Genomic DNA, 57,671 nt, shown 5'->3' on the forward strand with positions numbered 1-57,671 from the left:
AAATATCACATGGTAAAATTGCTTCCATGCTGACAGAAGGCAATGATATTTTTCATCAGGAAAAAGAAGATATTGTCGATGCCGGTAGCAACGCAGGCTTGTACCAGCAGATGGATGACACAGGCAGTCGTGTTAACGGCAAAAATCACTACACCCATGTTTTATGTAATGACTTTTTTACAGCATACTTCACTCGTCGTAAAAAAGATCGCTTGACCTTATTGGAGTTGCTGTGTCGAGACCAATTAAAGTTTATGTTTAATCAGGAGGCTTATGAGTTAATGGATGAGTTTGGTCTCGCAAAAAAATGGTTGGATCAAATTAAACCAATGCTGCATGCACAACCCCTCACACGTGAATCAATCGATAGTTTGATGGGAACACTTTTTCCAAATCCAAAAAAACACAGCACGAATCGACGCATAATTCTTGAGTCAGCAGCTCTTGCCTATTATCAGCACTCGAAATACTTCATCCATTATTTAATGACAGATGATGCGCCTCAGTTTAATAAATTGGCCCTACATCATGCGCTGTGCTGGATCCATGAAGGTCGTCATTATAAAAAACTCACTCCATTCTCAGATATGAATCAGAATATATTGGCTGTATTTCTTGAGCAATTATGGGATTTCTACCATGCATTATTGACTTACAAGACGGCTCCATCTCAATCAATGGCCCAACAACTATCAATGCAATTTGATACTTTGTTCGCAACCACGACAGGCTATGATGTTTTAGATCAACGCATTGCAAAGACACGTGCTAAAAAACAAGCGTTATTATTGGTGTTAGACCATCCATTTCTGCCATTGCACAACAATGCCTCTGAATTAGGGACACGGTTTCAAGCAAGGATACGCGACATCAATCTCCAAACGGTCTCCCAAAATGGCACCAAATCAAAGGATACGTTTGCCACGATTGTACAGACGGCCAGAAAACTGAAAGTTAACGTTTATCAGTATATTTACGATAGGGTGACTAAAAAATTTGAAATGCCATCATTGGCTGAATTAATCTTACTTAAAGTGCGGCAGGTTCCATGCACCACATAAGCATTACAGTGGACCCCATTGTCAAGACAGCGATCCGTTTAATTTAAGATATAACTTTAATTCTACTTTCTTTCGTTGACGAGGGTGCGTAGCACACGAGTCAACCACAATAGCAGTTAATGAAACACCTGTTATTGAGCCTGTGGGTATGTGGGCGCGAAGCCATCGAGTGTGGTCAAGCGGTGGATAACGTCTTTTTGTTATCCATGGCTTGTCCACATGTCCCGAAGGGCGATGGCTGATCCGCAGGACGCGTCCACATATCCACAGGCATTCCATTACGCTGCAGCCTCATATAGGCCAGCATAAACCTCTGACGGCGTGTATATTCCAAATGATTGATGAGGTCTTTCGTCGTTATAAAACTTGAAATACACCCTTAAACCATTTCGTAGTGCTAAAACTGTTCCGTATTCTTTTATGTAAATATCTTCATATTTGACTGAACGCCATAGCCGTTCAATGAACACATTATCCATCCATCGACCTTTCCCGTCCATGCTAATTTTGATGTCATGGTCTTTTAAAACATCGGTAAACGCCTTACTGGTAAACTGGGAGCCTTGATCCGTATTAAAAATATCAGGCCTGCCGTGGAGCCTGATGGCGCTCTCCAACGCGCTTACACAAAAGTCATCATCCATGCTGTTTGATACCTTCCAAGAGAGCACCTTGCGGCTATACCAGTCCATTATTGCCACCAAATATACAAAGCCTCCTTGCATCCTAACGTAGGTAATATCGGTGCACCAAACCTGATTGGGTCGATCAATCACTAAACCACGTAGCAAGTAGGGATAAACCTTTTGTTCCTTGTTCTTTTTACTCGTATTCGGCTTTGGTGCCACTGAAACCAGACCCATGATCCGCATCAAACGCTGCACTCTCTTACGGTTAACGTCATGGCCAAGGCGACGTAAATAAGAACGCATCTTTCTGCTTCCATAGAAAGGATGGCGCATGTATTCCTCATCAATCAAGACCATCAAAGCCAGATTCTCTGGGCTCTCGGTACATATTCCTTCGCCAGCAGTGCGATAGTAGCTAGCGCGTGACAAATTAACCAATGCACATTGGCGTACGATGCTGAGTGTAGGGTGATTGACATCAATCATGGCTCGCTTCTCCCGCACGCTCAACTTAGATGACCGGTCTTTTTTTTAAGCCAGTCTAACTCAACCGCTAGCTGGCCTATTTGCGTGTATAATCGATCTCGTTCTTGTATGATGGAGTCCATGTCTTTGTCATGCTTGCCGCTAAACAATTGCTTGCTTCCATCCAGTAATTGTTTTTTCCACAGATTGATTTGTGTTGCATGCACCTCAAATTCAGATGCCAATTCATTGGTCGTCTTGTGACTTTTTAATGCCTCAATTGCTACCTTTAATATAGGCGCGGTTTTCTGGACACAAAAAAAGGTTTTTTAAGAGCTATTCTTCTTAATACAAAGAGGAGAATAAAATGTCTAAAAAGCGAGCTTATTATACGGCGGCCAAGAAGGCAAAAATAACGCTAGCTGCGATTGAGGGGAAACTCACACAAGCGCAAATTACCAGTGAATACGGTGTTCACGCAACGCAGGTAAAAACTTGGAAGCAATCGGCCATCAAAGCCATTAACGATTTATTCTCTGGGGCTAATGAAAAAGAAGCCAAGTCCCAAGAGCAGCTTGTTGAGGCATTATATCAAGAAATTGGTCGACTTCAAGCGCAGCTATCTTGGCTAAAAAAAAAGCATGAACTTTAGTCTGGATGAAAAGCGCGTCATGATTGATCCTCTTGCCGAGCTCACCATTCGTGAACAATGCTTGCTATTAGACTTGCCTGTTTCAAGTTATTATTATAGTGCCAAGCCCATTTCTGTCGAAGATGAAGCGCTTATGGCGCTACTTGATGAGCACTATCTGCAGTATCCATGTGAAGGTAAAATTAAGCGGGCAAGATGGCTGTCAAAAGAAGTAGGCTATCCTGTTGGTAAACGTCGAGTAAAAAAGTTGATGGAAATGATGGGGTTATCGACTGTTTACCCAAAGCCAAATACAAGCGTTCCCAATAAGGAGCATGAGGTGTTCCCTTATTTATTAAAAGAGGTGGATATCACCAAACCAAATCAGGTTTGGGCCGCAGATATCACCTACATCCGCATGAAAGGAAAGCATGTGTATTTAGTAGCTATTATGGACTGGTATAGTCGTTATGTGATTGGATGGGCTATTTCACCTACTATGGAGGCTGAATTTTGTATTGAGGCGCTTAGAAACGCTTTGCTGCATTCGCGTTGTGAGATCTTTAACACGGATCAGGGTTCTCAATTTACCTCAAAAGATTGGATAAATACGCTAAAATCTCACCACATTTCTATCAGCATGGATGGGCGAGGACGTTATTTAGATAATATATTTATCGAGCGATTGTGGCGTAGTGTTAAGCAAGAAAAAATCTACCGGTATGATTTTGATACAATTGAAGAGGTTGAGCTGGCCTTAACGGAGTATTTTGAGTATTATAATAACCGAAGGCTTCACCAGTCCTTTAATTATTTAACGCCCGCAGAGGTGTATTATGGCCGGAAAAGACCATAAACCCTAAATGAGAGCGTCATGACTTACCCACAAGGCCCACAGGCCTATACGAGAAAGTGAAGCTCTCCTGACCTGTGGACTTGTGGATAAGTCATTCTGATAGAGTTGTGGTAAAATGACCTAAGACAATTCGTAGTAGCAATCACTATTCATACGGTATTGAGTAGGTTTAAATAGGTTAATTTGAGTGAATTTTTAACTATAAATGATGGATGAATAGCTCTTATTTTTCCTTAATTTTGTTCCAGACATGCGGACCCATATCACTTTGCTTTGAAGTCAGATGTAAATTTTTTTTTAGCCACTTGGTACCCCGTTTAACAATGGTTTCTATTTTACACCACTGTCTCATTTTTGGGGTCCACTATACATCTCGAGATAATTCCGCTTGCTGACGCGCGCGGCTCGGATTAGTCCGGGCTCAGTGGCAGACACTTACCCGGCGATTCTGACAGGATACGATTATTTGTTCAAAAAATAATCTATAATTTAAATGATGGTTTATATAAGGAAAAAGAAATGTTTTATCGTCTACTTGTTAACTACCTTCGAATTAAATTATTGCGCGTTATTCTATCTCGCGTTATGGGAAGTCGATTTGTAAAATCAAAAAATTTAAAAAATATAAGTATTTTGGCTTTTGGATTGGAATTACTTAGCTCTTATATGTTTAAACCCGGAAAAAAATAATGAGACATTATTATCTTCCTGATTATGTAGAATATTTAAGGTAAAAATCTAAATCATTTAAACTCAAATTGGTCTTGATTTTTCTATAATTCAGGAAAATTTATCCTAATCAGATCCATCTACAGAGATAATTTTGCAATTTATAGATGAGGGATTGCTTATGTAACCCATATTTAATTCTTGGAATTTTTTTGTTCTTTTTGCAGGAATTGTATCGTTTATAGTATTTTTCATACTGTCAATTAATGAACCCCTTGAGTCCAACTCATCACATTGAATAGTGATGTCTTTTATCGGAACGTTGTTTAAATTCTTGATTGTGAAGTCGGGCGCTAGCATGGTACCGAATAAAAGATTATTTAAAGTATATTCAAGGGATGTATTATTTCGAAGTTTATTCTCATGCGATGAATTAGAAATCTTTATAAAAATTGCGATAATGATCACCAGACTGATAACCCCCACTAAAAGCCATTTAATATTGGTTGTTTTTGTAGAGCCACAGCTAGGGCATTTGAACGCATCGAGTTTCAGCTGCTGGCCACATTCTTTGCATGATAAAAGTAACATAAGTTTTATTTCCTCTTTAGGATAAATTATAGCTTATTTTCTTGAGCAGAAAAGAATATTAGGCCGTATCTTGATAGAAAAAAACGAATATTCCGAGTATGTATTCAATCGGGATCAAATATTGGAGATTATTATGGATGTAGAAATAATTTGGTATCATAACATTCACTTAAGCTAAGTTTGCTACTATAGTCCCAACAAGAAATTAACTGGCGCGAAAAAATGCCTGATAAACGATTTAAAATAGTCTCTTCAACCATTGACCAGGATCAATACGATGTTGCTGCTCAATGGGCTAAAACTTTTCTTCATAACTCAACTGACGATGTTGCTATTAAAATGTCGCAATTAGTGATGGCATGCGTTGCTATGGGTGATTTTAAAACACGAGCATACATGTCTAAATCGTCAGAGTTACAAGCCCCCTCGGATCAGCTCACAGTTGCTGATTATTTATCCCATGCCAGCCGCATTATCCTGGATTATCAAGATATGTCTGAATCTAACAGAGCAGAGCTGTTAGCCTATTTCCCTGCACCTGGCGAAACAAATACCGTTTTTGCGCGTTCGGCTACTCATAATGTGTTTCGGACTGAGCGATCAGTTTTTGAAGGTAAAGGAGTTTTGTTAGGTGTAACTGGCCAATTACCTTCAATACTCAAAGAGTCTCGTGATTTTGGGGTTAATATTGCTATGGGTGGAGCAGGGGAAAACAATCATTATGGAAAAAAGATTTCTGCTAATGGTTTCAGTGGCCATCTTTATTTTCATCTAAATAAGGAGCAAAACATACTGCTAGTTGGCCTTGAACAATCAGCTCCAGCCGCTTCTCCTTTAGAATTGCTCAAGGGTGCGAAAAAATACTCTGAAGTCGAACAGCAAGACACAGATCAATTTGGTCAGGGGCATTCTCTAATTGGCGCTTCTGATACTTATACTGCAGCAGGTTCCTTATATTTCAGTAATCCAGTGTATCAAGCAAAACTTGTATTAGAAAAAGGTTGTTTCCCTCCAGAAAAATATGGGGCAATGAAGGTCATTATCACAGATGAAAATTGGCCTGCTATTAAATATTATTTAGAGAGGCTGAGATATATAATAAGTACTGGCTCTCAGGAGATTCTTACAGAACAATTGTTGGAAAAACCAACATCAGCAATCAGCTATGAAAAAGATTTTTTAAGTTATATAGCGCTCAATTTCGATGCTTATTTAAAGCAAATTTACCAGGTATTTATTCTCCAAAGCGAATCCAGTGCAGATGAAAGGATACTGTTTGAAAAACTACAGACGGATCTATTAGTCATCATTAAAAAACTACAAATTGGTACTTTGGACAGTTATGACGAATTTAATCTGTTGGTTAACCAAATAGCGACAAATCCTGATACGCCGGAAGAGTATTGTCAGGCGATTGCACGTATCAGTGCTCTATTTAAGTTGCACCTTGAAATTGATCCGAAGTTAAAACAAACTCAAGTGACTCCTGAATATCAGTTTGGTGATATTACACGAACTATGTTGGGGAAAATAAGTGGTGAAGAAGGATATAAATTTGGTGATGTGACGCGGTTTGTAGTTTGTTGCGTGACGCCTACTCCATCTGTTCCTACCGCATCGTTATCTGAGCAGGATAAACAGGAAGAACCTGCAAAAAAGACAACGGGTTACCGCTTTGGTGATTATACTCGGAGCCTATTTGGAAGTGGAAAAACCAGTGAAACACCTGAACCGCCTCAAGATAATATAAACAAGCCAGGATTCTGATTTAACAGATGACGACCGCTGCCAGCCAAGGAAGCGAGGAACGAGCGAGGCTGGTAGTCCCTGGTAGCCTTAGAGCCGGATGTTTTGCCGCAGGCAAAATATAAGGCATCCGAAAAGGCGTCAGTCATTGGGGTAGCGTTGTTTTTGAACCCCGAATGGGGTGAAAAAACAAGCGGACACAGGACGGCCAGGGCCGCCGGAGGCATACTTGTCGCGTTTGCGAGTCGATTTCAGCCATGGATGGCTAAAATCAATCACGAGCTTAGCGACACTATCGTGTAATAATCCGTTAATATTTTTTACCGATAAGAATGTGTGTCAACACACAAAAACTTTCTGAGTCAACCATGAACAAAAGAAATGAATCATTAAGGAGTTAGTTCGGTTTATTTTATAAAAAATATCCCGAACCATCTGTTAGTTTCAGTCGAGACCACTCACATCGATAGACTTTTTATTCCAGCCATGTTTTATTACTTAATAAATCATCAGGGAAATATCAGTTTTTTATGAAGTTAACTTTTTTAAAATTGGTGCTAAGTACAACGACAGCAATCTATTTAGGTTTTTGGGTAGAAAAGGCATGCTGTGCTGTTACTCAAAGTTTAAACGACACTTTTTTCCAGAATCCTGCCGAGCTTAGTTTGATTAATCAAATGCAATTAAGAGCAGGTAATTTATTTGTGGTGCCGTCATTACAATTTACTGGAACTTCAATTGATGGCACTGGAAGTGCGACCAGCAAAGTAACAGATAATCTTCCTTATTTGTTAGGCGACTACAGGGTTAGTGAGCGTTTTGTATTGGGAATTAATATTGTACCCAGTGCCTATGGCCATTTGGAGTGGCCTCTGGATTCTATAGTATCCAGTGTAACTACAACAACAAACCTTCTTTATTACAGGGCTGGATTTCAAACCAGCTATCAGGTAACAAAAGATTTGGCTCTTGGCATAGGCCTTAATTGTCAAATTAACAAAAACAACGAATTAAATTTTGTAGTTCCTAACTTGGGGAACGAATTTAATAAGGTTTCGGGGTTGAATCCTAGTGGAGATATAGGGTTATTTTACAAAATTAATGCAAAAAATTTTTTTACTACAGCAGTGTATACATGGGTAAATGCTATGGGATCTGGTACCAGTTCGCTTAATAGTGCAGTCAGCCGTTCTTTTCGGTTGGGTATAACAGAGGCTTCGGTAGCATACATTGGACTGCAACATGTGTTGAGTGATAAATGGTTTATTAGTGAGAAAATCTATTGGTCAGGCTGGGCTATTCAAAAAAGGATTCACTTTCAAAATACAACGAGAGGTAGCTTTGTAGTTCCAACTTATTGGAAAGATGTTTGGTCCTACCAGGTTGCAACCCGCTATGCAGCCACCGAAAAGTTAGCGTTGCTTGGAGCCTTTATCTACGAAACAAATCCGAATTCGACATCAACCAATAATATAGGTTATCCGCTCGCGTCCACAATGTTTATTTCAGGGGGGCTAGATATCAATCTATTCAAACAATTTTCTACTCAATTACTTTATGGATACGGGATGTTCGTTCCTAAAGCCAAAATTTTTACAGCAGAAAGTCTGGGGGTAGTATCTGCCAATACGCAAGCCGCACTATTACAATTTACTTATAAAACATAAAACATAAAACATAAAACATAAAACATAAAACATAAAACATAAAACATAAAACATAAAACATAAAACATAAAACATAAAACATAAAACATAAAACTATAGTGGACCCCAAAAATGAGACAGTGGTGTAAAATAGAAACCATTGTTAAACGGGGTACCAAGTGGCTAAAAAAAAATTTACATCTGACTTCAAAGCAAAGGTAGCAATTGAGGCATTAAAAAGTCACAAGACGACCAATGAATTGGCATCTGAATTTGAGGTGCATGCAACACAAATCAATCTGTGGAAAAAACAATTACTGGATGGAAGCAAGCAATTGTTTAGCGGCAAGCATGACAAAGACATGGACTCCATCATACAAGAACGAGATCGATTATACACGCAAATAGGCCAGCTAGCGGTTGAGTTAGACTGGCTTAAAAAAAAGACCGGTCATCTAAGTTGAGCGTGCGGGAGAAGCGAGCCATGATTGATGTCAATCACCCTACACTCAGCATCGTACGCCAATGTGCATTGGTTAATTTGTCACGCGCTAGCTACTATCGCACTGCTGGCGAAGGAATATGTACCGAGAGCCCAGAGAATCTGGCTTTGATGGTCTTGATTGATGAGGAATACATGCGCCATCCTTTCTATGGAAGCAGAAAGATGCGTTCTTATTTACGTCGCCTTGGCCATGACGTTAACCGTAAGAGAGTGCAGCGTTTGATGCGGATCATGGGTCTGGTTTCAGTGGCACCAAAGCCGAATACGAGTAAAAAGAACAAGGAACAAAAGGTTTATCCCTACTTGCTACGTGGTTTAGTGATTGATCGACCCAATCAGGTTTGGTGCACCGATATTACCTACGTTAGGATGCAAGGAGGCTTTGTATATTTGGTGGCAATAATGGACTGGTATAGCCGCAAGGTGCTCTCTTGGAAGGTATCAAACAGCATGGATGATGACTTTTGTGTAAGCGCGTTGGAGAGCGCCATCAGGCTCCACGGCAGGCCTGATATTTTTAATACGGATCAAGGCTCCCAGTTTACCAGTAAGGCGTTTACCGATGTTTTAAAAGACCATGACATCAAAATTAGCATGGACGGGAAAGGTCGATGGATGGATAATGTGTTCATTGAACGGCTATGGCGTTCAGTCAAATATGAAGATATTTACATAAAAGAATACGGAACAGTTTTAGCACTACGAAATGGTTTAAGGGTGTATTTCAAGTTTTATAACGACGAAAGACCTCATCAATCATTTGGAATATACACGCCGTCAGAGGTTTATGCTGGCCTATATGAGGCTGCAGCGTAATGGAATGCCTGTGGATATGTGGACGCGTCCTGCGGATCAGCCATCGCCCTTCGGGACATGTGGACAAGCCATGGATAACAAAAAGACGTTATCCACCGCTTGACCACACTCGATGGCTTCGCGCCCACATACCCACAGGCTCAATAACAGGTGTTTCATTAACTGCTATTGTGGTTGACTCGTGTGCTACGCACCCTCGTCAACGAAAGAAAGTAGAATTAAAGTTATATCTTAAATTAAACGGATCGCTGTCTTGACAATGGGGTCCACTGTAAACATAGGAAAAACTTGTTGACTCTATTCAGCAGAATCATCCGGTTCCAGTTCGCTTTTCTTCGTTTCTATACTTTTAACCTTAATGTTCACAAAAAAATCGAAAAATAGATATTTAATAATCAATTAATATAAATGCATTATATTAGGATTATATAAAATCCATATATGACTCATATTATGACTAGAGTAATTTTAATAGCGGTTAGTGATGGGTTCGGACCTGATTCCTACTTCAAAATTCCATTGTACTTTTTATGCAGCATGCTACGATGGAGCCCTTTTTTAAAGAAAGGAGAGTCTCAATATGAAAATAATTGTATTATCATTAACTTGCTTCATTATTAGCATCGTTTCAATAAGCGGAAATGCGCAGGCTATCAAGCATGATAAACAAGCAACTGATAAATTTGACAAACAGGTAAACCCCTTGCCTTATGGGTATGTACGAGGAGAAATTGGCTACTCTTTTTCGCGTAATGGAGATGTGCACGTTAACCAAAATGACTGGACCGTGACAAACGAAGGCTATAATAACGATTTTGGCGGTAGCGCCCTGTTTGGGTTTGGTTTGGGCATTTATAGTTCTTCAGTGCTTTCCATAGGACTCAGTGCACAGAACCGTTCTGACTTTGACTATTCAAAGCATCAAACTATCAAAGGTTCACCAGACGCCAATCCAAATCTTTTTTTTCCTGACTTAAATGGATGGACCCGAAAGTTTGATTTAGAAAATCAAAGTTATATGTTTGACGTTTTCTTAAACCGGGCCGGTAAAGCAAGCCAACATCTGTATGAGCTAAAAGGACTCTCTATCATTCCTTACCTCGGAGGAAGTATTGGTCTTTCTGTAAACAAAGTTTCTGATTTCCATACAGAAACAAACAGCCAGGACCAAGCTGGTAGTTTTGTCTTCGATCGAAGCCGAGTCATAATGACGCCAAAAAGCTTCAAAACATTTGCTTGGCAAATTCAAGCGGGAATTGACATACCTGTCAGAGAATCCGTGTTGGCTAGCATAGGATACCGTTATTTCGACGGAGGAAATTTTAAAAGCAACAGCTACACCATTGATAGCTTAGATAATGGCTCAGGAGAAAGAACTTTCTTATACAATATATCTCCATGGAAAGCCAAACTACGCAGTAATGAAGTAGTTGCTTCCATCACCGTGTTAATTTAACAACTGTCTAAAACTTGCTGCTCTCAAAACACGTCTGGGGTCTGCCTTCAGGATGGAGACCCTAAGTATGGTATCCACATTTACATGGTTCATAGGCATTTTTTGAGCCATTTTTATATTTTTATACTGTCGTACTTAAGTAAAGCTTGGCACTTTAGCTGAAAGTTTAATCTGTTCACGAACTAATGGTTTACCTTTTTTTTAATACAACATATCAATTGCACGGCTACGAAGTTCAGTTTCTCTCTCAGAATCCTGTCGATGGTGAATGAATTAAATTAAAGGATAAAAAAATGATCAAATAGCCTCTTGCTCTAGTTTTCCTTGCCAAATCTGAAAGTCTTCAACCCTGATAATATCGCAAATTTCTTCCTTTGATGAATAGACGATTACGGCATCACCATCATGTAGTTTTTTCATCAGTTGACTTTTTTTAATATGAATATCAAGTTCAACCTCGCCATAGTCTGTTGTTTGACGAGTAATAATCTCAATAATTAAATTATCCAAGGCATCTTTACTTAGCAACGTATGATCGATTTCAATCATCTGTTTCCTTATGAGCAATAGTGCAGCCTAAAATGGTATTTCTTCAAAAGAGTTTATCATAATCAAAATAAAGCGGCTAAAGAGAAACTTTTTTTTAATAAATCTTGCTGTCCATTCGGTTGCATGCAATTAAATAATTGCAGCTGGAGTATCAGAATTAGTGTTGTTTTCATAAAAGTCATGCTTTTGAGAAACTGTGAACGTTTTGGGTTGTTCCAACCTCAATACCTCTAATTCTGGTAGGTTTACCTGAGCAGGGTGAGGTTTTGTAAGATCTAATCCACCTTCGTGCATTTTCTTGGTTGAATCAGATACTAAACTCAAGCTCGAGAGATTTATTTCAAATGCGAGAGTATGTTCCGTGTATTTTCCCCTTATTCTGCCAGTGGATTGATCAATTACAAAGATGTATGGTGGACTGAATAATGATGTTAGTCCAGAATCTTTTTGAATATTGTAAACACACCGGGTTTCACCGTATTCAAAAGCAGATTTAATTCCAAAGGTTTTATTAAAAAAATTTTTAAAATTATTACCATGTCCAAATAGCCAAAAATCACCTTCATCAGATTTTAAATTATCTCTGATCAACTGCCGTGTAGTTGTTATTTTTTGGTCTTCAGAAAGTGAGTTGGTATCAAAAATACAGCCTTCCTCATTGGTCTGCCGACCTTGAGAAAAGTACTCTAAACTAGTAACGCCCGAGATATTAAGCATTATTTCGTCTGCTTGTGAGGATTTTTTTTGAATTTGCTCAAATACATTGGTATATCCATAAAACCAAATGGATAGTTTGAATAGAATGACCTTAATTGGCGTTCGCCAAAAAGACATTTGATTGTATTCTTGCGTCAATTGTTCCAGTGAGGTGATATTCTTGCCAGAAGGGGTAAAACTGTTTTCTGATAAGGTCGGTTGAATGATGATCTGTGCGCTTTTAAGATGAGCTGGAATTATTAGACTGGCTGTTTGTTTGGCTCTTACCAAAGGAGATACCGCAATTAGGGTCCGTTTATCTGGATAGCCTAATAAAGCTGAAGTAAATTTATTGCTATGCGACATGTTACCCATCGCTTGTTGTGCAAGTGCTGCATTCGGGTTGAGCCCCAGTTTTTTTTGGCTCCACAAAGCACTCTCCCCGTGACGGCTAAATAATACATGACCAGTGATGTATAATCCTGATTTTAAAATGAACTGTTGATCTTCTGCCTTAATTTGGCCCAATATTTCATTTATCTGGTTTTGATCTTTATCAGGATTTAAGACATTTAATGTATTAATCAAGCTTTTAATATTTTGTTGGTAGCTGATAACTGCATCCGAAGCGGGGTCGATATTTATAATTTGACCTTGTCCCATAAAGAATTTCCTACTCAACTATATTAAGATTAAAAGTCATATTGTATATGAAAAAAATTAAGATAATATTAACCGGCATATTTTATACAGGGCGATTTCATCAAAAATTCAAAAACCCAACCACTTTTTTCAAATATTGACAAGAGAGTGTGGCTTTCAGGCGTTTTCAAGCGATACCTTCTGGATAGTCCTTTATTTGATGACGGTGGTGTAAATTATAAACTACTTTCCATTTTTGCAACGGAGCCCACCTTATTTCCATATTTCTATTCCAGGCTCCTGGTATAAGGTGCAACCATATGCTTTCTACAGCAAGAAAAGTAATATTTTTCTACATTTTTTTATAATCATAGGCTAGACTTTTGATGTGGTTTTTTAAATAAAAAGTAGTAATTACTAAAATATAACAAGGAGAGACATGATGAAAAATAATAAGAAAATTGCTACGGTTTGTTTTTTCCTTACAACTCTTTTTATGCTGAATGGATGTGGAACTATTCATGGGTTTGGTAAGGATGTTTCCAGAACAGGTCACGAAATTCAAAAAGCGACACGATGATTTTTTTGGTTCATTTTTAATTAGATCTTGTACTATCGAGTTATAGTAGAAGATCTGATTAATCAAAATTAAGTGAAGCAGAAGTTGATACCTTGCTGTTTCTTCCGTCTGATTCAATCTCATATGCCTTTAGAGGAGTACCTTTGCAGCTGAAGTTGACTCTTTAATTTGGGTGCCCTTATCATAAAGCGAGATTGATTAAATAGGGCTATAAAAGGAAAGGCTAGTTTCAAACAGGCTCTGCGTGAAATAATAAATACACTATACTAGTGAAATTTGTTGGAGTGTCGGTACCATTCAAAAATCCAGTGTAAAGAACTAATATCTGTTAGAAGTTTTAACTGGATCTCGCGAATAAGTCGTGGGACTTTGAAAAGAAGTATTTTGTTTCGCCTTAAAAAGTAAGGAAATAAAATGAATACAGTCCAGTGGCTTACCAGGCTTATTAGTTATAATACCGTGTCGAGCAACTCGAATAGACCCTTAATTGAGGCAGTGGATGACTGGTTCAAATCACATGATATTGATTCTTATATTATTCCTGGGCCTTCAGAAGGAAAGGTTAATTTATTTGCAACAATACCCGCCAGTGATGGTCAAATTGAAGGGGGTCTTTTGTTATCTGGTCATACGGATGTGGTGCCGGTAGTTGGACAAATATGGAATAGCGATCCTTTTGTTGCTACGGAGTATGATGGGAAAATTTATGGACGTGGTGCTTGTGATATGAAAGGATTTTTAGCCGTCTTACTTGCACTTGCTCCGGAATTTAAAAAATCAAAACTCTTAAAACCCATTCATTATTCATTTACCTGTGATGAAGAGATAGGTTGTCTGGGTGTTGATTATTTAGTCGATTATTTACAAAAAATCGGCATTCATCCTGAGGGGTGCATTGTCGGTGAGCCGTCAAGCATGCGGCCGATAGTAGGTGAAAAAGCAAGAGTACTTTATTACTGCCAGATACAAGGGAAGTCAGTCCACTCTTCTCTGGCGGCATATGGTTGCAATGCCATTGAATATGCAAGTCGTTTAATCTGCTATATCAACAGGATTGCACGTTATGTAAAAGAAAACGGTCCTTTTGATACGGCATTTGATCTTCCTTATACCACAATAACTACCAATCTAATTGAAGGAGGAACGGCGACCAATATTATCCCTGGTCGTTGTGAGTTCACTCTTGAACTGCGCTACATTAGCGAGTTTCTGCTGGAGAATTTTAATAATCAAATTAAAAATTATATTAATGAAAGATTATTACCTGAAATGCGAAAAACATACCCCGATGCCGTTATTTCTTTTGAGAAAATTTCAGATGCGCCAGGATTTAATGCAATAGAAGACTCTTCAATTATTAGAATAGTGCGTGCCGTTACAGGGATTAAGAGTCGTTTCAAAGTTTCCTACGCCACAGAATCAGGCATATTTCAAAATGCGCGAATCCCCACATTAATCTGTGGTCCCGGGAATATAGAACAGGCTCATACTCCAAATGAGTTCATTACTATTGAACAGCTCTGTTTATGTGAAAAAGTTCTCCATAATGTACTTCATTTTTTTTGTATGGATTTAGAAGACAGCGATAACTCCTGAGTTCAGAGAGAGAGTATATATTCAAATTAGTGAATTTTTATCCGATAGAAATAACATCTCATCCCCAGATAAGTCCCTTCTTTATAATATTTCATACCGCATTTCTTCATAACGCGGAATGAGGCAACATTTTCTACATCTGCATATGCAATAATGTACTCTGTATCGATATAAATTTTTGCCCAATTGATCAATGCTTTTAGTACCTCAGTGGCATATCCCTTGTTCCAGTATTTTTTATGAAAGAGATAGCCTACCTTAATTTCTCCAGTTTCAATTTCATTAAAATAGGCCTCTCCAACAAATTTCCCATCTTTGAGCTGAAAAAGAACAAAACAAGGTAAGTGTTTGTTCTTATAGTTAATAATAGATTCTTTGATAAAATTTTTGATTTCATGATCAGTTAATGTGCCCTCAGGATAAAATTCTTTAACTTCAGGATCTTTATCTATGCGCTCTAAATATTTGGCATCTTCTTTTCTGATAAAACGCAGACCAAGGTGTTTTGTTGTGATTAAATAGGATTGCATTATATTCCCTTATAAATTGGTTAATTAGTCGAACTCCTGTGTGTCGTATTTAATTTTAGTCTATTTTTTTTGTTGGATCTTAAAAAGTAGATTTTTTATAGATGGTGTCCATCTTGTGGGCTTGTTTTCCTAAAACAGAACAATTAATATGTTCTTGCATTTAATGCAACAGTTGTCTATTACTGTTGAATTCAGGTTCATAAATTATCTTAAAATAAAGGTAGCAGCTATGAAAAAATTACTTTCCATTTCAGCCTTGGCTATTATTATAAGCGGTTGTGCATCGATTCCAATGGACCCCCAGGCAGCTCGTATTATCGCAGCTCCAAATCCCGCACCTAAAGGATGCAAGTACTTAGGACAGGTTGTTGGTAACCAGGGTAATTTCTTTACGGGAAGTTATACATCCAACCGTAACTTAGAAGAAGGTGCGATGAATGATCTTAAGAATAAAGCAAACAGATTAGGCGCAAATTACGTTCAGTTAATTACTAATCGAGCAGGCGTTACTGGTTCTATGAGTGGAGCGTTTGATCGCCAGGGTGGTTTTATGAGCGGTGGTTCAGAACAAACCAATGTAACCAACTTAGGTAATGCTTATCGTTGTGATCCTAAGTCTATTGGGTTAGCACAATAAGCAATAAAGAATTGAAAAAAGCTGGGCTTACAAAGCCCGTCTTAGCCCAGTACAAAGTCCCAATATTTTGCATTTTTTATGACGAAATTAAATACTCCGAAAGAAATCGTAAGTCTTCTTTGAAAAAATAGAATCGGCATAATGCTGATTCTATTGTCTTGTACCAAGGTCGAGTTGTAAACAAGAGGCAGCTTATTTTGATCAAAAATGGAGTGATTAAATCAATATTTAATCTAAATATAACCTTTTTATATTGTTATATAATTGGGCTTTGTTCTATAATAAAACAAAGAAAATATTTTTTGGCTTAATTATGCATTACTTTAAGAAAATGAATATCGATCAAGTACGTTTGATAATTGATCCAATGATAAACAGTCTTTCTGATATAAAGACAGTTAATGATGAAATAATTAGCAATGCTCGCCTGGATATTGATGGGGGGTTAAACGAATTGCGAGAAGCCGAGAAAATAACGCTTAAACAATACCAAGATATGATGCTGCAAAATAGAGACGAGCTTAAGCTTAGAATCACAGCTGGAGAGCTCATCGATCAACAGTTTCAACGTTTGTCGAATTTACAAGCTGAGGCTAGCACCAAAACTCAAGGGTTTAATCTTCCCAATACCACGAGTACACATGATCTCGAAAAACTTATGGCACTGCTTCAAATTAGACGGGCTATAACTGAGGATAAGAAAGAAGAGTTATGTTTGACCACTTTATTTCAAACTGTAGAAGCGTGTAAAAATCATCTGGATGAGTTTGGTTCATTTGAGTCAAAAACTATACCTCTTCTAAAAAAAGAAGAACAATATGTTGTCTCGTTACACAAGCAAATGGAGCACTTCAAGTTGGATGAGCCCAACTCAAAGGATATTGAAAGATATATTAAAAAATTAGAAGAATTTAGAGCTATTCAGAAGAAATATTTGAATGATCCCAATATTTCAGAGGATGAAGAACAAATAATGCAACAGCTGTACCGAAATATCAGCGTGACCTCTATAAAGGTTATTGATGATTTAATTATGGGTAATGGCGGGGTGGATGATGACGAATTTCAAAATGAGATATCTGCTCATGTACTTACTGCATGGAAACAATCACAAAAAATAGAGATTACCTCTGGTTTTAAAGGATTTATTAATGCAATTTGTAATGTGATTAAATTAGCTCCTATTTTTAATATCACCAATAGTTCGATCATTAATAAAATGAATGATATAAAAAATGAGTTATTCCTAAATACAGAGGAGGATTCTGATTTTGAAGATGAAGATGAAGATGATGAGAACAGGCGTTTATTAGAACGTAGAGGTCCATAAACCTTACTGCATTGCACCATGTATTGGTGCGTCTTTTAAAGAGTAAATTGCTTACGTTATAAAATTTATGAGCCATGCCGATTGTTATCCACCAAAATATAATGATAGATTAAGATAATCTGGCTTTTCTAACTGAAGGCATGCATAAAATGAAATCTAAACTGGATAAAGGACTATCGAGGTTTAAATTAATCTTTCTGGTAACCACATTATTTTCTACATTCTGTTTTGCGCAAGAGCGTGAAATTGCTATAACCATAGATGACTTGCCTCTTGTGGCGTCACAAATGAATACCCCCAATAATCAAAAGCGGTCTATAGATCGTTTTAACAAGATAATAGAGGCCTTTGTTACCTATAAAGTTCCCGCCACAGGTTTTGTCATTGCAGGAGCAATAGAAAAAGGTCAATGGGAATTTCTAGAACAGTTTCATAAAGCAGGCCTCATGCTGGGTAACCATACCTACTCACATTACAACTTAAATCAAATGAGTGCCGAAAAATATATTGCTGATGTAGCGCGTGCTGATAAAATCCTTACCCCGATAATGACAAACCCCAAATATTTTCGTTATCCGTATCTTGCTGAGGGCAACAAAAACACAAAACAGCAGGTGCATGATTACCTGGCTGAACATCATTACACCATCGCGCCTGTTACGATTGACAGTAAAGACTTTAATTTTAATGAAATGGCTTATAAAATTCCGTTCCGAGCGAGAGAGGCTTATATTCTTCATAAACTAAAACCTCGTTATTTGGCCTATATCTGGAAGCAAACATTAAGAGCAGAAAAAAAATCAAAAGGACAATCTTCGAAACAGATTTTGTTAATTCACGCCAATCTTATTAACAGTTATTTATTAGGCGATATTTTAGAAATGTATCAAAAAAATGGGTATAAATTTATCAGCTTGACTGAGGCACTAAAAAATCCAGCACCCACCATTTCGTTACCCTCATTTCTGGAGAGTGCGAGAACTCAATCAGAGGTTCTATCTGAAGAGATAACCGCAAAGTGACAGGTCTTAATCAGAATCAATCCACTGTTGTTTTTATTGGTGCAGGAGAACAACCATGCTAGGTTGGCTTGTAAGGATACTCTTGATGATGGCAGGTTCGATTACAAGTTGGTTTATTGCGCGTGATTCGCTTAAATTCAATATCATACAGATGATCATAGCTCTTTTCCTGGTTACTCTGGTGATGTTCATTGCACTCTTTTGGCGGCCTTTTTGGGATTGGGTCACTCGCAACAAAAAAAGATCTGAGACAAAGTCTAAATAGTAATACTGGAATATAGAATGTGATGTAGGCTATTAATTTCATGAGATCTGAATCGGCTAGTAAAAATATGGCCCGACCTTTGTCTGTCTTTCAGATTCAGGCCTAGTTCTGGAAATCAGGTTAAGAAAACCTTATGCCTGATGTAGATTTGCGGTATTATATTTTGGAGTTTTGCTTTATTGGTTCAAGTGGTTTGAAATTAAGCGATAACTCATTTGACGAAGTATGCTATTTTATAGACAATTACATATAAGGTACGGATTAATAGTGTTTCATAAGGACTGCGGCAGATGGATGCTTTTTACTCAAAAATAAATGCCGCCATTATTATTGGATTCTGCACTATTTTAAATGCTTGCATGGTGGGACCGAATTTTCACTCGCCCCCACCTCCACAAGTCAAGAGATATACTGAGACACCGCTGCCTGAAAAAACGGTACGAAGTCAAAGTGCGGGCGGTAATCAACAGACATTTATAACGAATAAAGATATTCCCATTATCTGGTGGGAACTTTTTCATTCCCAAGCTATTAATGAGCTTATCCAGGCGGGTTTAGCCAATAATCCGACCTTGCCTTCGGCTATAGCTGCTTTACGTCAGGCGCAAGAAAATGTAAAAGTTCAGATAGGTAATACTCTTTGGCCCGCTTTCAATACGACAAATATTGGACAAAGACAACGATTTTCGCTTGCTACAATTGCTGGTGGTGATGAAGGGGTAACCTTTAATTTGATGAACGTCACTGCCAATGTCTCTTATACCCTGGATGCTTTCGGTGGTGCTCGACGTGGAATTGAATCGCTACGAGCCCAAGCGGACTATCAGCAATTTTTGTTAATTGCAGCTTACCTCACTTTAACTTCAAATATCGTGACTACTGCGATCAGTGTTGCTTCATATCAGGAACAAATTGAGGCTACTGTAGCGTTAATTAAGGTGGAGGAAGTGGTACTTGATATTTTAACGAAACAGTATCGGTTAGGTGGAATTTCTAATGCAGATGTGTTGACGCAAAAAACAACTCTGGAGCAGACAAAAGCATCGCTCCCTCCTTTGCAAAAAAACTTATCATGGGCCAAACATTCATTATCAGCCTTGGTAGGCCAATTTCCAGATGGACCTTTACCAAAGATCAATCTAAATAGTTTAAAGCTACCCGCTAATTTACCAGTTAGTTTACCATCCAATCTGGTGCGTCAGCGTCCGGACGTTCGTGCTGCAGAAGCATTACTTCACGCAGCCTGTGCTCAGATAGGGGTGGCTACAGCAAATCTACTTCCTCAACTGACCTTGACGGGCAGTTACGGCTGGCTCAATACCTCGGTAACTAATTTGTTTACCCCTCAAAATGTGGTATGGAGTATGTTAGGCCAAGTGGCTCAACCTCTTTTTCAAGGAGGGGCTTTATTTGCTGCTCGTCGTGCGAAAATTGCAGCGTATCAACAAGCAGATGCGGAATATCGCAAGACTGTATTGCAGGCGTTTCAGAATGTGGCAGATTCCTTACGTGCTTTAGAAACTGATGCACGTACTTTGCAGGCGCTGGCATTGTCTGAAAAAGCTGCTCGTAGTGCCCTTGATTTGACCCTGGCCCAATACCGGCTGGGTGGTACGAATTATATTAATTTGTTAAATGCACAACACCAGTATCAACAAACTCGAATCAACCGCATTCAAGCACAAGCAGCTCGATATAGTGATACTGTAGCATTGTTCCAATCATTAGGAGGCGGGTGGTGGCATAAACCATGGTGTACCGACGAATGTGGTTAAAGGTGATTATTTAATTGCTACAGCCCTGGATAACGGACATTTATTTTGTCTATGAATAGAGAGATTTTTCTTGAAAAAACCAATGATAATGATGTTAATTGGAGTAGCAATCCTGTTCGCCGTGGTTTTTGGCTGGAAAGGATTTAAGGCGATTATGATGAAAAGATATTTGACATCAGCCCAACAGCCAGCTGTCACCGTTTCTACAATGAAAGTTAGCTCTTTAAGCTGGCAACCCAGATTAACATCAGTTGGCAGTTTACGGGCTAAGGTTGGTGTCAATGTGACAACTGAACTTGCGGGTATGGTGCAAACAATTCATTTTACTCCAGGTGCCACAGTAAAAAAGGGAGATTTGCTGGTTCAACTAAATGCTGGAACAGAACTAGGGCAGCTGCATGCGTTGCAAGCGCAGGTCGAGCTTGCAAAAATCACTTATAAACGAGATAAGGCCCAATATGATGTTCGTGCTGTGAGTAAGCAAGCTGTGGATTCTGATGAGTGGAGTCTCAAAAATCTTCAGGCTCAAGTAGAGCAACAAGCCGCAACTGTAGAGAAGAAAACTATACGTGCTCCTTTTACTGGGCACCTTGGGATTAATAATATAAATCCTGGGCAGTACATCAATGTAGGTGATACCATCACCACATTACAAGCCCTGAATCCGATTTATGCTGACTTCTATCTTCCCCAGCAAGCCTTGGCAAAATTGAAAACGGGACAAGTAGTTAATGTAGTTACTGATACCTTTCCCAAAGAAGTTTTTAACGGGAAAATCACTACTATCCAACCTGCCGTAGATAATGCGACACGTAACGTATTGGTGGAAGCAACTCTTCCAAATCCGGAATTTAAATTAAAGCCTGGAATGTTTGTTCAGGTTGAAGTTGATGCTGATAAGCCGCAAAACTATCTTACAGTCCCGCAATCAGCTATTAGTTTTAACCCCTACGGCGATATTGCTTTTATCGTTAAAGACAGTGGAAAAAAAGATAATAAAAACCAACCATTATTCGTTGTGAATGAGGTTTTTGTCACGGTAGGTGATTCGCGTGGCGATCAGATTGCGATTTTAAAAGGTTTGCAGGCTGGCGAGGTTATTGTTACCAGCGGCCAGCTTAAACTTAAAAATGGAAGTATCGTTGTCATCAATAACAAAGTACAGCCAAGCAATGAAGCTGCGCCCAAAGTACTGGAAAAATAATTAAGGATTGCAAACATGCGCTTTACGGATCTTTTTATCAAGCGACCAGTACTTGCAACTGTGATCAGTCTATTTTTGTTAGCTATGGGATTGCGCTCCATTGGTTCATTACCGGTGATGCAATATCCGTTCACCCAAAATGCCATAGTTACAGTAACCACAACCTTTACAGGGGCAGATCCGGCGGTGGTAGCTGGTTTCATTACTACCCCATTGGAAAATTCAATTGCTCAGGCGAATGGTATTGACTACATGACCTCAGCCAGTACTCCGAGTACCAGTACTATTATTGTCAACCTGCTTCTTAATTACGATCCACTTAAAGCGCTATCTGATATTACTACCAAGGTTAGCGCGGTTCTTAATCAGTTACCCAAAAACTCACAACAGCCAGTGATCACTGTATCTGTAGGACAAACCATCGATTCGATGTATATCGGCTTTTATAGTGACGAATTACCAATCAATAAGATCACAGATTATATCATTCGAGTAGTGCAACCGAAGCTGCAAGCCGTCAATGGAGTGCAGAATGCAGAAATTTTGGGTAATCAAACTTTTGCTTTACGTGCCTGGCTGGATCCCGTCAAGTTAGCTGGATATGGGATTACCCCTGCTGAAGTAGGTGTAGCATTAGCTAATAACGATTTTATTTCTGCGGTAGGGCGAACTGATGGACAAATGTTTGTCCAAAACCTGACTACCAGTACCGATCTTACTAATGTGAATCAGTTTAAAAAAATGATACTTAAATCACAAAGTGGAGCCATTATTCGCTTAGAAGATGTAGCCACAGTTGATTTAGGTGCGCAAAATTATAATTCGGCAGTAAGCTTTGATGGAAAAAAAGCGGTTTACATAGGCATTATAGTGGCTCCTTCCGCTAATCTTTTAACCGTTATTGATGATATCAAGAAAATATTTCCAACTATCCAGGAACAATTACCTCAAGGGTTAAAAGCTAAAATAGTTTATGATGCAAGTCTTTTTGTTAACTCATCAATTAGAGAAGTAGTCAACTCCCTGATGGAAGCTTTTTTAATTGTAACAGCGGTTATTTTTATTTTCCTGGGGTCAATTCGTTCCGTCATTATTCCGTTGGTTGCAATCCCCTTATCGATTATTGGTACTTTTTGGGTGATGGTCATTCTTGGTTATTCCATCAATCTTTTAACGCTATTGGCTTTAGTATTGGCCATTGGTTTGGTAGTTGATGATGCGATTATTGTAGTTGAAAACGTGCAACGGCATATCGAAGAAGGGCAAGACAGACTTAAGGCTGCTTTGTTAGGCGCTCAGGAATTAGCAGGACCTATTGTTGCAATCACCGTAGTATTAATTGCAGTTTATGTACCAATTGGTTTTATGGGAGGATTAACTGGGGCCCTGTTTACGGAGTTTGCTTTTTCCCTGGCTGGAGCTGTTACAGTTTCTGCAGTCATTGCATTAACTCTTTCACCGATGATGTGTTCCAAATTGTTAAAAGAAGGTGTTGAAAGTAAGAAGACCAGGTTTATGGAGTATATTGATAAGAAGTTTGCAACGTTGGAGGAATTTTATAAAAAGAGCCTGGCAAAAACTTTAAACTATATACCCGTGGTTGCCGTGTTTGCAGCAATTATTTTGGCCAGTAATTATTTTTTGTTTGTTACCTCAAGTTCTGAGCTGGCTCCACAAGAGGATCAGGGGATTATTATTGCTCAAATAACGGCCCCTGCAAATGCCTCTTTAGCACAAACGCATTTATACTCAGAACAAGTCAGAAAAATTTTTGAAAAATATCCTGAAATAGATCATACCTTTCAGGTTGATGGCAATCCCAGTCTTAATCAGGCTGTGGTAGGTATGGTGCTTAAGCCCTGGGAAGAACGAACCAGAAGCAGCAATGAGTTGCAACCTTTGCTGCAAAAAGAGCTAAGTAATATTGCCGGGGCAAAAATCGCAGCGTTTCAGCTGCCGTCTTTGCCAGGTGGTGGTAGTGGTCTTCCAATTCAATTTGTGATTACAACCACTGAAAGTTTTGAGAATTTAAATACGGTCTTGCAAACATTTCTGGATAGAGCAAAACAGACAGGAATTTTTGCGTATATCGATCCGGATTTGAAGATCGATCAACTGCAAACTAAAGTGATGTTGGACCGGGATAAAATTTCTCAGTTTGGGTTAACCATGCAGGATATTGGCAATACCTTTGGTGCTGCATTGAGTGAGGGTTATATTAATTATTTTAACTATTCTGGCCGCTCTTATCAGGTTATTCCTCAAATGATGCGTGCAGATCGTTTGAATCCAGATCAACTACTGGATTATTACATTAAAAGTTCATCAGGTGCTATGGTGCCGCTTGCAACAGTAGCTACTTTGAAAAGACAGATTGTTCCCGAGTCATTAAATCATTTTCAACAACTCAACTCCGCAACAGTTTCCGCCGTTGCTTTCCCCGGAGTTTCGATGGAAAAAGCGTTAACGACATTTGCCAATCTGGCCAAGGAAGTATTTCCTCAGGGGTACTATATTGACTACGCCTCTCAATCACGCCAGTATATTAAGGAAGGATCATCTTTAGTTGTTACGTTCTTCTTCGCCCTGATTATTATCTTTTTGTCATTAGCTGCTTTATTCGAAAGTTTCCGTGATCCGCTCATTGTGATGATCAGTGTTCCTATGTCGATTTGTGGTGCCATGATTTTTGTGAGTCTGGGTATCGGCAGTGCGACACTTAATATCTATAGTGAAGTTGGATTAGTTACTTTAATTGGACTAATTAGCAAGCATGGTATTTTAATTGTGCAATTCGCGAATGAATTACAGCAAGCTGGAAAAAACAAGCTCGAAGCAATAAAAATGGCTACCGGCATTAGGTTTCGTCCTATTTTGATGACAACCTTTGCAATGGTTCTGGGTGTTGTACCACTTATTATGGCAACCGGTGCAGGAGCTGAGAGTCGGTTTAATATCGGTCTTGTCATTGCTACGGGTATCTCTATTGGAACTCTGTTTACTTTGTTTGTCGTACCGGCAATTTATATGTTACTTGCTGAGGATCATCATAAAAAGACTGGAGGACAGAAACAATTTTAGACGGTTTTTATCCAATGGCTGGCGAGTTTTTTGGTTTTGCAGAGGAAAACTGCCATAATAAGGGCTTTTGACGTTGATGTCATAAGTTATTAGGAACTACAATGCCTACCAAGTCTTTTGATTATTTCAACTTTTTTCTTCATGCAGATAAATTGATTAATACTCTTTATGCCTTATGCCTGATTTGTTTTGGGTATTTTATTTCAAAACGATTGAGCATACTTTCTGAACGAGTATTGTCAAAACGATTTACGCGTCATCAGACCATGCTAATTAGACGTTTCGTTTTTTATTCGATTTTCGCAGTTTTTGTTATCACCAGCCTTCAACATTTAGGGTTTCAGCTCAGTGTTTTATTGGGCGCTGCAGGGGTTTTTACTGTGGCCATCAGTTTTGCTTCGCAAACTGCTGCTTCAAATTTAATTAGTGGCATATTCTTGTTATTTGAGCAGCCTTTTAAGGTAGGGGATACTGTTGAAGTCAAAGGAATTACTGGTGTTATTGATTCTATTGACCTGTTGTCCACAAAATTGAAAACTTTTGATAATAGATTGGTTCGCATACCCAATGAAGCATTGATAAAATCAGAAATTACCAATTTAAGTTATTTTTTAACTCGTCGTCTTGATATTATAGTGGCGGTTGCTTACGACTGTAACATTACCCAAGTAAAATCCATGTTAATGGGCATAGCAGAACAAAGCGAGCACGTTTTAAAAGATCCGGTTCCTAATGTGACAATTAACAGTTTTGCCAATTCGGCTGTGGAGCTAAAATTCATGGTTTGGGTCCACACCTCCCAAGTATCAATAGCTCGAAATCTTTTGCAGGAAACAATCAAGCAGCAATTTGATAGCGCGGGCATAGAAACACCAGTATCTCAATACGTTGTTCAGAGAGTACCCCTATAAACCTTGAGATGACATTCTTGTTTAAACGTTTAATTAAAATAAAAAAAGGAAGCTTATTTATGACGCAAACAGCAGTAGGGCAATTTTGTTGGAATGAATTAGCAACCGCAGATTTGAACAAGGCCAAAGATTTTTATGGTAAGGTTTTTGGCTGGCAGTTTAGAGAAATTCGATCTGATGAAATGACCTATACCATTATAAAATTGAACGACAAAGATATAGGAGGTATTTGGCAAATTCCGACAGAGCAGCAAAATCATATACCACCACATTGGATGGCCTATATTTTAGTGACCGATGTTAAAAAGGCTTTAGAAAAGGCCAGGAAACATGGGGCTCATGAAGTTAAAGGGGTTTCTGAGGCAGGCGATATGGGACGTTTTGCGATCATTACAGATCCTTCCGGTGCACATTTAGCCTTATGGGAATCATTGAACAACTAAGGCAACAGTTGTAGTTATGGAATTTTTTGATCAGATGGCTTTTATCTCTTCTATAATTAAATGACATGTATTTATCAACTTTAAGTCTGGATTCCAGGATTTGTATTGTTAAATATTAGAGCATTTTATTTGATAGTGACCTGTTAATGAGCTGTTTTTTTCCAAAATACGATGACGATAAGGATATTAAAATGGATTTAAATAAACGAATTGAACCTAAAACATGGGCATTTGTAGAGAAAATACAAAAAGCAGGTGCTAAACCTTTATACGATCTTCCTGTTGAGGAAGGGCGGGCTATTTTTGATACATTACAAGCCCTGTCTTCTGAACAACCTGCTGTTGATGTTGAGGACCATATGCTTCCTGTTGGGCCTCAAGGACAAGTGAGTATTCGTATTGTTCGTCCTAAGGGTGCAAAAGAAACATTGCCTGTACTTATGTATTACCATGGGGCAGGCTGGGTTTTTGGAAATTATCAGACGCATGGTCGTCTGGTTCGAGAACTTGCAGTGGGTACTCATGCTGCAGTTGTATTTGTTAATTACACTTTAGCACCAGAAGCTAAATACCCAACCCAAATAGAAGAGGCTTATGCTGCAACGAAATATATTGCAGAACATGGCGAGCAATTTCATTTGGATACCACCCGTTTAGCTGTCGCTGGTGATAGTGTCGGAGGCAATATGACTATTGCAATGACTTTGCTTGCAAAAGAGCGTGGCGGCCCTAAAATCGATTATCAGGTACTCATTTACCCAGTAACTGAGGCGAATTTTGATAACGCCTCGTATAAAGAGTTTGCTGAGGGTCCCTGGTTAACCAAAAAAGCAATGGAATGGTTTTGGGATAATTATTTACCGGATAAAGAGAAAAGAAAAGAAATCACCGCAAGCCCATTGAAGGCTAGTATAGAACAACTTAAGGGTCTGCCAGCAGCACTTGTTATTAATGGGGAATGTGATGTTTTGCGCGATGAAGGTGAGGCTTATGCACATAATTTAAATGCAGCGGGAGTGGCAGTCACGGGAATCCGGCATCACAGCACCATTCATGATTTTTTGATGTTAAATGATATTGCTAAGACCCCTGCATGTCGTAATGCAATGGAATCAATTATTAGCCATTTAAAGGCTGTATTTAACAAGGGCAATTAATGGTTCGACTAGCATACGATGCGATGCTAGTCCTCTTACCTAAACCTGTTTAAGAATCCGATGGCGAGGTTTTTGACGATGTAGCAAGCTTAGGTGCCCCTGAACCAGATTCATTATTAGCTGCGGCTTCAGGCAATAGTAAGAATATGATTGCGACTATAACTAAAAGTACAATTATAATATTTAATTTTGAATTAGGGTGTGTTGACATTCCACAGCGATCCCGAAGGAATTGAATTCGAATTATAGTTTAAGAATTATAATTTTAAATTTAGGAGAAACGCATGAAAGTTGTAATAATTGAACAATTTGGACCTTCAAGCGTGATGAAGCTGATAGAGCAGCCAACGCCCAATCCAGGTTACGATGAAGTTCTTGTCAGAGTGAAAGCTGCTTCCGTAAACCCTGTCGATATACAAACCAGAAGGGGAGACTACACCAATTCGATTGCATTACCAGCTAGGCTCGGAGTTGATTGTGCAGGTATCATTGAGAAGGTTGGAAAAGGTGTCCATGGTTTTCAGATTGGAGATGAGGTGTTCTACGTCCCGAGGCTACTCGAAAACGAGGGGAGTTATGCAACGCATCATGTCGAGAAAGCAACCATAGTCGCAAAAAAACCTGAAACGATTTCTTTTGAACAGGCTGCTACGTTACCGTTATCCGCTGGTACCGCATGGGAGTGTTTGATTGAGAGGGGGCGCCTAAAATCGGGTGATAAAGTTCTCATTCATGGCGGAGCAGGAGGCGTCGGTGTGTATGCAATCCAGATTGCAAAGTTTTTTGGAGCACATGTTGTAACTACATCTGGCCTACATAACAAAGATTTTGTAGAAATGCTAGGAGCTGATGTCAGTTATGATTATCGCAGAGAGTCGTTGTATGAAGAGCTTCGTCAAGACTATCCCTCTGGTTTTGATATTATCCTAGATACCGTGGGTCAAAAAACAATAGAAAATAGTCTTTCATTACTGGAAACCTCAGGGAGGTTGGTGTCAATTGTCGATATGTCTGAACCTCAAAACTTGATTAGTGGCTGGCTAGTTAATGCAGAGATCCATTTTGTTTTTACAACTCAATCCGCGAAAAGGCTTACTGAAATTGCAAAAGCAGTCGATGCGGGCGGTATAAAGCCTATTATTGAACGTGTTATGAAGTTAAGTGAAATAGTGTTAGCTCATGATCTAATCGAGGCTGGAAACAGAAAAGGTAAGATTGCAATCTCAATAGATTAGTGCGTGCGTGTGGATTGAAAGTAGTCTAGCCGAATCTATCTACAGTGCAAACGGCGCCATCTACGGGCCACCCATTGATTTTGAGATAACAGCAGGCGAGGTGCATGATTGTAAAGTTGCTCCTGAGTTTATCGAAAAAATTCCTGTTGCAGAGTTTACTGTCGCAGACAAAGGTTATGATAGCGAAGACGTGCGAGATGCCATTGGCAAGCAGTCATCAGTTCCTGTCATTCCAAGAAAAAATATTTCCAAAATTGGCAATGCAAATATGGACTGGGGGTTATATAAACACAGACATTAGTTGAAAATTTGTTCGCCAAAATAAAGCGTTTATGAGGCGTTTCTACAAGGTTTGATAAATTAAAACGCAATTATGTCTCTGTGGTTGCTGATGTGAATTGTCAACAGCCCGCGTTTTAATATAGCCAAGTCGTTTTATTATGATTATAATCAAAATTTTGTATGAGCTTCCCAAATTGATTTTTCATCATCCAATGATTCAAAATAAAATACCGGATTGCTGGTGCAGTAAAGGACTTTACTAATGAATAGGATACTGTTTGGCTTATTATTATGGCTCATGTTGATAGCTGCTCAGGCAGCAGGGCCTCTCTGGACCTTTATCCCGGCACCAGGAAGCAACCCCACACAGACGGTATCGGGAAACGGGACGGCCATTGTGCAGTACCTGGTACAAAATCAGTCTGGCAAGCCTAAAAGACTGGTGATTCAGCCAAGTCCCGGTATTACCCAAACCACACCCTGTCAAGTGGCACCCAATGGGCATGCGGGTAGCAGCTGCATTTTAAATCTTTCCATTACCGGAAGAAGGTTACCTAAGGACGGTGTTCATGGTGGTCCTGCACTGTGCCAGGCTAATGCCGATGGCAGCCCGAATCCGAACCAATGTTATCAGCCTGAATTTGCCAATAGTTTAAATATTACCCGCAGTCCTCTACCGGGTGCCACGATAAGTGTCAATCCCACCACATTACTGTTTACTCAAAATTCAACGCATCATGTCACTGTAACCAATAGCGTAGGCTCCCCGGTTGCCGCAGTGAATGTGACCGCCATCATTCCTTTCCCCAGTAACATTAACCTGCAAAGCACGACATGTGGGGTCAGTCTTGCAGTTGGGGCGCACTGTACCATTACTTTTGTCTCAAGCGCACAAGAGGAGCTAGCGATAATTCCCATATCTGGGGACAATACTAACACAGTGAATGTCCATATGACTGTGACCAATCAGCCACATATAAGTATCACGAACCCTATACTGCAAAGCCGGATAGTTACGGTATCGGGGGCTCCTCTGTCTTTAGAAATCACTAACAACATTAGCAGTACCGAGAACGCCAATGCGATTACGGTCAGTAATAAAGCGGCGTGCCCCAATCTGTCTGTTGATGACACCAACTGCGCAAGTGTTGCGCCCGGAGCCAGCTGTACACTTGAATTAACTTCCAATACCCCCCACATGCCGTGTCCGATTGTTATCAGCGGCAGCAACACGGCCAATAAACCAGAGACCTGGATCGCCTTTTCTTATCTGGGAGGGCTGGTATTTGAGGAACATAGTGGCAGTGGCAAGGTTGTCATTGATGAAGCGGGAGGGTTTGATAGTCAATGGACGAGTAGTGCTTCTGATATTGCAACAGACTTTGTTGATGGCGTGAATAACACAGACAATATTGTGAGTAATGCGGCTTGTATTGATGACACTCCTAACTGTGCCGCCCAACGTTGTCGAGACATAGATCCAGCCTGGTATCTTCCTGCAAGAGATGAGTTGTTTGCAGTCCATAGTGCACTGTGCTTTAACAGTACAGTTCCTTGCAACTTTGGCGGGTTTTCGTTCTTTACCTGGAGTTCATCGCAGAACGGCATCAACCCCAACAGCGCGGTGGTCTTGCATTTCCCGACAGCTACCGAATACTTTGCCGCTAAGGACCAAACCGTCCCCCTCTTTCATGTCCGTTGTGTCCGGGCTTTTACTCCTTAGTCTCTCCCTTTTCTTTTGAAGGGGGCTTGTGCAACTGCCTCAGGCTCATATTTCAACATACGATGGCGGTCGAGGGAAGCAACTCCCTGCAGCCGTCAAGATAAGAAAATCCTGTTGCTGTGGTAAACAATCCAGAACAGAGTTTTGTTTAACGGAATCTATTGACGAATTAAGCGGATATTTTCCACGGAACCAGTTTCTGTAGAACGGCAAGGATTAATATCTAACCCGCCTCGGCGAGTATAACGGCCATAAACAGTTAGAGATTCCGGCTGACATCGAGTCATGAGATCAGTAAATATACGTTCAATGCATTGCTCATGGAATTCATTGTGATTGCGAAAAGAAACCAAATATTTTAGCAGGCCCTCATGATTTATTTTTTTGCCGCGATAAGCAATTTGCACACTCCCCCAATCAGGTTGATTGGTCACTAAACAATTTGATTTGAGTAGGTCAGAATATAGAACTTCATCTGTAAACTCATCCGATGTTGCTAGAAAAGCGGCATTGACTGAATAAGCAGAACATTCAATATCTAGAAGATCCAGACAGATACCTGAAAAAGATGCTTGGAGCATTTGACTGGATATTTCTGCCAGGGGGGTGATGGTTACGGTGGCTTTGGCATTGATACAGTTGCTTAAATCATGACTAATTGTTTGGGTAACTGTTTTAACATCAGGAAACACGTGATTGTTAAGTGAATTAAAATAGAGCTTTAATGATTTAGACTCAATAATAAAAGGAGAATGACAATCATAAGAAATAACCGCTATAGCGACCACTGGCTTGCCCTTGGGATTGAGCCAGGACACTTCATAATGATTCCAACAATCAAATCCATAGAAGGTTAAAATAGCAGGATCAAGGTTAATCTCTTTGCGTTTAGGTGCTCTGGGAATAGCATATAAGCGCTCAGGATTATAATGGTTGTCATATTCTGATAGATGACCTAACTCTGACTGATCTGCCATGTTTTGATATGTGTTGCTTAATTCCTTATTCATTATTGATGCCTCTAAAATATTAATGATTTGTGTAGTGCTATACCAATTTATTGGTTGTCCCGCTGTAATTTGTGCCGCAATATAATTTAATAAAGCAGAGGCTTCATTGACTTGCGCTGCTTGTTTTGCTAACACTTTTGCTTGAAGAGTTAATGATTTCTTTAAATTAAAGTCCGGATGTTGGATGATGTTACGAATTGTAGCCAGGGAGCAACCGAGGTATTTCAGGGTTGCAATTTGCTGCAAGCACAATAAATCCTCTGAAGAATACAATCGGTAATCCGCATCAGTTCGTCGGGACGGTTTGAGCAAATCAATCTCATCATAGTATTGTAAGGTACGAATACTTAGGGAGGTGAGCTTGCTCACTTCTTTAATTTTATATAATTTCATTGTGCACCTTTGACAAGCACATTGAGTTTATTCTATCACGTAACGTGAGAGTCAAGATAAAAAAAGGACAATTGCTCAAACCTGGCAGCAACTGTTACTTCTCAGTGCTTTTGTAATGAATTATAAACTCATCCTGCCAATTCTTTATGTTGTTTTGGTTGCAAGTAATGGACATTGATTTGATTTGCTTGTGATCTGTTAAATAATGATCATGATACAACAAGGAAAATTCAGTAGTATTTTCAATAAGGGGCGAGAGTAGAAAATCTGATTTTGCCATGTTGGCAACGATATTGAATTGTTTTTTTACCCCATTTTTAAGTTCAAAAGTGACTTGAAGTGGTTTCGCCTTAAAAAAGGTGATGGCCAGAAATCCGAATACTGTGGGCTTAATTTCTATTTCAGCAAAAAGGAGTTTGTTACCGGCAGGAATAATTAGTACTTCGCCCAAAATATGCCGTTCACTTTTTAATAAGGTCATTGATTTTAATCTGTTTTGACCTATGGTTTTTTTATGCAAATATAGAAAGGTATTGGTTAACTGAATGGGCTGATAATTTTGCAGCAATGCCGGCCAGCTGGCGCCATCTTCCAGCGCCGGAATTCTGCCATCTATTGGTTCTATTCTAAAAATAATGTTATCTGGCCTGTTTTTCCTCAGCAAATGCTCTTTATTTTTCCTGGCTAATTCGGGGGTAAACACCGAGTAGCTTTGGAATATGGGGCGCGGTGACCAGCTTAATTTTGAGGCAATCAAATAGGCTTGATTGTAAGAATAGATATCCGTTGTACCTTGTAATAGAGGGAATGAAGCTTGCCCTTTCAGGTAATTCATCGTTAGTTCAAAATTTTGGTTTAACCAGTTTTGATCATTAATTCTTTTTTTTAATCCATACCATGCAGAGGAGTAAGTTGAAAGAATATTAGTGCCAACAGATATTTTGGTATAGTGACCATCGATGTAAATCGCTGTACCTATACAGAAACTAATAATTGGGATTATTAGCCTGGCGTTATATAGAAAAGGCAGCAGGAGACCAGCAATTAGAATAGAGGTTGCCGAAATAAAGGCATGGCCGTAATGACGTGTAAATCCGGTTTTGAAAGAAAGAAATAAAAAAACAAAAAAAATACTAAATAAAAAGAGTCTGGAGTAAGACGTTGAGGGGGATTGCCATACAATGGTGCAAAGAATTAAAGCTGCTGCAATTAAATAAAGAATAATTTCATTGGTATTTCCCTCATTTGCCATAGCCTCGGTAAAACCAGTGGCTAAGGACAATGAGGTAGTAAAATAATGAGGTAAATGAGTTACTGATTGTCCGGAGGCAATCCAGAATAACAGCACGGATATGATGGGCGAAGCCAAACAAATCAAGGCTAGAATATTTTTTTTATTCAGAGTAAAAAATAGGGTACAGAGCAGTGCAGCTATAATGCATAAAATTAATATTGAACCCTTGATTAACGGGAGTAAACCAAAGGGTGCAAAAAGCAGGGCAATGGCTAATATTTCCAGTCTGCTTGTGTTCCTCCCCCAACTTTGTATGGAGACGAGCTTAAAACTCGCCAAACCTGCTAATAAAGGGTAAGAAAAAAATAAAGAGTCGCGTGCGTAAATCATACCAAAAAGACATATACCCAAGAGAACCGTCCAGTGCCGGTTAGTGCCTCTCATTAAAAGTATGATACTCATCCAATAAGAGAAGGCCAGATATATGCTTCCGTAAAGCATCATCGGATCAGTTGCAGGGTGATAAGCTTTAGTATAAATTGATGAATAAGGACCTAAAGTAAATATAATCTCTTTACCAAAGGAAAGCCCTTGGGCTATCGCTTGATTCAGACCAAGAGCCCAGGAAGAATCGAGGCCAGGAGCGGGCATTTTAGGAGAGAATGGAACAATAACACTAAGCAGGATGAGCATCAGGATAAGCTTTAGAGATAAATCGATACATCGATCCAGCTGTTGTTCTCTTCTTTTTACATAAGTGAAAATTAAATATCCTGAATGAAACAGGAAGCCAGATGGTTTGAGCACATTCTTATTCATATAATCACTGTTTTTACGTAGACAAAAGATAGTGCTATAAAATTAGCAATGATACAAACAGAGATTTTAGAAATTGTTTGTTAATGCTGAAACAATGTTTTAATTAATGAATGCACAAATAATCATTGCTTATCAAACTTCATTTGACAAAGGAAAATATTTTTACTAATCTTGGATTGTGCAATGCAGCATAAGGAGATCAAAATGACGCAGCAACATTTTTCCCAGAAATACATTAATCCAATAGAAAAACCTTTGCAGGAAATGATTGAGTTAAATATGAGGACATTACAAAAATTTTCTTATTTACATCCTGCCGATTTATTTAATCCGCAAAAACCTGAAGAAGTACTGGAAAAAAACATGCATGTTTTTATCCAAAATAGTCATAAAACTTTGGATTATATGCAGGATATGTTTCATCTTATGGAAAAAAATTGGCATAATATATCTGATAAGCTCGCTCTAAATACAAAAGAGCTAATGAGTCAGGCACAAACAGTAACGCAACATGGCTTGAAAGAGGCTGTGAGCGAGGGACAACGTACGGCAAAAAAAGTGGCTTCAAGTATGAAGAAAAGTGTAAAAAAAACTGAGTCTGCGGCCCAAAAAAGCCTGAAAGATACAGCGAAGACAATGAAAAAAGCTACTAAAACAGCTTCCTCTGTTCTTAAAGGAGCGGCAAAACCTTCGGCAAGTAAGACTAAGCCTAAAACAACAAAAAAAGCTGCTGCTACGCCTACAAAAAAGCCAGAGGTTAGACGTATGTCTACTTCGGCAGCACAAAAACCAAATACGATGAATAAAATGGAATCCAAAATTCATGAGACAAGACAAGTGAGCCAACTCACAGTACCGACTGTTAGTAACGATTCGGATACCAACAACAAAGATAGGCCTTTGATGTAAGACTCTGATTACCTCAGAGTCTATAAGCTGTCTATTTAAATTTAAAATAGGCAGCTCAACCATACTTAATCCTCTGCTAAAAAAAAACTTCAAATAATGATTGAAATGTTAAAAACACAGTGATTACCTATGGCAGATGACGAATGGTAACGTTGTTCGCACGCATCAACCTGAGAGAGTGCGTAATCACTTTAGTACATATTATTTTGTGAATTAGACTTGATTGAGGGATTAAATCCAAAGAGGTAACTGATATAAAGAAATCTGGAGCTTATACAAATTTCTGGGGAGGCCACGGACAAGTCGTGGCGTAAAGAGGTTTGTGAAAAATTATCAATATACCCCTGTAATTTAATTAAATTATTACAAAGTCAAATAATTTTGTAATCAAATCAGATTCGATAAACGACTGCGAAATTACCTGCATTGATATTTAAATTTCTTTGTACAGTTTGGAGAAGTCCGGTAGTCGTAACTGAGGTTAGGTTTGTTCCAAATGCGCTATTAGTTACATTTTGGTCGTTTAAATCATTAAAATTCAAGTGTGTAAAACGATATTCAGCAAGCACTGACCAATGCTCATTAAATTTATGCTCGAATCCTGCCCCAGATGTAACTCCTAGCTTCCAGTCTCTTCTAGTTGAAAGTAGATATTTCGCCTCTGTGGGTCCCACCAAACCATAAACCAGGGTATTTGGTTTAGCAAGAATGCCAACTCTGCCTATTAGCGAAATCATCGAGGAAATAGTCAAATCACTAAATTGGCCACCCGTGTCTGGCACTGTTCTATTTTGGCTGGGTAGAAGAAAATTGGTAAAGCTCGTTGTTCCTGTCAAAGGTATATAGGCAAAAGAATTTAATGAATAAAATAAGGAACCCTCAATTTAATATAGGCGCGGTTTTCTGGACACAAAAAAAGGTTTTTTAAGAGCTATTCTTCTTAATACAAAGAGGAGAATAAAATGTCTAAAAAGCGAGCTTATTATACGGCGGCCAAGAAGGCAAAAATAACGCTAGCTGCGATTGAGGGGAAACTCACACAAGCGCAAATTACCAGTGAATACGGTGTTCACGCAACGCAGGTAAAAACTTGGAAGCAATCGGCCATCAAAGCCATTAACGATTTATTCTCTGGGGCTAATGAAAAAGAAGCCAAGTCCCAAGAGCAGCTTGTTGAGGCATTATATCAAGAAATTGGTCGACTTCAAGCGCAGCTATCTTGGCTAAAAAAAAAGCATGAACTTTAGTCTGGATGAAAAGCGCGTCATGATTGATCCTCTTGCCGAGCTCACCATTCGTGAACAATGCTTGCTATTAGACTTGCCTGTTTCAAGTTATTATTATAGTGCCAAGCCCATTTCTGTCGAAGATGAAGCGCTTATGGCGCTACTTGATGAGCACTATCTGCAGTATCCATGTGAAGGTAAAATTAAGCGGGCAAGATGGCTGTCAAAAGAAGTAGGCTATCCTGTTGGTAAACGTCGAGTAAAAAAGTTGATGGAAATGATGGGGTTATCGACTGTTTACCCAAAGCCAAATACAAGCGTTCCCAATAAGGAGCATGAGGTGTTCCCTTATTTATTAAAAGAGGTGGATATCACCAAACCAAATCAGGTTTGGGCCGCAGATATCACCTACATCCGCATGAAAGGAAAGCATGTGTATTTAGTAGCTATTATGGACTGGTATAGTCGTTATGTGATTGGATGGGCTATTTCACCTACTATGGAGGCTGAATTTTGTATTGAGGCGCTTAGAAACGCTTTGCTGCATTCGCGTTGTGAGATCTTTAACACGGATCAGGGTTCTCAATTTACCTCAAAAGATTGGATAAATACGCTAAAATCTCACCACATTTCTATCAGCATGGATGGGCGAGGACGTTATTTAGATAATATATTTATCGAGCGATTGTGGCGTAGTGTTAAGCAAGAAAAAATCTACCGGTATGATTTTGATACAATTGAAGAGGTTGAGCTGGCCTTAACGGAGTATTTTGAGTATTATAATAACCGAAGGCTTCACCAGTCCTTTAATTATTTAACGCCCGCAGAGGTGTATTATGGCCGGAAAAGACCATAAACCCTAAATGAGAGCGTCATGACTTACCCACAAGGCCCACAGGCCTATACGAGAAAGTGAAGCTCTCCTGACCTGTGGACTTGTGGATAAGTCATTCTGATAGAGTTGTGGTAAAATGACCTAAGACAATTCGTAGTAGCAATCACTATTCATACGGTATTGAGTAGGTTTAAATAGGTTAATTTGAGTGAATTTTTAACTATAAATGATGGATGAATAGCTCTTATTTTTCCTTAATTTTGTTCCAGACATGCGGACCCATATCAATTTGCCCGCCATAAACAAGTCTGGAATTGGGTTGATGAACATTATAACCAATAAACAGTTGGGCTTGTGACATTTGAGAGTCAGCATTTAATACTCCGATATTGGGAGTGATGTTTTGTGTTGAGGTTAGGATAACGCCAAGATTGTTTGTTTGCTCGTTAGCAGAACTGTTTAATACAGCTACCTCACCCTTGGAGCTCCCGCCTCCAGCGCCAAAGGATAAGCCCCAATAGGCACCATTCCACAACTCTGGTTCATCCACATAGCCACCAGCTCTAACTTCTGTTACCTGGGAACATAGTATTAAAGCTATTATAGTTGAGGAAAAAGCCCGTTTTTTCATTTTCATAAATTTCTTTCCCTAGAGATAAAATAAATAGAGCGTATCCTATCATAATTAATTAATAATCATATAGATTAATATTACTAAAACTTGAAACCCTCTAAGCCACAGCCTTATCCTAATTATTTTTGAGTAGTCGAAATGCTTTCTGGATATTTAATGAGTTCTGCTAAGTTCCCACAGGATTCTATGAATGTCTATTTCGTGACAATAGATCAGCTTGGAATGATATTTTCATATAAGAAAGTGTTAACTGCATTGTTTTATGTTATTTTCAGAGTTTAAATTATCTCTTATGAAGAGCTCGAACGTTATCATGAGACGTCCGGTTAACCTATTGAAAAACTGGCTGGAAGAAGAGAAAGAATTGGGGGTGCCCAATCCTCAGCAAGCTGTGCTTTCTACAGCTACATTGTCTGCAATCCCTCACAGTCGTGTAGTAGCCATTCGTGAAATTAACGAAGATAACCTGATATTCTTTACTCAAAAAGAAACACGCAAAGTGACTGAACTTCTTAATAATCCAATTGCTGCGTTAACGTTCTGGTTTGAGATGTCATCTCGGGAAGTAATTATTGAAGGCAAGGCAGCTCCATTAACACTTGAGGAGAATAAAAGCTATTGGAACAGTTATCCGCGTGAAGCTCAAATTCGATTCTGTAGTTATGCAGCCACCTCTGCCACTCCTATTGCCAGTAAAGAGATTTTAGAGGAAAAGAAAAGTTTGATTGAACTGCAATATTATGGACAAAAACTGCCAATGAATGAATTTTATTACGGATTTAAATTTAAACCCGATAGATTCGTTTTTTATACTTATCGTACTGATGAGCTTTCTGATGTGAGCGAGTATGTATGGTGGGAAAATAGTTGGATACGGCAGGTATTATCGCCATAACCTGGTTTATTTAGTGCAGCTTTCCTGGTTTTAAAGATCCTCGCGGTGTTAAACTATTCCATCACTAAAAAATGGAGATAAGATTGATGAAGAATTATTGGTTGGTAACCCTGGGTGTTATATTAGGCAGCACAACAGCTATTGCTCAGACAAAAGGAGAGTTAACCAAACGTATGGAACAATTTTCCAATGATCAGGTAACTGTCTGGAAGACGTTTATTTATCCTGCATCAGGTCAGGAATTGCCAATGCATCGTCACGAGCATGACCGTGTAGTTGTAGCACTCACGGATGGACTACTAAAAATCATTACCGATAAAGGGAAATCCCATAATCTAAAACTTGAAAAGGATAAAGCTTATTACCTTAGCAAAGACGTCCCAAATGAATTACACAAAGATATTAATTTGACAAACCATGCGATAAAGGTAATGGTGATTGAGCTTAATAACAAACAGAAAAAATTGTAATTAATAGTGCCAGAAGGGGGAGATTAGGAGTTGACTTCAATATACTCCAATCTGTAGGACTGCTGTATTTATGCTATGATTTATTAAATAAATTCTGTTTGGGCGCTCATGATGATGACCACGAAGCGAGGATTAGCAGTTACTACCGATTCACACGATGTTATTGATAGCATTGATCATTTTCATCAACAAATTCTAGGCTCCGGGCAAAGTGCTGGCAACATTTTGGATGCAGCTGAGCGTAATCCATCCAGTTTACTAACCCAAACTTATGCTGCTGCTTATTATCTATATGCACAAGAGTATGAAGTTGATAAACAGGCTAAAATTCATCTGGTACAAGCTGAAAAACTGTTGCAGTTTGCGAACCTCCGTGAACAAATATTATATGAAGCAGTTTTTAGTTGGTACCAGCGAGATTATACCAAAGCTATTAATTTATTAGAAAACGTTGTTGCGCTTTTTCCAAAAGATACTTTAGCTCTTAAATTTTTAGAGTGGCTTTTTTACTGTACCGGTCAGGCCTTTCAGGCAGATAATTTTTTGCGTGTTTGTAATCAATGTGCTTCAGAAAATCAAGATGAGTCTCATTTTTTGGCAATTCACTCTTTTGCATTGGAACTGTGTGGGCACTATGCACAATCCATGGAAATGGCTGAAGCTGCAATCGCAATGAATCGGGTTACACCATGGGCACACCATACTCTTTCCCATGTATATCTGTTAAATCATGATTTTTCTGGTGGAGTCAGGCGTTTGGGGGAGTTACAAAGTAGTTGGGATCAAATTTTACCTTTATTAAAAGGACATAATACCTGGCATCTGGCCTTATTTCATTTAGCCCAACGTAACGAGAACGAGGTCATGAAATTATATCCTGCAGTTTTTGGAACGATGCCTGATACCGTTCTTGAGCAAATTGATGCTCTGTCCTTAATCTGGCGAATGGATATGGCGGGTTTATCGCAAGAAAAAATGATTCACTCAGTAGCCAGTCATTTAGGATCTCATCCCTTTGAATATTATACAGGCTTTAATAATGTTCATTTTATTTATGGTTTAGTGCGATCCGGTCAAAAAAAATTGGCTAAGGATTCATTAAAGCAAATGGAAATCCAGGTTGATTCACTGTCCTCGGCCCCATTATGGACCGAAGTTGTTTTACCTTTATGTCGAGGAGTTTATGCTTTTGCGGATGCTGATTATAAAACTGCTGGTGAATTAATGGCTCCGGTTATTGGACAAGCTTCTCGTATAGGCGGCAGTGATGCGCAAATTGAACTATTGGCACAAACTTATTTACTCTGTCTGTTGCATACACAACAGCGGGATAAAGCACAGTTATTTTTTTCCCGTCAGTTATCGCATTATAAGAACACTGCATTGGCAGATTGGTGGAAGATTAAAATTTAGGTCGGTTCGTATAACACCATCTTTTTAAGTCCCAAAATAACAAACACCCATAAGCTAAAAGTTAAATTTTGATCAGACAAACTTAATAATACGCTAATATTTGTTCTGTATACTAAATTTTATTCTACGTTTATTATGGTGATTGAGAGTGTTTAAAAACTTTATTCTTAGTTTTATGATGTTTACTGTGACTCTTAACTCCTATAGTTATAAGTTTGATACCATAGTCACTTTCGGGGATAGTCTGTCAGATAATGGTAATTTATATTCCTACTTAGGCCATTTCATTCCTAAATCGCCGCCATATTATAAAGGACATTTTACTAATGGTCCTGTTTGGGTCGAGAATCTATATCAATTCTATTTCCCCAATGGAAAAGAAGATAATTTTCAGGATTTCGCGGTTGGAGGTGCTGGCGCAGTTCTTTCTTATGAGGAAAATTTACCTTATACCTTGGGTACAGAGATAGACGATTACTTATACCTACATAACTACACCAACAAAAATAAAAGTCTTTTTATTATCTGGATTGGTGCAAATAATTACTTAAATGGACCAACTAATGTAGATGATATAACCAGTTCTGTAGTTAATGCTGTCAGTACTGATATTAAATCACTTATTGATCATGGTGCTGTTATGGTCTTGATAGTTAATTTGCCTGATCTTGGCAAAACACCTTCGGCAATCAATGCGAATCGACAAGAACTTTTAACGGAATTAACGAATAAACATAATGAGAAATTATTAGCTACATATAATGAGCTGAAAGAGCAGTATCCAAATATTAATATTGCTTATTTTGATGTCCATAGTGTGTTCGAACAATTAATAAATCAGCCCCAGCAGTTTAATATTACTAATGTGACTGAACCCTGTTATGACGGTGGATATTCCTATCGGGCAATGCTTAATAATCCACTATTATTAGACCACTACTTAACGGATCAGGCAAAACAACATAATATTGTTTTAGATGAAAAAACAAAACAGGCCATTCTTTCTAATCCAGTTCTGAAGGAAGCGATGGAAGTGAGCTATCATCAACAAACGCAGGACAAATTCAACTCGGTTCCTGACTCGTGCACAGGTCACTTATTTTGGGATCATGTTCATCCGACTGCTGCTATTCACGAACTGATTGCTCAATATGCAAAAGCAACTCTTGATGAAGCAGGCTATCAAGCAATCACTCAATGATTGCTTGATAGCAGTTAACTCATCACATCTGGCACAGTTGGGCGTGTCAAAACGCCCTGGAGCTTACTTTATTTTTCGTACGCTGACTTTTCGTCCTTTTAATGTACCATGTTGTAAATATTCATGAGCTTTGTCTGCCTGACTGCGATGAATTGCCACATAAGAATGAAAGGTGGTGATATTAATTTTGCCAATCTTATCTCCAGCTAATCCTGCATCTTTGGTTAATGCTCCTAAAATATCTCCAGGACGAATTTTATCTTTTTTACCAGAGGCCATGCATAAAGTGATCATTTCAGGCAATAATATGGTTTCGTTCCCACTGTCTAGCTCAGTACTTTTTCCCCAGGTTATGGGGTGGGTTAGCCCTTCTTCAATGGCCACTATCCTTAGGGCATCTGCCGGAGTAGTAATACTTAAAGCCAGGCCTTTATTACCCGCTCGCCCTGTTCGACCAATTCGATGGATGTGCACGTCATGTTCAAAGGCGAGATCAAAATTGATGACCGCAGGGAGTTCTTTAATATCAAGCCCCCGAGCAGCAACATCGGTAGCCACTAATAAAGAACAGCTTTGATTGGCAAAACGCATTATAGCCATATCCCGTTCAACCTGTTCCATATCACCATTTAAGGCTGCAGCGCTAAAGCCGGCATGGATCAGCAGATCAGTAACATCAGCAGTTTGTAGTTTGGTATTACAAAAAATTAAAGCCGAGCTTGGTTTATAGTGGAGAAGTAGCGATTTTAGCAAAGTAAATTTACTACCTTGATTGGGTGCTTCATAAAAGCGTTGTTCAATATCAAATTCTGCATGGGGTGTTTCAATAAGCACTTCCTGAGGATTATGCATCAATTGCTTGGATAGCTTTTTGATTTCTTCCGGATAGGTAGCAGAAAAAAGTAAGGTTTGTCGTTGTTTCGGACAAACCGAAATAATCGTTTTAATGTCATCAAAAAATCCCATATCAAGCATTCTATCTGCTTCATCCAAAATCAGAGTACTCAGTTTATCTAAGGTTAATGAACCTTTATTGAGGTGTTTTTGAATCCGGCCTGGTGTACCTACAATAATATGTGCTCCATGTCTTAACGAGTCCAGCTGGGGCTTCATTGGTATCCCACCCGATAAATTAATGATTTTAACGTTAGGCATGAAACAGGCTAAGCGACGTAAGGCTTGACTTACTTGCTCCGCTAATTCGCGGGTCGGACACAGAATTAATCCCTGAACAGCAAACCATTCGATTTTTAAATTATTTAATATAGAAAGTCCAAATGCAGCAGTTTTTCCACTACCAGTTTTTGCCTGTGCAATGACATCCTCTTTTCTTAGCATGATGGGGAGGCTTTGCACTTGAATGGGAGTCATGGTTTCATAACGAAGAGAGTCAAGGCTTCTAAGTAGTTCTTCACGCAAGGGCAATGAAGAAAAATAGGGTTGTTCTAAAGGGATTTGACTGTTGGGCTCGGACTGTTTCATTAGGGTCGCTTGTGTTTTATAATTAGTACGTAGACTAACACTTTTTAGTTCAATTTTAAATCAATTTCGTTGTTTCTTAAGAAAATACAGCCTACTAAATTAATATCAAATATCCGTTCCTAATCATTTCTTTTTTATGTATTGGATATTATTTGTTATTAATCCTATTATTTAAATACGGCTCATGTGGTCATTTGCTAAGGAATAGCAACATGAACAAAAAATATTTTTGTTGTATGTTATTTCTCTCTCTCTATTTCTCGTCTATTGCCCATTCTTTTGGTGATAGTTATGTTACAGATTGGACCCAGAAAACATTAATCGAAACCTTATCAGCCAGTTACTTTGATACGCCCCAGGACGTTGCATTGGTCAGAAAAAAATACTCTCAGGCAGCTTGGGAGCCTATGAGCGCCTTTTTTAATAAAGAACTCAAAATGATTGACAAACAAAAACTGGTTATACACCCCAAGCCTCTGACAGAACCCAAGATAACCAATTTAACAGACTGTATTAGCGATCAATGCTGGCGAGTGAATCAATCATTTAATATTCCAGAGCTGCATATGAATATTGATTTTTCGTTGCTGGTTGTTAGTGCTTCGCCCTCTGGAGATTCACCCTTTTTAATTCAAAGTGTTAATATGAACGTGCATCATTATTAATGATGGTAAGCATCCCTGCTCATTCTATTCCTGGTTAATATCTACTGAAAGGAACCCTTGTTGGTAAAATGAATTTTCATGAGGTTTCTAATTTTTTAGTATTTAAAATTTGCAAGATAAATTCAATTCTACAATGAACCGAAACCTTAGGTACTTCAATCAGTTGATTGATATGGGTCCGCATGTCTGGAACAAAATTAAGGAAAAATAAGAGCTATTCATCCATCATTTATAGTTAAAAATTCACTCAAATTAACCTATTTAAACCTACTCAATACCGTATGAATAGTGATTGCTACTACGAATTGTCTTAGGTCATTTTACCACAACTCTATCAGAATGACTTATCCACAAGTCCACAGGTCAGGAGAGCTTCACTTTCTCGTATAGGCCTGTGGGCCTTGTGGGTAAGTCATGACGCTCTCATTTAGGGTTTATGGTCTTTTCCGGCCATAATACACCTCTGCGGGCGTTAAATAATTAAAGGACTGGTGAAGCCTTCGGTTATTATAATACTCAAAATACTCCGTTAAGGCCAGCTCAACCTCTTCAATTGTATCAAAATCATACCGGTAGATTTTTTCTTGCTTAACACTACGCCACAATCGCTCGATAAATATATTATCTAAATAACGTCCTCGCCCATCCATGCTGATAGAAATGTGGTGAGATTTTAGCGTATTTATCCAATCTTTTGAGGTAAATTGAGAACCCTGATCCGTGTTAAAGATCTCACAACGCGAATGCAGCAAAGCGTTTCTAAGCGCCTCAATACAAAATTCAGCCTCCATAGTAGGTGAAATAGCCCATCCAATCACATAACGACTATACCAGTCCATAATAGCTACTAAATACACATGCTTTCCTTTCATGCGGATGTAGGTGATATCTGCGGCCCAAACCTGATTTGGTTTGGTGATATCCACCTCTTTTAATAAATAAGGGAACACCTCATGCTCCTTATTGGGAACGCTTGTATTTGGCTTTGGGTAAACAGTCGATAACCCCATCATTTCCATCAACTTTTTTACTCGACGTTTACCAACAGGATAGCCTACTTCTTTTGACAGCCATCTTGCCCGCTTAATTTTACCTTCACATGGATACTGCAGATAGTGCTCATCAAGTAGCGCCATAAGCGCTTCATCTTCGACAGAAATGGGCTTGGCACTATAATAATAACTTGAAACAGGCAAGTCTAATAGCAAGCATTGTTCACGAATGGTGAGCTCGGCAAGAGGATCAATCATGACGCGCTTTTCATCCAGACTAAAGTTCATGCTTTTTTTTTAGCCAAGATAGCTGCGCTTGAAGTCGACCAATTTCTTGATATAATGCCTCAACAAGCTGCTCTTGGGACTTGGCTTCTTTTTCATTAGCCCCAGAGAATAAATCGTTAATGGCTTTGATGGCCGATTGCTTCCAAGTTTTTACCTGCGTTGCGTGAACACCGTATTCACTGGTAATTTGCGCTTGTGTGAGTTTCCCCTCAATCGCAGCTAGCGTTATTTTTGCCTTCTTGGCCGCCGTATAATAAGCTCGCTTTTTAGACATTTTATTCTCCTCTTTGTATTAAGAAGAATAGCTCTTAAAAAACCTTTTTTTGTGTCCAGAAAACCGCGCCTATATTAGATATCCACAAATCAAATAGGCTTCTTTAATTGCTTGATAGGTTTCTATCGCTTCTTGAAAATCTTGCTTCCTCTCTGTGTCATGACTATATATCTCCAACCAGGGCGGAAAAATAAAAACCTTGGGATTATAGCGATATTTATGCACCGCTTGAGATACAGAGGAGGGGATATCATCACAAAAAGAGCGAGAATAGCCATATAGATCTGGAATTCCTCGATCAAAGAAAACGGTTTAGTGCTCGTTATCCTGCGATCAAAATCGATAACAGATTGTTCCAGCATGAGATCGCGAAAAGCATTTCTATTACCAGTATGAGTTGCGTTGCCCCCATCACGATTTTGTGTTTTGATGATCTCTCGAGCTACCTCTGGAACTACAGCATAACCCGATTTGCCAAGTTCATTTAATACAGAAGTTTTTCCCGCCCCAGGTCCTCCAGTGAATAAGAAAAAATTAGGTTGGTTTATTATTTTAGTAGTCACACTCCTATAATTTGCTTCTGCATAAATGTTTCGAGACGTTGCTCTCGCTTCTCTTCTGCACGAACGGATCGTGGTGCATCCTAAATCTATTTATCAGAGGATCGCAACTTAAAGTGCATAAAGAGCGATATGCAGGCAAAATAAACAAAAATGATAGATACAAAAAAAATCGTGAGGATCGCCAGGTGGTAGTGCAATCACTTCTCATTAATTATCCGAGGTTTGCTTAAGTAGGCCTTTCTCTGCTGTTCTGGAAATCGTTCAATAGAGTACCTAAGCATGGTTCTAGGCATTTCAGAGGCATATTGATCAAGAAAATCAATGAGTTGATTTTGATCCTTTTTTCCGGCCTCCCGCAACATCCATCCTACTGCTTTATGAATTAAGTCATGTTTATCATTAAGGAGTAATTGAGCAATTTTAAAAGTCCATTGCAAATCATTATGACGAATAAAGTACAAAGTTGAAACAATGGCAATCCGTCTTTCCCATAGAACTTTTGACTGAGCTAATGCTGCCAGCAGTTCTTTATTTTTTTGATGAAGATGAGCTCCAACTATATAGGGTGCTGACGCATCAACCAGATTCCAGTTATTCACCTGGTCTAACTGACTTAAATAAAACTGATAAATACGGCTTTTGACGTCCTCATCACCTTGTTTGTATTGTTCTATTAAAATGAACAAAGCCACTAATCGCTCTTCGTTATAGGGTGACTGTATCAGTGTCTTAAGGTCCTCATGAGCTAAATTTTTATTACTTCCAGCTATTTTCCTAAGATTCGGAATGGTGATACCCAGGAATTTATCGTGCTCTGCATAATGTCCTGGTCCTGTCTTAAAAAAGTAGCTTTGTTTTTCTTTAGGAACTTCAACATATTGTTGAAGAAGTGTTTTTACATTAGATAATTGGTTCATTATTTATTTCGCTGTTCATGCTCGATAAGCCATTTTTTACGGACAATTCCGCCTCCATAGCCACCGATATCTCCATTCAGATTTATAATTCTATGACAGGGAATTATAATAGCAAGTTGATTTGCTCCATTGGCATTGGCAACCGCCCTGATTGCTGACGATTTTCCTATAACCTCTGCTTGTTTGGAGTAACTTCTGGTTTCCCCATAAGGGATCTTTAATAGCCCTTGCCAGGTGAGTTTTTGAAAAGGACTACCAAGAAGATGTAGTGGTGTTACAAATTCATTTAAATTACCTTCAAAGTAGGCATTAAGTTCCTTTTCAATAGAAATAATTGGAAGGCAGCTTCCTGGGATGATGACCGATTTGGTTTTCTTTCTCAGTTGTTCCACCTCATGTTCCAATCCTCTTCTATCCACAAACTCCAGAAGATATAATGCGTCTTCATCAGCTATGGCAAGCATTGGTCCCAAGCGTGTGTCTACCCAGGATGCTTTTAAGACTCTGCTATGCTGAATAAGATTACTTGGAGCTGCGCCCATGATTTTAGAGAATGCATCTCTAAATCCGCTGCTTGACTCATAACCTGTATTAACTTGTGCTTCAATTACCTCTTTACCTTCACGTATTTGTTTCATAGCAATACCCATCCGTCTTGCTCTGGCATATTCAACAAAAGTCATACCAAATCGTTTTTTAAATTGTCTGCGTGCTGTTGATGCATCAACTGAGAGGGCTTCAAAATCACTGTTTTTCCATCTTTTCTCTGGATTGGCTTCAACTGCTGCAACTAAAGTACGTACTAATTCTGAAACATAGTTTGGATGGGACAGGGGGCGACAACGCATACAGGGTCTATAGGAAGCAAGAAGAGCTTCCTGAGCCGTCAGATAGAATTCACAGTTTTCGAATTTAGGTTTTTTGGCAGGACAACCTGGACGACAAAATATTCCAGTCGTTTTAACACCAACGTAAAAAACTCCTTCATAATGGCTGTCTTTATCAAGTAAAGCTTGATAATACTCTTTTTTGATTGTTGAACTTAGCATGGTTATCTCAATAAATTAAAATTTGTGAAATCAACTCTATTGCTTAACTATAGCGAAACTTAAAAAAAGAGCGACCGAAATTCAGGCATCGAATTTTTTTAGTTCCCGAATCTATTAAATTTTTAAGAACTGCTGTAGGTCGATTTTAAATGGTCGTTCTGGGCCCGAGCCCCAATTTCTACGTGCTTCAGCTTGTTCGAGGCATCCAGAGATCTCTTTGGATTTCGTTTACAAGAAGCGGCACGCAGGGACTCAGCCATTTAAAAATCAGCCTGTTATAATCTTAAAGAGGTGTCACAGAAGCTTTTAGTTATTTGCGCTTCACGAAAACAGTGGGACTTATCCGTGACATCCAAGATAGTTTTCTGGACATCACAATTGACGTGTTCCCAGTATTTTGAGGAGCCAGAAATAACTAAAGTTACACACTAAGCATTGCAAGAGAGGATTCGTTTCTTGGGTCTTGTGGATCAAGAGCGGCCCTTGATTCAAGACGATGCCATTGTTCTCCAATCAGTCTGGATCTTGCTTGACTCAAAGCATCAGGCTATTTTGTTCTTTATCTTTCACGAGCTGTACATGTCCCGTCGCAATAGTTACACAGACATCAATGTTATACTGGATTCATGCACCGATATTAGCGGTTGGTTTGAATAGGCCTAAAAAAAGCAGCAGCATAGTTCCGGATGAGTAAAAATCGCTAAATTATTGTCCATAATATGCGCACTTGGTTCAAATATACAGATTCATGACAATTCAGGCAAGAAGAATTTTATTTTGTGGTTCATCTCTAATTTAATAGAAATGTGGGTAAGCAGAGTAAAAATTACATACCGTGCATGATGATGTGTTGAGAAACAGGGTTTATGTTCTTAAGCCACTATAACATTCAGGTCTTTTTATTTCTCCTTTGAGGGGAAGGGTTATATCTACCATGCCACATTCGTCTGTTTTAAAAAAAGCAATGCCTAGGGAGGTCATATTGGCGAGGGTTTTGGCATGTGGGAAATGAAATCGATTATCAAAGCCTAATGAAGCAATAGCATAACGAGGTGCCACTTCAAGTAAAAATCGATAAGATGAAGAAGTTTTACTTCCATGATGCGGGACAATTAACACCTCAGATGCCAATTGATTTCCATAAGTTCGTACCAGATAGTCCTCACTAATTTTTTCTATATCACCTGTTAGTAAAACACGTCCAATCGAGTTTCCTACTTGTAAAATGCAGGAGTTGTTATTTTTATCTTGAAAAGTTTCGCGTACTGGCAAAAAACGAAAGGATATCCCATCCCATTGCCATTCTGGATAGTCATGGCAATTTAAACCATGATCATAAAAACGAGTATTATTGACTAATAACTGATCCACTTTAATCCCTGCTTCGACCGATTTTAATCCCCCTCGATGATCCTTATCAGGATGACTGATCACTATTTTATCAACCTTTTTTATTCCTGTGGCTTGATAAAAAGGTAAAATAACCATGGCTCCCAAGTCACTACCTTGAAAAAACTGATCTCCAGTGTCATAAAGCAATACATGATTTTGGGTCTGAATTGTCACAGCCAATCCCTGTCCTACATCTAAAACATGGATCAAAGCTTCTCCTGGATGAATTATAGTTCGCGGTGGAAAAAAAGGAACAAGAAGCCAAATAACGGCCAGGAATTTGAAAGGTTTGACTGGCAATAAAACCCACATGAGTAAAGCCCCCATTAATGAAAGGACCAAAGGAAGCCTATTAATAGACCAGTTTATATTCATCCCAGCCAAGTGTTCTGTCCAGATTAGTCCCTTAAACAGTAAATCAATAAGCCAGGATAATGGCTTCATTAACATCCAGGCCGATGTATATGAGCAGGCACACAGGGTAATTAAAGCTAAAGGTACTATAAGCAAGCCGACCAGGGGAATGGCAAATAAATTGGCAATAAATCCGTTGAGCGATCCATAGGAAAACCAATAAAGGGTTAAAGGCATCAAACCAATCAAACAACTCAATTGTAACGCCAACCTTCCTCTATATCCCTTAATTCTCCAGCGTTGCTGGGTTAATAGCAAACACGCTACGGCCAGAAAGGAGAAATAAAATCCTTGCATAAAAACGGCATGGGGTTCGAGACACAACACCCCCAATAAAGCATAACGCCATACTTGCCATTGAGTAAAACGCTGTTTCCCCAGACAATATAAAGTATATAAAAAACACCCAATTAAAGCTCTTTGTACCGGGGGTTCAAATCCTGCTAAAAAGGCATAAAGTAATGCCGTAATTAGCCCGCCAACGCTCGCTACAGAAATGGCAGGGATCCATAAACAACAGCGGCTACTCCTTGACCATACCCATCTTAGAATTAAAGTAACGAGTCCTGATATCAATGCGATATGCTCCCCGGAAATACCGAATAAATGAATAGTCCCTGTTCGTCTGAACAGATTCCAGTTTTCCTGGCTGATGTGGGTCGTTAAATTTAAAGTTAGGGCCTCTATAATTCCTGCTTTTTGCTTATCTGGTGCTAATTGTAAGAGGGCATTACCTAATCGCTCTCGGAGTTGTAACCAATTAAATGAAGAGGGGGAAGCAGTTAATAGTTTATTGTTTTTAGAACGAATATAACCCGTCCAATCAATGTGACGTTTGCGAAGAGAGTTAACGTAATCATAACTACCAGGATTAAGAAAATTCCGTGGTTTTTTAATTTTTGCGCTAAGCTCCCAGCGTTGCCCTGCATGTAAAGGGGGGGCTTTATTATACCAGGCTAATTGCAATAAACCTTGGGCGGGATGCCCATTAATTTTTTCGAGTGCAAAAGAAAATTGTGTTTTATTGATGTTGTGTATTGGAATGGAGGCAATTGTTCCTTGTAATATGGCATGAGGAATTACATCAGCATCAGGTACCCCTCTGGTTACTATTTGATATTGATGAATCCAGGCGACTAACATACCAAGTATAAATAGCAGAATAATTGGATATCTTGGGGTGATAAAGAAGATTAATAAACAGGCTATGGGTAAATAAAAATTGGAGGTATACCAATAGAGTATACCCATCAAAAAGCAAAAAATTTCCATTTTATTTTGTAGTTGGACTTTCCATTATAGGTGGCAATGTAATGGAAATCGGCGCTTTAATCAACGGATTTTCTTGTCACCACATCCTGTGGTTTTGGTCTCATCCTTGAGTTTTTGAAATGAGCTATCCATTGGTTAGGCATGGCCAACAGGTCATTTGACCCATTACCTCTTGCTGAGTCATCTCTGGGTTATGGGAAGAGAGGTTTGCGGCAGGCATAAATAGCTTTCCAGAATTAGAGCTTAGTGTCCCGGGTTCTTGTGCACTATCTAAACTGGCTTTAGGTTGGGAGCGATATCCTAAAGCATCCAATACTTTTGCAGTTGTATTTTCATGCACGTCTGCATCCACTACAACAGGTGTATTTTGTGATGCCGGAGCTAAAATTTCCTGATGTTTAAAGCGGTATAAATTCGCTAAAATAATAGTTGATTCCAGCACCATCAATGCAACACCCAGTGCAGGATTTAGGGCAAAACCTAAAGCAACAAACAATCCTGCTGCCACTAAAGTAATCATTGAGTTATAGGTTAAACTCACGAATAAGTTTTGGAAAATATTTTGTTTGGTTTTTTTTGCCACATCAAATGCGGTGGCAATAGGGAATAACAACCCCTGCTGAATCACGATGCCCGCATATTGTTCTGTGATGTCATCACCAATACTTGATTTTACCGCAATGCCTATATCTGAATAGGCAATGGCTGTGGCATCATTTGCTGCATCACCTACCATAGCCACCTTACAGCCTTGTTGTTTTAACTGTTCAATGTAACTTATTTTAGATACTTCTCCGGGTCTGGTTACTGCCCCCACTGCATTGGCACAGATATTGTCTGGATCAACTCCTAATAATGCAGCGTATTTTTCTGTGCTGGCTCTATCTGCACCAGTACAAATATGTACTGTTATACCAAGACGCTTTAATTCATTAACAGTTGCAATGGCATCGTCTCGCAAAGGGTCAGATAAGCTCATTTGGCCAATTACTGTTGTTCCACGCACAATGTAAATGGAACCATTTTCAGGTTTATTATAAGGTATATCGATACGGGTAATTCCATTAGCTCTGATCATCTCCATATTGCCTACTATGAATGCCTCCCCATTAATTATTCCTTTCACCCCCGAGTGATGACTTTTATCAACGGAAGTTATTTCTAAAGGCTCATTTGAAACAATGCCTTGATCCTCTATATAAGACTTAATAATTTTTGCCACTGGATGATTGGATTGGTCTTCTAATAATGCGATATGGCTCAAAAATTTTTTATCGGCCATATACAAGGCATCTACTGCAATTTTGCCTTTAGTCAGTGTGCCATTTAAATCAAAAACAGTGGTATCGATGTCAGCAGCTGCTTGTAACGCTTTCCCATTGTTAAAATGAATCCCATTTTCAGATGCTTTTTTCATCCCGATTTTAACAGCCAGCGGGGTAATTAAACTTAACGCACAGGGGCAAGCACTCACAAGAACAGACACAACACATTGAATAGCAAGAGCAGGATTAAACACTGAGCCTATGACAATGCCTGATACCAGTGCTACCCCGATCAAACCAGGAATAAAATATTTCAATACCTTATCTGCAAACAGTTCAACAGGTGCTTTTTCATTATTAGCTTTATTAATATTTTTTGCGATTAATGAGAGATAAGAGTTTTGATAGGTTTTGGTAACCCGCATTTCCAATGAAGGGATATGATCGGCTAAAGTCATCCCGGCTTTCACAGCGTCCCCTGATTTGAACGTTTTGAGATAGGGAGAACCATCTATTCGTGTGGTATAAAGAAGTGCTGCGTGCGTTAATACTCCATCGACAGGAATAACATTTCCGCTTTTAATACTGATAATATCATTAGGAATTAATTTTTTGACTGAAATTTCTCTATCGGTTTTACCTTTTAACAGGGTTAGGGGAGGTACACAATCGCGCACATCCAATTTCCTGGTAATCTCACCTATTAAGGTATGTTCCACCCCTTCACCCAGATGCCAAAAACCTAAAACCAATGGTGCTGCTTCAAACATCATAGGTAACCCTGGAACAAACAGGCTTATAAGAGATACACCAACAATGGTCAAAGTGCTAATTGTGTATAAAGTTGTGGTATCCCATTTTTTTTCAAGCAATGCATGCCATGCTGATTGATAGACAGTACGTCCTAAATATAAAGTCATCAATGTAGTAAGCCCGGTTAGAACAAAGTAGGCAATCAGAGGAATGTTGAAACTCGCAAGAGAGAGAACAAGCAAGCCTATTCCCCAGGTCAAACCTAATGCAGCTTTAAGCCAATGATTGTCATGACCATGAGAATGATCATGAGAATGATCATGAGCGTGGTCATGAGCGTGGTCATGAGCGTGATCATGAGAGTGATCATGAGAATGGCCATCATTTTTCGTCTTTTTTTTGCGCTTTTTTATGCGATCAGGGTGTATGATCCTCGATGTATGTGGCCCCATTTCCTCTTCGTCCCAGAGCTCTTCTGCCTCAATCCCTTCATTTACAGTAATCCCTTCGTCTAATAAAATCTTTGTTACCTGGGCTTGTATGGAGATAGCATCTTGGGATTTGCACAATAAACTGATACTTTTATTTTCACTAGTCAAATCGATTGCTACTCGGACCAGATCCAGGCTGTGGGCTTCAATCAAAATCCGTTCAATTTTTTCTGCGTTTTTTTCCGTATCTAGAAATTGGGAATCATCTGAAAGATGGAATCGATAATTATAATAATACATGGGTTTCCTCTGTTTAAATGAGTACATAGATGCTAAGAGGGCACAAAGGTTCAATAAAAAGTGTTATAATATAACAGTAGATTGATGGAAATCAAGAAACATTAAATAATTTTTAGACAGCAAGTGATTTATTTTGGTCTATGAGGTCTTATATTGATCATTTTTCCTTGAAATGGAGACTATGATAAACTAGCGCGTACTAACTTAACTTGAAGAGGGTTAATGAAACATAATTTGTTGGACAGAGCTTATAAACATTGCGTTCAGCATGGGTATCGATTTACAGAGCCAAGAGAGCGTGTCCTAAAAATATTAGTGGATGAAAGAAAGCCACTCGGTGCTTATGACATACTGCAAAAACTATCCATGGAAGTAGAAAACCCCAAGCCACCAACAGTTTATCGTGCCATTCAGTTTTGGCATCAAGAAGGCTTTATCCATTGCATTGACAGCCTTAAATCCTATGTGGCCTGTTTGCATGGGCATCACGTGGGACAGGCCCAATTTCTTATTTGCAGCCAGTGCGATTTCGTTAAAGAATTAGAGTGCATTATTGATTTCACCTCTGTAAAAGAGTCAGCTAACGCGATTCAATTTTCAATTATAAACTGCACTGTAGAAATCAAAGGCCTTTGCAAAAATTGTAATCTTCCTAATCCAGGAAATTAGGATTTTCGCTTCAAAAGCCACGAAAATTTCAGAGCTTTTAATGCCCTCTTATAATCAACCGCTGCCAGCCAAGGAAGCGAGGAACGAGCGAGGCTGGTAGTCCCTGGTAGCCTTAGAGCCGGATGTTTTGCCGCAGGCAAAATATAAGGCATCCGAAAAGGCGTCAGTCATTGGGGTAGCGTTGTTTTTGAACCCCGAATGGGGTGAAAAAACAAGCGGACACAGGACGGCCAGGGCCGCCGGAGGCATACTTGTCGCGTTTGCGAGTCGATTTCAGCCATGGATGGCTAAAATCAATCACGAGCTTAGCGACACTATCGTCAATCTGTTCTAATTATGATAAATTAATAATATCAATATACAATACGCAATGGATTATGAAATTCCCGGAGCTATGCCTATACTTAAACTATAAAATATAGTTAAGGTCTAATCATGAAGGGTAAATTAACTTCTGAATCAGCAAATGCATTTATTACATTAGTTAAATTTATTCAGAAAAGCTCTCTTGTTAAAGATTCTACTTTTCTTGAAGGTGAGATCATAAAAGAGGGGGCCGTTAATTTAAAAAAAGCATTAGATGATGGGGATTCAACTCAATCAATTTTTAATGATCAAAATTGCCAGTTGTATTTAATTTATCTTTTAAAGGAAAACTTAATTAAAGAGGAGCAATTTTTAACTGGTTATGTATATTTAAGTGTTTTAATGCAGTTTACTGAGAAACAATTAATACATCCTGAACATGCGGGTGCGCGCAGACTTAATTGGGGGAAAGTCTGTGTTTTTAATAGCAAAGACACCTCCTTATTGCACATATACGCAAAAAACATCGAAAAAAAATTTGAATTTCTGATTTCAGCTAAAGATATTGTCGACTATTTTTCCTCTGCTACTGATAGCGAGGAATGGATAATAGGGATACCTTATAATACTCAGGATAAAAATGATGATGTTAAAACAATGATGGATACGAATATACAATTTTCGCCACTTTTACAGATTCACACTTATCAAGATCAAACCTTTGTACTTACCCCCTCAACAGGTTTTACAAAATGGTTATTACAGAAATTAAATTCTGAAAGACAAATAGAGCTAGCACCTTGTTTTGGTAATGTTGGAGTTGAGAGTCTGTACGATTATTTTCACAGCAAAAATAAACATCCGATTACACTTCATTCAGCTTATATCAAATCAAATCCTAAAAAAATTCATCAATTACAAGCAGGCCCAGTTTCGTTTGCTCTTCATGACATATTTTTTCATTGTTTTGGTGCAACAGTATTTAATGTCCAAGAATTTTATTTTTTAATGCAAATTATGATCCCAACATTACAAAAAATAATCGACTCTGAAACAGGTGGTCCCAAATTAATGGCACTTAAAATGAGGGATATTCTAAATGATTTGGCATTTAGCTCTCGTAATTTCCTCAAACAAAATAAGTTACAAAATTATTTAAGCCAGAAATTACATTCTTCAATGTATGGTAGTAATGAGTGGGGCATGTTAAATGAAGATGACTTATTAGCATATTTTTCCGTATTACAAAAAATATGCCAGATACTTTACCAACAAAAGGATGTTTCAACAGAATACATATCAAACTTACTTAATAATGTAATTAATATGAGTTTTATAGATGACGTAGAGTTTGATAACTCAACTTCTCGACGAGAAGCTTTAGGCACTGTTGCGAATGTAATAATCAATTTAAAAATAGCTGATTTATCCACTGATAAAATGAGTCTGAAACTAACTGATTATTTTGCTACTCAACCTGAAATTTGTCTAATGATTAATAGAGCAGGTTATGAGTTTTTGCCACCTTTACATTCTTTTCCTGAACCATTACTTAATGAAGCATTACTAATTAGTAAGCATGGAAAAGTAAGTTCTGAGGAAAATACTATGGGCACTAATCCATTTACTCTATTTTCACATGAGGCTGTTGAGGAGGCCTCAACAGTATTAAGCGAAACTGAAGGAAAAAAATCTAGCGGATAAAAGGCTGTCTTTTCGGTTAAGAAACAGTGTGTTTGATTCGCTTCCATGGCTTTATATATAAGGCGACTGACAATTAACGGTGATTCTCTAGCATCATTTAACGGAGATCCCAGCACCTTGGTTGTGCTGTTCCTGATGTGTCAGTAGCTGTTCTCACATTAGCCTGGTTAACGGATATGCTGGCACAGGTTGTATCCTCTACCTGATTTCCGACAGGGGTGGCGGTTAATGTATAAGTGGTCGGTCCTGTATTTGAAATAGCTATGCTATAAAAACCCTGTGTTGATGCTTGGGGAAAAGCAGGGAGTGCACCGCAGGCAGTATTGTAAGAAAAGTTTTGTGAATAGCAACGTTCTAAAATAAGCTGATCTTGAGCAAGTGTCTGAAGGGCATCCACGCGATTGGAGCGCAACAAATATGCTTTATAAGAAGGGTAGGCTATACCGATAAGAATTGCAAAGACCAGCATCGCAATAAGCAGTTCTATCAGGGTAAACCCATGAAGAAATGAATTACTGTTTCTTATTTTATGATAATTATTCATTATTTTATGGTTCCTTATACTAAAGCCGTCATTTGTATTTTCTGAAAAAATAGAATAATTCCTCAAAGGCAAAGTACCTGTCTGTTCTGATTATTTAATTTAATATGGTTCATAATAAATGACCTATTGAATTTGTAGTGTAGTTTGTAGCATTACGGATGAATTTCCATTCGCTCCAAGGGCGCGTGCAGTAATTCGATATAAATTTGATGGTAACTTACAATTTTGTCCCGGAAGACAGACTGAAGGAAGTTTTTCGATAAATTAACTTGCTTGTGTCACTGCCAGTAAGGTTAGCATAATCATTTCCATATTGTATTTTCATCAATTCAATTCCCGGAACGATGGGCTGAATAATCCAATTACTATCAACCAAGGTAGCTCGCATTAATGAACTCTGTCCTCCTGTTCCTTGGCCAACAAAAAAAGCCGTATTCCATGGGAGTCAAATACTACACTTGTTACATTAGCGGTTAATGTCGGGTCTACTGGAGTTGCTTGTTGGCTCTTTAGAAGAGTACCTGTATTGGCCACTGGTTGAGTTACTATTATCCATCCAGAGTTCCAGTTAGTGCCGCAAGTAATAGAATGTTGAGTCCCAAATGGACATACAACCATGTTCA

General features: G+C 38.8%; 48 protein-coding genes and 6 pseudogenes (2 of these 54 running past the window's edge). 31 read left to right on the plus strand and 23 right to left on the minus strand.

All coding sequences use genetic code 11. The annotated features are described in order from the left end of the window. Positions 1-1,061, plus strand: the 3' portion of a protein-coding gene (locus HRS36_RS04040) for an IS66 family transposase (RefSeq protein WP_173235423.1). 631 nt of this gene lie to the left of the window's left edge; only the last 1,061 of its 1,692 coding nucleotides appear in the window; the start codon falls outside the window, past its left edge; the stop codon is at positions 1,059-1,061. Positions 1,062-1,339: 278 nt separating this feature from the next. Here HRS36_RS04040 and HRS36_RS04045 read toward each other — a convergent pair. Next, positions 1,340-2,451: pseudogene (locus HRS36_RS04045) on the minus strand (IS3 family transposase). A gap of 71 nt (positions 2,452-2,522) precedes the next feature. On the opposite strand from HRS36_RS04045, the gene HRS36_RS04050 reads away from it, so the two are divergent. Both HRS36_RS04050 and HRS36_RS04055 read left to right on the plus strand, forming a co-directional pair. Continuing rightward, on the plus strand, positions 2,523-2,807 hold the full coding sequence (locus HRS36_RS04050) for a transposase (protein ID WP_173235475.1): 285 nt from the start codon (positions 2,523-2,525) through the stop codon (positions 2,805-2,807). After that, positions 2,797-3,642 carry an IS3 family transposase gene (locus tag HRS36_RS04055; protein ID WP_173235473.1) on the plus strand — a complete coding sequence of 282 codons (846 nt, stop codon included), beginning with the start codon at positions 2,797-2,799 and terminating at the stop codon, positions 3,640-3,642. The genes HRS36_RS04050 and HRS36_RS04055 overlap by 11 nt, the downstream gene beginning before the upstream one ends. 795 nt (positions 3,643-4,437) lie before the next feature. Here HRS36_RS04055 and HRS36_RS04060 read toward each other — a convergent pair. Beyond that, positions 4,438-4,902, minus strand: coding sequence for a hypothetical protein (locus HRS36_RS04060; RefSeq protein ID WP_173236338.1), 465 nt, complete (start codon positions 4,900-4,902; stop codon positions 4,438-4,440). Positions 4,903-5,124: 222 nt separating this feature from the next. On the opposite strand from HRS36_RS04060, the gene HRS36_RS04065 reads away from it, so the two are divergent. The 4 genes and pseudogenes from HRS36_RS04065 (at position 5,125) to HRS36_RS04080 (ending at position 11,071) form a co-directional block, all read left to right on the plus strand. Beyond that, positions 5,125-6,669 (plus strand): hypothetical protein, encoded by a 1,545-nt coding sequence (locus tag HRS36_RS04065; protein WP_173236339.1) that lies wholly within the window; start codon positions 5,125-5,127, stop codon positions 6,667-6,669. A 509-nt stretch (positions 6,670-7,178) separates the two neighbouring features. Next, positions 7,179-8,315 carry an OmpP1/FadL family transporter gene (locus HRS36_RS04070; RefSeq protein ID WP_173236340.1) on the plus strand — a complete coding sequence of 379 codons (1,137 nt, stop codon included), beginning with the start codon at positions 7,179-7,181 and terminating at the stop codon, positions 8,313-8,315. Positions 8,316-8,473: 158 nt separating this feature from the next. After that, positions 8,474-9,615 (plus strand): annotated as a pseudogene (locus HRS36_RS04075) (IS3 family transposase). A 580-nt stretch (positions 9,616-10,195) separates the two neighbouring features. Beyond that, positions 10,196-11,071 (plus strand): outer membrane protein, encoded by an 876-nt coding sequence (locus HRS36_RS04080; protein WP_173236341.1) that lies wholly within the window; start codon positions 10,196-10,198, stop codon positions 11,069-11,071. 297 nt (positions 11,072-11,368) lie between these two features. Here HRS36_RS04080 and HRS36_RS04085 read toward each other — a convergent pair whose 3' ends face one another. Both HRS36_RS04085 and HRS36_RS04090 read right to left on the minus strand, forming a co-directional pair. Further along, positions 11,369-11,620 carry a YheU family protein gene (locus tag HRS36_RS04085; protein ID WP_173236342.1) on the minus strand — a complete coding sequence of 84 codons (252 nt, stop codon included), beginning with the start codon at positions 11,618-11,620 and terminating at the stop codon, positions 11,369-11,371. Positions 11,621-11,749: 129 nt separating this feature from the next. Next, positions 11,750-12,979 (minus strand): histidine phosphatase family protein, encoded by a 1,230-nt coding sequence (locus tag HRS36_RS04090; RefSeq protein ID WP_173236343.1) that lies wholly within the window; start codon positions 12,977-12,979, stop codon positions 11,750-11,752. A 418-nt stretch (positions 12,980-13,397) separates the two neighbouring features. On the opposite strand from HRS36_RS04090, the gene HRS36_RS04095 reads away from it, so the two are divergent. Continuing rightward, complete coding sequence (locus HRS36_RS04095; protein ID WP_226905568.1) at positions 13,398-13,538, plus strand: entericidin A/B family lipoprotein; 141 nt, start codon at positions 13,398-13,400, stop codon at positions 13,536-13,538. Positions 13,539-13,952: 414 nt separating this feature from the next. Next, positions 13,953-15,134, plus strand: coding sequence for an acetylornithine deacetylase (argE, locus tag HRS36_RS04100; protein ID WP_173236344.1), 1,182 nt, complete (start codon positions 13,953-13,955; stop codon positions 15,132-15,134). A gap of 26 nt (positions 15,135-15,160) precedes the next feature. Here the strand turns inward: argE and HRS36_RS04105 are convergent, their stop codons facing one another. Further along, positions 15,161-15,664 carry a GNAT family N-acetyltransferase gene (locus tag HRS36_RS04105; protein WP_173236345.1) on the minus strand — a complete coding sequence of 168 codons (504 nt, stop codon included), beginning with the start codon at positions 15,662-15,664 and terminating at the stop codon, positions 15,161-15,163. A gap of 229 nt (positions 15,665-15,893) precedes the next feature. Here HRS36_RS04105 and HRS36_RS04110 point away from each other — a divergent pair, with 229 nt between their 5' ends. The 12 genes and pseudogenes from HRS36_RS04110 (at position 15,894) to HRS36_RS04165 (ending at position 30,729) form a co-directional block, all read left to right on the plus strand. Then, positions 15,894-16,301, plus strand: a complete 408-nt coding sequence (locus tag HRS36_RS04110) for a DUF4156 domain-containing protein (RefSeq protein WP_173236346.1) — start codon at positions 15,894-15,896, stop codon at positions 16,299-16,301. Positions 16,302-16,614: 313 nt separating this feature from the next. Next, positions 16,615-17,631, plus strand: a complete 1,017-nt coding sequence (locus HRS36_RS04115; protein WP_173236347.1) for a hypothetical protein — start codon at positions 16,615-16,617, stop codon at positions 17,629-17,631. Between the two features lie 149 nt (positions 17,632-17,780). Beyond that, a complete protein-coding gene (locus HRS36_RS04120; RefSeq protein WP_173236348.1) occupies positions 17,781-18,653 on the plus strand; it encodes a polysaccharide deacetylase family protein in 873 nt (290 codons plus the stop codon). A gap of 555 nt (positions 18,654-19,208) precedes the next feature. Beyond that, a complete protein-coding gene (locus tag HRS36_RS04125; protein ID WP_173236349.1) occupies positions 19,209-20,693 on the plus strand; it encodes an efflux transporter outer membrane subunit in 1,485 nt (494 codons plus the stop codon). Between the two features lie 70 nt (positions 20,694-20,763). Beyond that, positions 20,764-21,897 carry an efflux RND transporter periplasmic adaptor subunit gene (locus tag HRS36_RS04130; protein ID WP_338033735.1) on the plus strand — a complete coding sequence of 378 codons (1,134 nt, stop codon included), beginning with the start codon at positions 20,764-20,766 and terminating at the stop codon, positions 21,895-21,897. Positions 21,898-21,912: 15 nt separating this feature from the next. Further along, complete coding sequence (locus tag HRS36_RS04135) at positions 21,913-24,978, plus strand: efflux RND transporter permease subunit (RefSeq protein WP_173236350.1); 3,066 nt, start codon at positions 21,913-21,915, stop codon at positions 24,976-24,978. Positions 24,979-25,079: 101 nt separating this feature from the next. After that, positions 25,080-25,889 (plus strand): mechanosensitive ion channel family protein, encoded by an 810-nt coding sequence (locus HRS36_RS04140; protein ID WP_173236351.1) that lies wholly within the window; start codon positions 25,080-25,082, stop codon positions 25,887-25,889. Positions 25,890-25,948: 59 nt separating this feature from the next. Then, on the plus strand, positions 25,949-26,332 hold the full coding sequence (locus tag HRS36_RS04145; RefSeq protein WP_173238444.1) for a VOC family protein: 384 nt from the start codon (positions 25,949-25,951) through the stop codon (positions 26,330-26,332). Positions 26,333-26,523: 191 nt separating this feature from the next. Beyond that, on the plus strand, positions 26,524-27,489 hold the full coding sequence (locus HRS36_RS04150; protein ID WP_173236352.1) for an alpha/beta hydrolase: 966 nt from the start codon (positions 26,524-26,526) through the stop codon (positions 27,487-27,489). 284 nt (positions 27,490-27,773) lie between these two features. Continuing rightward, positions 27,774-28,724 carry a zinc-binding dehydrogenase gene (locus HRS36_RS04155; protein WP_197933208.1) on the plus strand — a complete coding sequence of 317 codons (951 nt, stop codon included), beginning with the start codon at positions 27,774-27,776 and terminating at the stop codon, positions 28,722-28,724. Between the two features lie 61 nt (positions 28,725-28,785). Next, a pseudogene (locus HRS36_RS04160) lies at positions 28,786-29,144 on the plus strand (transposase); the annotation flags it as partial. A 124-nt stretch (positions 29,145-29,268) separates the two neighbouring features. Further along, positions 29,269-30,729: an Lcl C-terminal domain-containing protein gene (locus tag HRS36_RS04165; RefSeq protein WP_173236353.1), complete on the plus strand. Its 1,461-nt coding sequence runs from the start codon at positions 29,269-29,271 to the stop codon at positions 30,727-30,729. Between the two features lie 158 nt (positions 30,730-30,887). Here the strand turns inward: HRS36_RS04165 and queF are convergent, their stop codons facing one another. The 3 genes and pseudogenes from queF to HRS36_RS04175 form a co-directional block, all read right to left on the minus strand. Beyond that, on the minus strand, positions 30,888-31,739 hold the full coding sequence (gene queF, locus HRS36_RS04170; RefSeq protein ID WP_226905625.1) for an NADPH-dependent 7-cyano-7-deazaguanine reductase QueF: 852 nt from the start codon (positions 31,737-31,739) through the stop codon (positions 30,888-30,890). 240 nt (positions 31,740-31,979) lie between these two features. Then, a pseudogene (locus HRS36_RS18595) lies at positions 31,980-32,132 on the minus strand (MerR family DNA-binding transcriptional regulator); the annotation flags it as partial. Positions 32,133-32,226: 94 nt separating this feature from the next. Then, positions 32,227-34,185, minus strand: a complete 1,959-nt coding sequence (locus HRS36_RS04175) for an MFS transporter (RefSeq protein ID WP_226905569.1) — start codon at positions 34,183-34,185, stop codon at positions 32,227-32,229. Between the two features lie 204 nt (positions 34,186-34,389). On the opposite strand from HRS36_RS04175, the gene HRS36_RS04180 reads away from it, so the two are divergent. Next, entirely contained in the window at positions 34,390-35,094 is a 705-nt protein-coding gene (locus HRS36_RS04180; protein ID WP_173236355.1) for a hypothetical protein, read from the plus strand. Between the two features lie 392 nt (positions 35,095-35,486). Here the strand turns inward: HRS36_RS04180 and HRS36_RS04185 are convergent, their stop codons facing one another. Beyond that, entirely contained in the window at positions 35,487-35,831 is a 345-nt protein-coding gene (locus HRS36_RS04185) for an outer membrane protein (RefSeq protein ID WP_173236356.1), read from the minus strand. A gap of 225 nt (positions 35,832-36,056) precedes the next feature. On the opposite strand from HRS36_RS04185, the gene HRS36_RS04190 reads away from it, so the two are divergent. Beyond that, positions 36,057-36,341, plus strand: coding sequence for a transposase (locus HRS36_RS04190; RefSeq protein WP_173235475.1), 285 nt, complete (start codon positions 36,057-36,059; stop codon positions 36,339-36,341). Further along, positions 36,331-37,176: an IS3 family transposase gene (locus HRS36_RS04195; protein WP_173235473.1), complete on the plus strand. Its 846-nt coding sequence runs from the start codon at positions 36,331-36,333 to the stop codon at positions 37,174-37,176. The genes HRS36_RS04190 and HRS36_RS04195 overlap by 11 nt, the downstream gene beginning before the upstream one ends. Positions 37,177-37,399: 223 nt before the next feature. On the opposite strand, the gene HRS36_RS04200 is transcribed toward HRS36_RS04195, so the two are convergent. Continuing rightward, entirely contained in the window at positions 37,400-37,792 is a 393-nt protein-coding gene (locus tag HRS36_RS04200; RefSeq protein ID WP_173236357.1) for a hypothetical protein, read from the minus strand. A gap of 310 nt (positions 37,793-38,102) precedes the next feature. Between HRS36_RS04200 and HRS36_RS04205 the strand changes: the two genes are divergently transcribed. The 4 genes from HRS36_RS04205 to HRS36_RS04220 all read left to right on the plus strand — a co-directional run bounded on the left by HRS36_RS04205 (position 38,103) and on the right by HRS36_RS04220 (position 41,768). Further along, positions 38,103-38,684, plus strand: a complete 582-nt coding sequence (locus HRS36_RS04205; protein WP_173238447.1) for a pyridoxine/pyridoxamine 5'-phosphate oxidase — start codon at positions 38,103-38,105, stop codon at positions 38,682-38,684. A gap of 86 nt (positions 38,685-38,770) precedes the next feature. Beyond that, positions 38,771-39,154: a cupin domain-containing protein gene (locus tag HRS36_RS04210; RefSeq protein WP_173238448.1), complete on the plus strand. Its 384-nt coding sequence runs from the start codon at positions 38,771-38,773 to the stop codon at positions 39,152-39,154. 114 nt (positions 39,155-39,268) lie between these two features. Next, complete coding sequence (locus HRS36_RS04215) at positions 39,269-40,567, plus strand: tetratricopeptide repeat protein (RefSeq protein ID WP_173236358.1); 1,299 nt, start codon at positions 39,269-39,271, stop codon at positions 40,565-40,567. A 148-nt stretch (positions 40,568-40,715) separates the two neighbouring features. Then, positions 40,716-41,768: an SGNH/GDSL hydrolase family protein gene (locus HRS36_RS04220; protein ID WP_173236359.1), complete on the plus strand. Its 1,053-nt coding sequence runs from the start codon at positions 40,716-40,718 to the stop codon at positions 41,766-41,768. Positions 41,769-41,831: 63 nt separating this feature from the next. Here HRS36_RS04220 and dbpA read toward each other — a convergent pair whose 3' ends face one another. Beyond that, complete coding sequence (gene dbpA / locus HRS36_RS04225) at positions 41,832-43,250, minus strand: ATP-dependent RNA helicase DbpA (protein ID WP_173236360.1); 1,419 nt, start codon at positions 43,248-43,250, stop codon at positions 41,832-41,834. A 212-nt stretch (positions 43,251-43,462) separates the two neighbouring features. On the opposite strand from dbpA, the gene HRS36_RS04230 reads away from it, so the two are divergent. Beyond that, positions 43,463-43,915 (plus strand): hypothetical protein, encoded by a 453-nt coding sequence (locus HRS36_RS04230; protein WP_173236361.1) that lies wholly within the window; start codon positions 43,463-43,465, stop codon positions 43,913-43,915. A 434-nt stretch (positions 43,916-44,349) separates the two neighbouring features. Here HRS36_RS04230 and HRS36_RS04235 read toward each other — a convergent pair whose 3' ends face one another. From HRS36_RS04235 to HRS36_RS04265, 8 genes and pseudogenes are all read right to left on the minus strand, one after another. Then, positions 44,350-45,195, minus strand: a complete 846-nt coding sequence (locus tag HRS36_RS04235) for an IS3 family transposase (protein ID WP_173235473.1) — start codon at positions 45,193-45,195, stop codon at positions 44,350-44,352. Beyond that, positions 45,185-45,469, minus strand: coding sequence for a transposase (locus tag HRS36_RS04240; RefSeq protein ID WP_173235475.1), 285 nt, complete (start codon positions 45,467-45,469; stop codon positions 45,185-45,187). Before HRS36_RS04240 ends, HRS36_RS04235 begins: the two co-directional genes overlap by 11 nt. Positions 45,470-45,538: 69 nt before the next feature. Further along, positions 45,539-45,760 (minus strand): AAA family ATPase, encoded by a 222-nt coding sequence (locus HRS36_RS18810; RefSeq protein ID WP_338033746.1) that lies wholly within the window; start codon positions 45,758-45,760, stop codon positions 45,539-45,541. Positions 45,761-45,855: 95 nt separating this feature from the next. After that, a pseudogene (locus tag HRS36_RS18815) lies at positions 45,856-46,032 on the minus strand (AAA family ATPase); the annotation flags it as partial. Between the two features lie 197 nt (positions 46,033-46,229). Next, positions 46,230-46,949 carry a DNA alkylation repair protein gene (locus tag HRS36_RS04250; protein WP_173236362.1) on the minus strand — a complete coding sequence of 240 codons (720 nt, stop codon included), beginning with the start codon at positions 46,947-46,949 and terminating at the stop codon, positions 46,230-46,232. Further along, the gene (locus tag HRS36_RS04255) at positions 46,949-47,998 is read right to left on the minus strand and encodes a bifunctional transcriptional activator/DNA repair enzyme AdaA (protein ID WP_173236363.1); all 1,050 of its coding nucleotides are present in this window, start codon (positions 47,996-47,998) and stop codon (positions 46,949-46,951) included. The genes HRS36_RS04250 and HRS36_RS04255 overlap by 1 nt, the downstream gene beginning before the upstream one ends. 864 nt (positions 47,999-48,862) lie before the next feature. Further along, entirely contained in the window at positions 48,863-51,076 is a 2,214-nt protein-coding gene (locus HRS36_RS04260; RefSeq protein WP_173236364.1) for a DNA internalization-related competence protein ComEC/Rec2, read from the minus strand. 124 nt (positions 51,077-51,200) lie between these two features. Continuing rightward, a complete protein-coding gene (locus tag HRS36_RS04265; protein ID WP_173236365.1) occupies positions 51,201-53,825 on the minus strand; it encodes a heavy metal translocating P-type ATPase in 2,625 nt (874 codons plus the stop codon). Between the two features lie 222 nt (positions 53,826-54,047). Here HRS36_RS04265 and HRS36_RS04270 point away from each other — a divergent pair, with 222 nt between their 5' ends. Both HRS36_RS04270 and HRS36_RS04275 read left to right on the plus strand, forming a co-directional pair. Beyond that, on the plus strand, positions 54,048-54,494 hold the full coding sequence (locus HRS36_RS04270) for a Fur family transcriptional regulator (RefSeq protein ID WP_173236366.1): 447 nt from the start codon (positions 54,048-54,050) through the stop codon (positions 54,492-54,494). Between the two features lie 435 nt (positions 54,495-54,929). Further along, positions 54,930-56,504 (plus strand): hypothetical protein, encoded by a 1,575-nt coding sequence (locus HRS36_RS04275; RefSeq protein ID WP_173236367.1) that lies wholly within the window; start codon positions 54,930-54,932, stop codon positions 56,502-56,504. 97 nt (positions 56,505-56,601) lie between these two features. On the opposite strand, the gene HRS36_RS04280 is transcribed toward HRS36_RS04275, so the two are convergent. From HRS36_RS04280 to HRS36_RS04295, 4 genes and pseudogenes are all read right to left on the minus strand, one after another. Continuing rightward, positions 56,602-57,048 (minus strand): type IV pilin protein, encoded by a 447-nt coding sequence (locus HRS36_RS04280; protein WP_173236368.1) that lies wholly within the window; start codon positions 57,046-57,048, stop codon positions 56,602-56,604. 123 nt (positions 57,049-57,171) lie between these two features. Then, positions 57,172-57,309, minus strand: coding sequence for a pilus assembly protein (locus HRS36_RS18930; protein ID WP_173238449.1), 138 nt, complete (start codon positions 57,307-57,309; stop codon positions 57,172-57,174). Between the two features lie 46 nt (positions 57,310-57,355). After that, a pseudogene (locus HRS36_RS18935) lies at positions 57,356-57,481 on the minus strand (PilW family protein); the annotation flags it as partial. Continuing rightward, positions 57,436-57,671 carry the 3' portion of a GspH/FimT family pseudopilin gene (locus HRS36_RS04295; protein ID WP_173238450.1) on the minus strand. The gene runs 1 nt beyond the window's last position, so the window shows 236 of its 237 coding nt (coding positions 2-237); the start codon is cut by the window's right edge — 2 of its three bases fall inside, at positions 57,670-57,671; its stop codon occupies positions 57,436-57,438. The pseudogene HRS36_RS18935 and the gene HRS36_RS04295, both read right to left, overlap by 46 nt.

The organism is Legionella antarctica (assembly GCF_011764505.1).
Lineage (GTDB): Bacteria > Pseudomonadota > Gammaproteobacteria > Legionellales > Legionellaceae > Legionella > Legionella antarctica.

Bases quoted from the DNA above. Each gene is read 5' to 3' on its own strand.
- HRS36_RS04050 (WP_173235475.1), top strand. From the start codon at position 2,523: ATGTCTAAAAAGCGAGCTTATTATACGGCGGCCAAGAAGGCAAAAATA.
- HRS36_RS04055 (WP_173235473.1), top strand. From the start codon at position 2,797: ATGAACTTTAGTCTGGATGAAAAGCGCGTCATGATTGATCCTCTTGCC.
- HRS36_RS04060 (WP_173236338.1), bottom strand. From the start codon at position 4,902: ATGTTACTTTTATCATGCAAAGAATGTGGCCAGCAGCTGAAACTCGAT.
- HRS36_RS04065 (WP_173236339.1), top strand. From the start codon at position 5,125: ATGCCTGATAAACGATTTAAAATAGTCTCTTCAACCATTGACCAGGAT.
- HRS36_RS04070 (WP_173236340.1), top strand. From the start codon at position 7,179: ATGAAGTTAACTTTTTTAAAATTGGTGCTAAGTACAACGACAGCAATC.
- HRS36_RS04080 (WP_173236341.1), top strand. From the start codon at position 10,196: ATGAAAATAATTGTATTATCATTAACTTGCTTCATTATTAGCATCGTT.
- HRS36_RS04085 (WP_173236342.1), bottom strand. From the start codon at position 11,620: ATGATTGAAATCGATCATACGTTGCTAAGTAAAGATGCCTTGGATAAT.
- HRS36_RS04090 (WP_173236343.1), bottom strand. From the start codon at position 12,979: ATGGGACAAGGTCAAATTATAAATATCGACCCCGCTTCGGATGCAGTT.
- HRS36_RS04095 (WP_226905568.1), top strand. From the start codon at position 13,398: ATGATGAAAAATAATAAGAAAATTGCTACGGTTTGTTTTTTCCTTACA.
- argE (WP_173236344.1), top strand. From the start codon at position 13,953: ATGAATACAGTCCAGTGGCTTACCAGGCTTATTAGTTATAATACCGTG.
- HRS36_RS04105 (WP_173236345.1), bottom strand. From the start codon at position 15,664: ATGCAATCCTATTTAATCACAACAAAACACCTTGGTCTGCGTTTTATC.
- HRS36_RS04110 (WP_173236346.1), top strand. From the start codon at position 15,894: ATGAAAAAATTACTTTCCATTTCAGCCTTGGCTATTATTATAAGCGGT.
- HRS36_RS04115 (WP_173236347.1), top strand. From the start codon at position 16,615: ATGCATTACTTTAAGAAAATGAATATCGATCAAGTACGTTTGATAATT.
- HRS36_RS04120 (WP_173236348.1), top strand. From the start codon at position 17,781: ATGAAATCTAAACTGGATAAAGGACTATCGAGGTTTAAATTAATCTTT.
- HRS36_RS04125 (WP_173236349.1), top strand. From the start codon at position 19,209: ATGGATGCTTTTTACTCAAAAATAAATGCCGCCATTATTATTGGATTC.
- HRS36_RS04135 (WP_173236350.1), top strand. From the start codon at position 21,913: ATGCGCTTTACGGATCTTTTTATCAAGCGACCAGTACTTGCAACTGTG.
- HRS36_RS04140 (WP_173236351.1), top strand. From the start codon at position 25,080: ATGCCTACCAAGTCTTTTGATTATTTCAACTTTTTTCTTCATGCAGAT.
- HRS36_RS04145 (WP_173238444.1), top strand. From the start codon at position 25,949: ATGACGCAAACAGCAGTAGGGCAATTTTGTTGGAATGAATTAGCAACC.
- HRS36_RS04150 (WP_173236352.1), top strand. From the start codon at position 26,524: ATGGATTTAAATAAACGAATTGAACCTAAAACATGGGCATTTGTAGAG.
- HRS36_RS04155 (WP_197933208.1), top strand. From the start codon at position 27,774: ATGAAAGTTGTAATAATTGAACAATTTGGACCTTCAAGCGTGATGAAG.
- HRS36_RS04165 (WP_173236353.1), top strand. From the start codon at position 29,269: ATGAATAGGATACTGTTTGGCTTATTATTATGGCTCATGTTGATAGCT.
- queF (WP_226905625.1), bottom strand. From the start codon at position 31,739: ATGAATAAGGAATTAAGCAACACATATCAAAACATGGCAGATCAGTCA.
- HRS36_RS04175 (WP_226905569.1), bottom strand. From the start codon at position 34,185: ATGAATAAGAATGTGCTCAAACCATCTGGCTTCCTGTTTCATTCAGGA.
- HRS36_RS04180 (WP_173236355.1), top strand. From the start codon at position 34,390: ATGACGCAGCAACATTTTTCCCAGAAATACATTAATCCAATAGAAAAA.
- HRS36_RS04185 (WP_173236356.1), bottom strand. From the start codon at position 35,831: ATGATTTCGCTAATAGGCAGAGTTGGCATTCTTGCTAAACCAAATACC.
- HRS36_RS04190 (WP_173235475.1), top strand. From the start codon at position 36,057: ATGTCTAAAAAGCGAGCTTATTATACGGCGGCCAAGAAGGCAAAAATA.
- HRS36_RS04195 (WP_173235473.1), top strand. From the start codon at position 36,331: ATGAACTTTAGTCTGGATGAAAAGCGCGTCATGATTGATCCTCTTGCC.
- HRS36_RS04200 (WP_173236357.1), bottom strand. From the start codon at position 37,792: ATGAAAATGAAAAAACGGGCTTTTTCCTCAACTATAATAGCTTTAATA.
- HRS36_RS04205 (WP_173238447.1), top strand. From the start codon at position 38,103: ATGAGACGTCCGGTTAACCTATTGAAAAACTGGCTGGAAGAAGAGAAA.
- HRS36_RS04210 (WP_173238448.1), top strand. From the start codon at position 38,771: ATGAAGAATTATTGGTTGGTAACCCTGGGTGTTATATTAGGCAGCACA.
- HRS36_RS04215 (WP_173236358.1), top strand. From the start codon at position 39,269: ATGACCACGAAGCGAGGATTAGCAGTTACTACCGATTCACACGATGTT.
- dbpA (WP_173236360.1), bottom strand. From the start codon at position 43,250: ATGAAACAGTCCGAGCCCAACAGTCAAATCCCTTTAGAACAACCCTAT.
- HRS36_RS04230 (WP_173236361.1), top strand. From the start codon at position 43,463: ATGAACAAAAAATATTTTTGTTGTATGTTATTTCTCTCTCTCTATTTC.
- HRS36_RS04235 (WP_173235473.1), bottom strand. From the start codon at position 45,195: ATGAACTTTAGTCTGGATGAAAAGCGCGTCATGATTGATCCTCTTGCC.
- HRS36_RS04240 (WP_173235475.1), bottom strand. From the start codon at position 45,469: ATGTCTAAAAAGCGAGCTTATTATACGGCGGCCAAGAAGGCAAAAATA.
- HRS36_RS04250 (WP_173236362.1), bottom strand. From the start codon at position 46,949: ATGAACCAATTATCTAATGTAAAAACACTTCTTCAACAATATGTTGAA.
- HRS36_RS04255 (WP_173236363.1), bottom strand. From the start codon at position 47,998: ATGCTAAGTTCAACAATCAAAAAAGAGTATTATCAAGCTTTACTTGAT.
- HRS36_RS04260 (WP_173236364.1), bottom strand. From the start codon at position 51,076: ATGGAAATTTTTTGCTTTTTGATGGGTATACTCTATTGGTATACCTCC.
- HRS36_RS04265 (WP_173236365.1), bottom strand. From the start codon at position 53,825: ATGTATTATTATAATTATCGATTCCATCTTTCAGATGATTCCCAATTT.
- HRS36_RS04270 (WP_173236366.1), top strand. From the start codon at position 54,048: ATGAAACATAATTTGTTGGACAGAGCTTATAAACATTGCGTTCAGCAT.
- HRS36_RS04275 (WP_173236367.1), top strand. From the start codon at position 54,930: ATGAAGGGTAAATTAACTTCTGAATCAGCAAATGCATTTATTACATTA.
- HRS36_RS04280 (WP_173236368.1), bottom strand. From the start codon at position 57,048: ATGAATAATTATCATAAAATAAGAAACAGTAATTCATTTCTTCATGGG.